Here is a 57,671-nt window from a genome sequence, read left to right as displayed (position 1 = left end):
AGCGCGGCTGGACGCGGGATCAGCTGCAGTTCACCGAAGACCCGCGCGGCAGCCATGACGAAGCCAGCTGGGCGCGCCGCGTGCCGGCGATGCTGGACTTTTTGTACCGCCGCCCCTGACGCGCCCACCCGCGGGCCCGCCGGTACCGCCGGCGCTCAGAAGCGCTGGCGCTCAATACCGCCCGGTGGCCCCGGCCACCCGCAGGAACACGTAGGCGAACCACGCCACCACCGCGCGCTTGAGCACGGCCTTCAGGCCGCGCACCTGGGGCTCGGCCACGCGGCGAGACACGGCCAGTGCGGTGTCGATCTCGGCCGTGAGCGCCGCAGCGAAGCCCGCATCGCGCACCACCACGTTGGCTTCCAAATTCACCAGCAACGAAAGCGGGTCGATGTTGGAGCTGCCCACCGTGGCCCACTCACCGTCCACCACAGCCACCTTGGCGTGGAGGAAGGCCGGCGTGTACTCGTGCACCTCAATGCCGTGGGCCAGCAGGTCGGCGTACAGGGCCTGGGCCGCCCAGCCGGCAATGCGGTAGTCCACCTTGCCTTGCAGCAGCAGGCGCACCCGCACGCCCCGGTCGGCCGCGCGCTGCAGGGACTGACGCAGCCGTTGGCCAGGGTAGAAGTACGGGCACACCAGGTCGGCGCTGTGCTGCGCCTGGCGCAGCGCGTCGGCATAGGCGTGCTCGATGGTGCGGCGGCGGCGCAGGTTGTCGCGCATGACAAAGGCCGCCACCACGGGTTGCTGCGGCACGGGCAGCGCGTCCAGCCGCTGCGGGCCCCGCCACAGCTGGTGCAGCCAGCGGCCCAGGCGCCGGCGCAGCGGCACGTAGTCGAGCAAAGCGTTGTCGAACTCGCGCCCCAGCCATGCGCGCGACCAGACGGTTCGAATGCTCTGCCCCACCTGCTCCACCAGGGGCCCGGCCAGGCGCACCGCGAAGTCCAGCCGCGGCAGCTCGGTGCGGCCGTGGTTCAGGTCCAGCCGGTCGTCGATGACGTTGATGCCCCCGACGAAGGCCACGTCGCCATCCACCACACACAATTTCTGGTGCAGGCGCCGCAACTGGCCCGGCTGCAGCCAGCGCCACCAGCGGTCCATGGGCCGGAACACCGCCAGCGCCACACCGCTGCCCATCAGCGCATTGCGCAGCCAGGCCATGCTGCCGTTGCTGCCAAAGCCGTCCACCACCACCCGCACGCGCACGCCGCGTTGGTCGGCCACGCGCAAGGCCTGCACCAGGGCCTGGCCCGCCGCGTCTTCATGAAATATGTAGGTGGCCAGCCAGACCTCGTGCCGCGCATGCGCCAGCGCTTCGGTCATGGCCGGGAACAGCTGGTCACCGCCCCGCAGCAGCGTGATCTGGTTGCCACCCGCAAACCCCGGGTCGCGGCCGACGCGCTGGCGCACCGACTGCAGGGTCCAGGGCTTCACCGGCGGGCTCCGGCGTTCATTCGAGGGTCAGCTCCACCAGCAGAGGCAGGTGGTCGGACATTCGGGCCCAGGTGGGCCCGCGCGGCACCTGCACGCCGGTGCAATGCAGGCCGCGCGTGTAGACGCGGTCCAGCGCGAACACGGGCAGCCGTGACGGGAAGGTGGGGCTGCGCGGTCGGCCATGCGGCGGGGTGGCCCGGCGCAACCCGTGCCCGCGCATGGGTGCGTCCAGGCGCTCGCCCCAGTCATTGAAGTCCCCCGCCACCAGCATGGGGGCATCGGTCGGCACGTGCTCGCGCACGAAGGCGGCCAACCGGTCCACCTGCCGCACGCGGCTGGCGTGGATCAGCCCGAAATGCGCCACCACCACGTGCACCGTGCGGCCCTGCCAATGCACGGGCACGTGCAGCAGGCCGCGCTGCTCGAAGGCGTGGTCCGATACATCGTGGTGCCCGATGTCGCCCAGCGGCCAGCGCGACAGCAGCGCATTGCCGTGCTCGCCATCGCGGGTTACGGCATTGGTGCGGTAGGCCACCTCGTAGCCGTCTGGCGCCAGGAACTCCGCCTGACCGCCTTCGGGCCAGCCGAACCAGGTGCGGTCGAAATAGGCCGCCTCGCGGTGGTGGAACAGCCGCACTTCCTGCAGGCACACGAGGTCAGCGTCCAGGGCCTGCACGCCCATCTGCAGGTTGTGGATCTCCAGCCGCTTGCCGGGTCCCAGGCCCCGCACGCCCTTGTGGATGTTGTAGGTGGCCACGCGCAGCACGGCGCCGGGCGCATGGGCCGTCGGGCGCGCCACCGACCTCATGACGCCCCCGCCGCGAAACGCGGCAGCTGCAGGATGGCCTCGGCGTTCGAGGGCGAGAAACAGCGGTCCGCTGCTTCGTGCCAGGGCAGCCACATCCAGGCCAGGTGCTCGCGCGGCGCGAGACGCGGCGGCAGCGGCTGCGGCAAGCACAGGCCGAACACGTGTTCGGTGTTGCGCGTCACGCCCGGCGCGTAGCGGTGGCGCCAGTGCGGGTAGATCTCGTACACGTTGGCCAGTTCCCAGTCTCGCAACTGCGCGCCCGGGGCGTCGGCCTCAAAGCCGGTTTCCTCCAGCACTTCCCGGCGCGCGGTCTCGGCCGCGGGCTCGTCGATGAAGTCCTTGGAGCCCGTGACGCTTTGCCAGTAGCCGGGGTGGTCGGCCCGCTCGATGAGCAGCACCTGCAGGTCAGGCGTGTGGATGACGACGAGCACCGACTCCGGGATCTTGTAGGGCTTGGCCAACTGCATGGGCGAAGCATAGCCACGACCCGGCCGCCCCAACGCGTCGCAGGGCTTCAGCCGCCGGCGTGTTTTCGAGTGGCCACGGACGGCGGCAGTTCCTTGGCCTGGAGCTCACGGACCTGGACGACCAGTTGGTTGTGCGCATCCAGAAACGCGGCTGCGATGACTTTGCCTTCGTTGGAATTGCTCCAACCCGCACCCGCGGCGCCGCCCAGCTTGCCCACCACCGCCCCGCCCACGCCCAGGTCCGCCACCTCGACCGAACCGGTCGCTGCGGCAATCTGCTCGGTGGTTTCGTTGTCGGTCAGCAGCAGCGCCGCCTGGGCCTGTTTCAGCTTGACCTGCTCGGCCGCACCAACCAGCTTGTTCAGGTAAGGGATGGCCTGCAGGATGCCGCCAATCTGGCGGCCGGCGTCCTGCTCGCTGAAGGTCAGGCTGGGTGTCAGGCTGTATTGCGCCTCATAGCCTTTGCCTTTGTGCACCGTGTTGCCGCTTTGGCGCAGGATGCCGGCCTCTTTCAGCTCCTGCTCACGCACGGTGGCCTTCAGGCCAGCCGCGCGATCCACCACGCGGAAGCACCCGCTTTGCTGCGCCAGCAAGCGAACCAGCGGCACCGGGCTGGAGGGCAACTGGTAACTGCTGGAATAGCTGTAGCCGTTGGGGTTCTCGATCAGCGCCAGTGTGGCCACGGGTGCGTCGCACTTCACCAGTTCGCGGCTGGCATGGTGGGCACCAGCGGGACCGGCCGAGCCGCTGATCACGGAGCCTCCCTCGCCGAGCGACGTGGACGATTGACCGCATGCGCAGAGCAGGGCGGAGAGGCCAAGGACGGCAAACGGGCGAAGGTTCATGCAGGGTCACTCCCAAACGTGCGGGTCGGGAGTCTGCCTCGCCGAAGAGGCCATGCTGACATCCGAACAAGGGACAGCCTGCGCCTGACCTGCGGGGGGGGCCCCACGGCAACCGGCGATGTGGAATCGGCATGAAAAAACCCCGCCGAGGCGGGGTTGGTGCGAACGCTTGGGCTGGCTTACTGCGCGGCTGCGGCTTGCGCGTTGCGCAGGCGGATGTGCAGTTCGCGCAGTTGCTTCTCGTCGACCAGCGAGGGTGCGCCGGTCAGCAGGCACTGGGCGCGCTGGGTCTTGGGGAAGGCGATCACGTCGCGGATGGACTCGGCCTTGGTCATCATCGTGACGATGCGGTCCAGGCCGAAAGCCAGGCCGCCGTGCGGGGGCGCGCCGTACTGCAGCGCGTCCAGCAGGAAGCCGAACTTGATGCGCTGGTCTTCCTCGCTGATGTTCAGCGCGGCGAAGACCTTGGCCTGCACCTCGGCGCGATGGATACGCACCGAGCCGCCGCCCAGTTCCCAGCCGTTGAGCACCATGTCGTAGGCCTTGGCAATGCACTTGCCCGGGTCGCTGGCCATCAGGTCCTCGTGGCCGTCCTTCGGCGCCGTGAACGGGTGGTGAACGGCCGCCCAGCGGTTGTTCTCTTCGTCGTACTCGAACATCGGGAAGTCGACCACCCACAGCGGCGCCCACTTGTCCTCGAACAGGCCGTTGGCCTTGCCGAACTCGCTGTGGCCGACCTTCAGGCGCAGCGCGCCGATGGCGTCGTTGACGATCTTGGCCTTGTCGGCGCCGAAGAAGATCAGGTCGCCGTCCTGCGCGCCGGTGCGCTTCAGGACTTCAGCCACGGCCTCGTCGTGCAGGTTCTTGACGATGGGCGACTGCAGGCCTTCGCGGCCCTTGGCCACTTCGTTGACCTTGATCCAGGCCAGGCCCTTGGCGCCGTAGATCTTGACGAACTCGGTGTAGGCGTCGATCTCGCCACGGCTCATCGCCGCACCACCCGGCACGCGCAGGGCGACCACGCGGCCGCCTGGCGTCGTGGCGGGGCCGCTGAAGACCTTGAAGTCCACCGTGGTCATCGCGTCGGTCAGCTCGGTGAACTCGAGCTTCACGCGCAGGTCCGGCTTGTCGGAGCCGAAGCGGTGCATGGCTTCGGCGTACTTCATGACCGGGTAGTCGCCCAGCTCGACGTTGAGTGCCTTGCGGAAGACGTGACGGATCATGCCTTCGAACATCGAGCGGATTTCCTCTTCCGTCAGGAACGAGGTCTCGATATCGATCTGCGTGAACTCGGGCTGGCGGTCGGCGCGCAGGTCTTCGTCGCGGAAGCACTTGGTGATCTGATAGTAGCGGTCGAAGCCCGCGACCATCAGCAGCTGCTTGAACAGCTGGGGCGACTGCGGCAGCGCGAAAAAGTGGCCGTCGTGCACGCGGCTGGGCACGAGGTAGTCGCGAGCGCCTTCGGGCGTGCTCTTGGTGAGCATGGGCGTCTCGATGTCCACGAAGCCGTGCTCGTCCAGGAACTTGCGCACCTCCATCGCCACCTTGTAGCGCAGCATGAGGTTGTTCTGCATGTACGGGCGGCGCAGGTCCAGCACGCGGTGCGTGAGACGGGTCGTCTCGGACAGGTTGTCTTCGTCGATCTGGAACGGGATGGGCACCGACGCATTCAGCACCTCGATCTCATGGCACAGCACCTCGACCTTGCCGGACACGAGGTTGGCGTTCTCGGTCCCGGCCGGGCGCGCGCGCACCTTGCCAACGATCTTCAGGCAGAACTCGCTGCGCACGTCTTCCGCGATCTTGAACATGTCGGCACGGTCGGGGTCGCACACGACTTGAACGAGGCCTTCGCGGTCGCGCAGGTCGATGAAGATGACGCCGCCGTGGTCACGGCGACGGTGGGCCCAGCCCATCAGGGTCACGGTCTGGTCGAGCAGCTTTTCGCTGACTTGGCCGGCATAGCAGGTACGCATGGAATTTCTCCGGGAATCTTTTCAGGAACTGTTCTTGAGGAGGCGCTGATGAGCTCGCTCGGCTCTCAGGATTGAACGCCGGCCGGGGCGTTCAACCCATTCAATTTCGCGGCGACTCGCCAGCGGGGGCGCAAGGGCTGTCGGCATGCGCCATGGGCGCCACGGTGCCCATGGAAATGACGTACTTCAGCGCCTCGTCCACCGACATCTGCAAGGGCTTGATCTGGGCCCGCGGCATGATGAGGAAGAAGCCCGAGGTTGGGTTGGGCGTGGTGGGCACGTAGACGCTGACGTGCTCTTCCGGCAGGTGGCAGGCCACCTCGCCGCTGGGCGAGCCGGTGACGAACGCAATCGTCCAGCTGCCCGCATGGGGGTACTGCACCAGCACGGCTTCGCGAAAGGCGTTGCCGCTGCTGGAGAACAAGGTGTCCGACACCTGCTTCACCGAGCTGTAGATGCTCTTGACGATGGGGATGTTGGACAGCAGGCGATCCCACTGACGCAGCAGCCACTGGCCAAAAATGTTGGCCACGAACACGCCCGACAGCAACAGCCCGGCCGCCAGGATCACCACGCCCAGGCCCGGCACGTGGCGCAGGTCCAGCACGCCCTGGCGCATGGATTCGGGCACCAACAGGGCCAACGCCGCCAGCAGCGAGCCGAACACGCCGTTCACGACGTCCAGGATCTGGCCCAGGACCCAGATCGTGATGGCCAGCGGCAACCAGGCCAACAGGCCGGCGACGAGGTACTTGCGAAGCGACGCGCCCACGGTGTCTCGAATCAGTGGCAGGCGCAGGAGCCGCCGCAGGGGGTGGAGGTGGACGACGCCTCGGATGCGCCGCTGCTGCTGTCCGCCTTGGCGGGTTCAGCCGCCGTGGACGCGGCCGCGCCGGTGGCGGCGGCCGCCGTGCCGCCGCTGCCACCGCGGAAGTCGGTCACGTACCAGCCCGAGCCCTTGAGCTGGAAGCCGGCGGCGGTGACTTGCTTGCCGAAGGTTTCGGCACCACAAGCCGGGCAGGTGGTCAACGGAGCGTCAGAGAGCTTTTGCAGCACGTCCTTGGCATGGCCACAGGCGCTGCAGCGATAGGCGTAGATCGGCATGGTGGTGCAAAAGGTAGGGGTTGGGCAAAACCCGCGATTTTAGGGCCACCGCGCCGGCTTCAAGGCCCGGGGGTCAAGGATGCGGCTGCAAATGGTGGCTGACGTGCTCGTGGCGGTTGGTCAGGATCTGCGGCATCAGCGACCCAACGGCCATGCCCACCAAGGCCGCCAGCAAACCCGCCAGCTGACCCGGGAAGAGCTCGCCCCAGGTGGTGACCTGCGGGAAGAACGCCACCCACACGGCAATGCCGGCAAAGATCGAAAAGATGGCGCCTTGCGTCGTGGCGCGGCTCCAGTACAGACCGAATACCAGCGGCACGAACGCCGCCACCAGCGTCACCTGGTAGGCCGCGCTGACCATTTCATAGATGGGCGTGCCCTGCAGCGCGATGGAATACGCCAGCACGCAAGCGGCGAAGATCACCAGCGTCACCCGCATCGCCACCAGCTGCTGCTTGTCGCTCATGCCCGGGCGGATCTGCTTGAGGATGTTCTCGACAAAGCTGGTGGTGGGCGCCAGCAGGGTGGCCGACGAGGTGCTCTTGATCGCCGAAAGCAGCGCGCCGAAGAACAGGATCTGCATGATCAGCGGCATGTGGCCCATGATGAAGGTGGGCAGCACGCGCTGGTAGTCGTTCTGGGCCAGATCCAGCGCCTTGTCGCCCATGACGGCCACGGCCGCCAGCACGATGAACATGGGCACGAAGGCGAAGGCGATGTAGCTGAAGCCACCAATGATGGCGCCGCGCTGGGCGGTCTTGGCGTCTTTGGCGGACATCACGCGCTGGAAGACGTCCTGCTGCGGGATGGAGCCCAGCATCATGGTGAGCGCCGCACCGACGAACATGGCCAGGTCGGTGAAGGTCGGCTCGGGCAGGAAATTGCCCAGGTTCTTTTGCGCGGCCAGGTCCAGCACCGCGCCGGCACCGCCCGCCAGGTCGGCCGCGAACACCGCGATCACCGACAGGCCCAGCACGAGCACGATCATCTGGATGAAGTCCGTCCAGGCCACGGCCAGGAAGCCGCCGATCACCACGTACACCAACACCGCCAGCAGCCCCACGATCATGCCGGTCTGCGGGCTCATCGCCCCTTGGGTCAGGATGTTGAACACCAGGCCCAGGGCCGTGACCTGGGCGGCCACCCAGCCCAGATAGCTCAGGATGATGGCCAGGGAGCAGAAGATTTCCACGCCCTTGCCGTAGCGCTGGCGGTAGAAGTCGCCAATCGTCAGCAGGTTCTTTTGGTACAGCTTTGCCGCGAAGAAGGCTCCCACCAGCACCAGGCACAGGCCGGCGCCGAACGGGTCTTCCACGATGGCACCCAGCCCGCCGTTGACGAACTTGGCAGGAATGCCCATCACGGTTTCGGCGCCGAACCAGGTGGCAAAGGTGGTGGTGATGACCATCACCAGCGGCAGGCTGCGCCCAGCCACCGCGAAGTCCGAGGTGCTCTTGACGCGCGTCCCGGCCCACACGCCGATGCCCAGGGTGCCGAGCAGGTAGAGCACGACGAAAACGATCAACGTGGTGTTCATGGGCAGAAAAGCGCGAGGTGCCGAAAAAAGTGGCGCGGATTATGAAGGCGGGCCGCGCCTGAGCCGCTAGATGCTGATGCCCAGAAAGCGCACCGCAAGCCAGGTGAGCCCGATGCCCGCCGCGAAACCGGCGCCGGCCCACAGCACGCCGGCCAGCAGGCGGTTGGTGCCGCGAAGCTCACGCACCAAGGCCCGCAGCTCGGCGTCCCCACCCCGCTGCACCTGCGCCTTGAGCGCGTCATGCAACAGCCGTGGCAGCTCCGGCAGCAGCTGGGCGAAGCGCGGGGCCTCCTTCTGCAACTGCTTGGTCAGCGCCGGCCAGCCGACCTGCTCGTTCATCCAGCGCTCCAGGAACGGCTTGGCCGTGGCCCAGAGGTCCAGCTCCGGGTCCAGTTGCCGGCCCAGGCCTTCCACGTTGAGCAGCGTCTTCTGCAACAACACCAGCTGGGGCTGAATTTCGACGTTGAAGCGGCGCGAGGTCTGGAACAGGCGCATCAGCACCTGCCCCAGGGAGATGTCCTTCAGCGGCCGATCGAAATGCGGCTCGCACACCGCACGGACCGCGCTTTCCAGCGCGTCTACCCGGGTCTCGGGCGGCACCCAGCCGGACGCAATGTGCAACTCGGCGACGCGCTTGTAATCGCGCTGGAAGAACGCGATGAAGTTCTGCGCAAGGTAGTCCTTGTCCACCTCGGTGAGCGTGCCGATGATGCCGAAATCCAGCGCGATGTAACGGCCGAACGTTTCCGGCGCCAGGCTCACCTGGATGTTGCCGGGGTGCATGTCGGCGTGAAAGAAGCCGTCCCGGAACACCTGGGTGAAGAAGATGGTCACCCCGTCGCGCGCCAGCTTCTTGATGTCGATGCCGGCGTCCAGCAGGGTCTGCAGTTGCGAGATGGGCACGCCTTTCATGCGCTCCATCACGATGACTTCCGAGCTGCACAGGTCCCAGTGCATCTCGGGCACCATGACGAGGTCCAGGCCGTCCATGTTGCGCCGCAGCTGGGCGGCGTTGGCCGCCTCGCGCACCAAATCCAGTTCGTCATGCAGGTACATGTCGAACTCGGCCACCACCTCTCGGGGCTTGAGCCGGCGGCCATCGGCCGAGAAGCGCTCCACCCAAACGGCCAACTGGCGCATCAGCGCCAGGTCGTCGTCAATGATGCTGAGCATGCCGGGGCGCAGCACCTTCACGGCCACTTCGCGGCCGTCCTTCAGCGTGGCGAAGTGCACTTGGGCGATGCTGGCGCTGGCAACGGGCTCGGCGTCGAACGTGGCGAACAGCTCATCCACCGGGCGGCCGAAGGCGCGCTCCACCAACTCGCGCGATTGAGCGGCCGGGAACGGCGGCACCCGGTCCTGCAGCTTGGCCAGTTCCAGTGCCACGTCGGCCGGCAACAGGTCGCGTCGCGTGGACAGCACCTGCCCGAACTTCACGAAGATGGGGCCCAGACGCTCCAGAGCGAGTCGCAGGCGAACACCCCGAGGCTCCTGCCAGCGCCGGCCCAGCCGGGTCACCCGTCTCAGGATCTGAAACCGCCGGCGTTGCAGGCCCGACAGCGCCAGGTCATCCAACCCGAAGCGCCAGATCGTCCAGAGGATGACCAGCAGCCGAGAGAGAAACCTCATGCCCGGCTGCCCGCCGTGGTCGGCGACCAACGGGCAGCGACACCGCCGAGGCTGCGGCGCAGGCTGCGCCCGAACTGAGCCAATTGGCGCGCCGGCAGCGGCCCGACGATGCCGGCCAGGTCGTCCTCAATGTCCCAGCGCAGGTTGTCCATCAGCCAATGCATTTCACCTGCGAAGGCGGCATCGCCTTGCACGTTGACCGTGGGGGCCGCACCGCTCAAGGCGCCGAGCGCCAACTTGGCCGGGTTGGAGGCATCCACCTCCACACGCAAGCCGCCCGGCGCGTCGGACGCCGACTCCAGCCGCTCGAACAAGCCCGCCGGCGTCACGCCCAGCACCAAATCGGGTGCCGGCGGCAGCATTGACGGCCACCCCGCCAGCTTCACCACCAGCGTTCGCCCGGCCAGCGGCTGCAAGCGCCGGGTGGCCACCGATTCGCGCGACACCACGTGGTTGATCAGGAGCACCAGGCGGTCCTGCAGGGCAGGCATCAGCAACGGCGACAGAGACGGAAGGGGCGGCAACGACCAGGAGGCAGACATGCTAAAGATTGTAGGCAACCGACCCTGATCAAGGGGACGCGCCCATCACGACTGTCAAATTAGTTGGTAGAGAATCCCCTAGTCTGATCCCTACCCCGATGTGCCCTGCGTGGGCGCCGCAACGCCATCACGATGTTCGAGGACCGCAGCTACAAACGGACGTTCTACAGCGCACCGCAATCGGTCGAGTCCTTTGTCGCCGCTTTCCTGGAGCCGGGGCTGATCGTTCTGACCTTTCTGCTGGTCAACGACTACTTCGACGAGCCGGTCATGCGACCGGGCCTGACACTGTGCTTGCTGGTGTTTGCGCTCACCTTTCCGGGGCGAAACCGTTTCGGCGACCATCCAGCCAGCGCTTTCGTGGACGTGGTGTCGTCCTGGTTGGTACTGCTGAGCATCCTCGCCTTGTGCGGCTATGCCACCAACAGCTTGCACTACTTCGAGCACCGCGTGGTGTTGTGGTGGGGGGTGATCACCCCATTGGCTCAGGTCGCAGCCATTGAGGTTGGCCGCCGCCTTCAACGCTGGCGCTCGCGCGACGTGAGTGCGCGCCGCACCGCCGTGATCGTGGGGGCAGGTCCACTGGGCCACAAGGTGGCCCGCGCGCTGCGCGATTCCAAGGGCGTGGTCTGCCTGGGCTACTTCGATGACCGCAAGCCGGATCGCCTGCACGCGGAAACCACGGCTTCCCTGTTGGGATCTTTGTCGGGCCTCAGCGATTACGTTCGACAGCACGGCGTTCACGAGGTGTACATCACCCTGCCGCTGGGCTCGCAACCCCGCATCGTGAAGCTGTTGGAGCAGGTGCAGGGCACCACCGCGTCGCTCTTCTTCGTGCCGGACGTGTTCGGCATCAGCATCATCCAAGGCCGCCTGCAAGACATGAACGGCGTGCCGGTCGTGGGCATTTGCGAAACCCCATTCACCGGCACCAACCGCTTGGTGAAGCGCTTGAGCGACATCGTGCTGGCGTCCATCATCCTGGTGCTCATTTCGCCGCTGCTCGCGGCGGTCGCCATCGGCGTGAAGCTCAGCTCGCCGGGCCCCATCATCTTCAAGCAGCGCCGCAATGGCTTGGATGGCGACGAAATCATCGTCTACAAGTTCCGCTCGATGCGCGCGCTCGACAACGGCGCCGTTGTGAAGCAAGCCACCAAGGACGACCCGCGCATCACCCGCTTCGGCGCCTTCATTCGCAAGACCTCACTCGACGAACTGCCCCAGTTCATCAACGTGCTGCAAGGGCGCATGAGCATCGTCGGCCCCCGCCCGCACGCCGTGGCCCACAACGAGGAATACCGCAAGCTCATCAAGGCCTACATGGTGCGCCACAAGGTCAAGCCCGGCATCACGGGTTGGGCGCAGGTCAACGGCCTGCGCGGCGAGACGGACACGCTGGACAAGATGGCCGCTCGCGTGGAGTACGACCTCGAGTACCTGCGCAACTGGTCGTTGGGGCTGGATCTTCAGATCATCCTTCGCACGGTTCGGCTCGTCGCCTTCGATCGCCATGCGTTCTGAATCCACTCCCTTGCCCTGCCCGGTTCCGTGGGCCGTGGCGTTGCTGCTGGCAGCCCCGGCGGCCTTCGCGCAAACCGACGACGCAACCCCGTTCTATGCGGGCGGATCGGTGGGCGTGGCGCATGTCTCCAACGTGTTTCGCCAGAGTGCGGCCACCAACAGCGACACCGTCGTCACCACCGGCCTGCTGGCCGGCGCCGACCAGCGCTGGGGCCGCCAACGCTTCACGGTGGACGGCGCACTACAGAACAACCGCTACAGCAGCAACAGCGCACTCAACAACCAGTCGTACACGCTGCGCAGCAACCTGGCGTGGCAAACCGTGGGCAACCTGTCCGGCACGCTGAGCGCCACCTCCAGCCGCGCGCTGGCCGACTTCAACATCGGCGGCGGCGTGGACCCCATCTTCAAGAAGAACACTGAGCGCAACGACGAATACGCGGCGATGGCCCGGCTCGGTGTGTTGACGCGAACCACCCTGGAAGCCGGATGGACACACCGCGAACGGGGCTTCAGCGCCGCCGAGTACGACCGGTATGTGTACCGTCAAAACACGGCGCAAGCGGGCGTGTACCTCACGCCCGGGGGCAATGTGAAGTTGGGGCTGGTGGGCCGACACACGCGCGGCATGTATCCCCGCTATCCCACAGGCATCGTGTTGAATCCGGACACGTTGCACCTTCAGGTGCGCAGCGAGCGGAACGACTTCACGCGCGACGACCTTGACTTCACCACGGCCTGGAGCACGGGGGGCAACAGTTCGCTCACGACCCGACTCAGCCGCAGCCGCCTGCAAAACACGCTGGATGCCCTGCGCGACTACACGCGCACCACCGGCACCCTCAGTTGGAACTGGCGCCCCACGGCGAAGGTGCAACTGGGCGTTCAGTACGCACGAGATACAGGCCAGGAATCCCTCTCGCGCGCGGCGGAAGCCAACCGCGTCTACACCAGCTGGCGCATCAACACCAGCTACGCCCTCAGCGGCAAGGTCAACCTCACCGCCAGCGCCAGTCGCAACCGCAGCCAACTGGCCGCAGACGACGGCCGGGCCCTCGCTGACGCCTTCGATCGCGATCAAACCTACAGCCTGGGCGCAAGCTGGGCGGTCACCCGAGGCCTGAGCCTGGGCTGCCAGTTCAACCATGCCAGTCGGGACAGCAGCGTCCCACAGTACGTCTACAGCGCCAGCAGCTACGGCTGCACCGGCCAAGTTCTTTTTTATTGATGACCACTGTTCTCCTCACCGGCGCGACCGGCTACATCGCATCCCACACCTGGCTGGCCTTGCAAGAGGCCGGCTTTCGCGTCGTGGGCGTGGACAACTTCGCCAACAGCTCGCCCGTCGTGCTGGACCGCCTGGGTGAACTCGCCCCCGCACCGATTGAATTTGTCCAGGCAGACGTCTGCGACGGTGCTGCGCTGGACCGCGTCTTCGAAACCCACCGGCCTGAGGCCGTGGTGCACTTCGCGGCGTTCAAAGCGGTGGGTGAATCGGTGGCCCAACCCCTGGCCTACTACCGCAACAACCTGGGCGGCCTGGTCAGCACCTGCGAGGCCATGCAACGCCATGGCTGCCACCGCATCGTGTTCAGTTCCAGCGCCACGGTGTACGGGGCGCCGGAGTCCTTGCCGCTGCGGGAAGACGCCCCCACCTCCACCACCAATCCCTACGGCGCCACCAAGCTGATGGGGGAGCAGATCCTGCGCGACATCGGCATCAGCCAGCCTGCTTGGCAGACCGCCTGCCTGCGCTACTTCAACCCGGTGGGGGCGCACGCCAGCGGTCGCATCGGCGAAGACCCGCGCGGCACGCCCAACAACCTCATGCCCTACGTGGCGCAAGTGGCCGTGGGGCGACGCGCCAAGCTGAGCGTGTTCGGCAACGACTACCCCACGCCGGATGGCACGGGTGTGCGGGACTACATCCACGTCACCGACCTGGCCGAAGGCCACGTGGCCGCGTTGCGCTGGCTGCTCGGCCACACCGGCTCCATCACCGTGAACCTCGGCACCGGCCAGGGTTACAGCGTGCTGGACCTCGTGCGCGCCTACGAGGCCGCCAGCGGCCGTGCTGTGCCGTACGAGGTGGTGGCCCGCCGCCCGGGCGACGTGGCGGCCTGCTGGGCCGATCCGGCCCTGGCCCGCGACGCCCTGGGCTGGACGGCCCAACTCGACCTGGCCCGCATGTGTGAAGACAGCTGGCGCTGGCAACAACTCAACCCCAACGGCTTCAATCCCGCTTGAACACCCCTGTGATGATCCAAGTTCAACCCGTCATCATGGCCGGTGGTTCCGGCACCCGGCTGTGGCCGCTGTCGCGCGCCGGCTATCCCAAGCAGTTCCTGGTGCTGTCTGGCAATGAAAGCCTGTTCCAACTGGCCGCCCGCCGGCTGGCCGCGCTCGCGGCGCCGGACCTGACGCTGGCACCGCCCTGCATCGTGGGCAACGAAGAGCACCGCTTCCTGGTGCTCGACCAACTGCGCGAAACCCGACTCGAACCCAGCAGCGTGCTGCTGGAGCCCATGGGCCGCAACACGGCACCGGCGCTGACGCTGGCGGCGCTTGCTGCGCTGGAGAACGGCGAAGACCCCGTTCTCGTGGTCACCCCGGCGGACCAGACGGTCACGCAGCCCGCCGCGTTCACGGCCGCCCTGCAAGACGCCATCCGCAAGGCGGAAACCGGCGCCATCGTCATCCTGGGCATCACCCCCGATCGTCCGGAAACCGGCTACGGCTACATCCGCACCACAGCGGATGCCACAGGGCTGGCCGTCGCACAGTTCGTTGAAAAGCCCAACCTCGACACCGCCACGCGCTACCTCGCCGAAGGCGGCTACTACTGGAACAGCGGCATGTTCGTGCTGCGCGCCAGCGTGTGGATGAAGGCGCTGGAGCGCTTCCGCCCCGACATCGCCAGCGCCACCCGGGCCGCCTGGGCGGCCCGCCAGACGGACGCCAAGTTCGTGCGCCCCGGCAAGGCCGAATTCGCCGCCGTGCCGAGCGAATCGGTGGACTACGCCGTCATGGAGTGCTGCCCCGGCACCGACATCGCCCTGCGCATGGTGGCGCTCGACGCCGGCTGGAACGACCTCGGCGCCTGGGAGGCCGTCTGGCAGGTGGCCGACAAAGATGAAGCCGGCAACGCCTTCGTGGGCGACGCGCTGATCGCTGACAGCAAGAACACCCTGGTGCACGCCACCAGCCGCCTGGTGGGTGTGGTGGGCTTGACCGACATCGTCGTCGTCGAAACGCCGGACGCCGTGCTGGTGAGCGACCGCGCCCGCAGCCAGGAGGTCAAGCAGATCGTCAACCGCCTGGGCGCCGAGCAGCGCGGCGAGCAGGCCCTGCACCGCAAGGTGCACCGCCCCTGGGGCTGGTACGACAGCATCGACAACGGCCCCCGCCACCAGGTCAAGCGCATCATGGTGAAGCCCGGTGCGTCCTTGAGCCTGCAAATGCACCACCACCGCGCCGAGCATTGGATCGTGGTCAGCGGCACGGCCGAAATCGTGAACGGCGACAAAACCATCCTGCTCACCGAGAACCAGTCCACTTACATCCCGCTGGGGCAAACGCACCGTCTGGCCAACCCGGGCAAGGTGCCGCTGGAGATCATCGAAGTGCAGTCCGGCTCCTACCTGGGCGAGGACGACATCGTCCGCTTTGAGGACACCTACGGCCGGGCTTGACCCGGCCAGGCCCCACCGAACCCAACAACAGGCCCGGTCATCCGGGCCTGTCCCGTTTTCTGGCCCCGTCGGGATGCGCGAAACTGACCCGGCACTCCACGCAACACACCCATGACCCTCCTCGTCACCGGCGGCGCCGGCTTCATCGGCAGCAACTTCGTGCTGGACTGGCTGCGCCAGAGCGACGAACCCATCGTCAACCTGGACGCCCTCACCTACGCAGGCAACCCCGAGAACCTGGCCGCGCTGGCCGGAGACGCGCGGCATACCTTCGTCAAGGGAGACATCTGCGACCGCGCGCTGGTGGACCAGCTGTTGGCCACCCACCAGCCCCGCGCCATCGTGCACTTCGCAGCCGAAAGCCATGTGGACCGCTCCATCCACGGACCCGGCGCATTCATGAAGACCAACGTGGACGGCACGTTCACGTTGCTGGAGGCCGCCCGCGCCTACTGGGGCGCGCTGGATGCGGCGGCCAAGGCTGCCTTTCGCTTCCACCACGTGTCCACCGACGAGGTGTACGGGTCGCTGAAGCCGAACGACGCTCCCTTCACCGAGACCCACCCGTACGAGCCCAACAGCCCCTACAGCGCCAGCAAGGCCGCGAGCGACCACCTGGTGCGCGCCTGGCACCACACCTACGGGCTGCCGGTCGTCACCACCAACTGCTCCAACAACTACGGGCCGTATCACTTCCCGGAAAAGCTCATCCCGCTGATGATCGTGAACGCCCTGGCGGGCAAGCCGCTGCCCGTGTACGGCGACGGCCAACAGATCCGCGACTGGCTGTACGTGACCGACCACTGCAGCGGCATCCGTGCCGTGCTGGCCGGTGGCCAGTTGGGCGAGACCTACAACATCGGTGGCTGGAACGAAAAGGCCAACATCGACATCGTCCGTACGGTGTGCGCCCTCCTGGACGAACTGCGTCCTTCGGCTGACGGCCCCTACGCGCGCCTCATCACCTACGTGAAGGACCGCCCTGGCCACGACCGCCGCTACGCCATCGACGCCCGCAAGATCGAGCGTGAACTGGGCTGGCGCCCGGCGGAAACCTTCGAGACCGGCATCCGCAAAACGGTGCAGTGGTACCTCGACCACCCCGAGTGGGTCGCCCGCGTGCAAAGCGGCGCCTACCGCGACTGGGTGGCCACCCAGTACGGAGCCTGACATGAAGGTGCTTCTGCTCGGCAAGAACGGCCAGGTGGGCTGGGAACTGCAGCGCGCCCTGTCCGTGGTGGGCGAGGTGGTGGCGCTGGACCACGACGACGGCGGCGACTTCACCCAGCCCGAGGCCCTACTGGCCAAGGTGCAGGCGGTGGCGCCGCAGGTCATCGTGAATGCGGCGGCGCACACCGCGGTCGACAAGGCCGAAAGCGAGCCCGAGCTGGCGCGCCAACTCAACGCACAAGGCCCCGCGCTGCTGGCCATCGAAGCCAAGCGCACCGGCGCGCTGCTGGTGCACTACTCCACCGACTATGTGTTCGACGGCAGCGGCCAGCACGCCCGCACCGAAGACGCCCCCATCGCCCCGCTCAGTGTGTATGGCCGCACCAAGGCCGAGGGCGAAGATGCCATCCGCGCCAGCGGCTGCCAGCACCTCATCCTGCGCACCAGCTGGGTGTACGGCGCCCGTGGTGGCAACTTCGCCAAGACCATGCTCCGCCTGGCCGCCGAGCGCCCCCAGCTGAAGGTGATTGCTGACCAGATCGGCGCCCCGACCGGCGCTGACCTGCTGGCAGACCTGACCGTGCCCATGCTGCGCGCGGCCCGCGTGAACCCCGCACTCATCGGCACGTATCACGCCGTGGCAGCGGGAGAAACCAACTGGCACGAGTACGCCCGCTTCGTCATCGAATTCGCTCGGGCACGCGGCGCGCACATCCAGGTGGCACCGGATCAGATCCTGGCCATCCCGACCAGCGACTACCCCACGCCCGCCCAGCGCCCGCTGAACTCGCGCCTGGACACCACCCGCCTGCGCCAGGCCTTCGGGCTGCACCTGCCGCACTGGCAGCGTGGCGTGGAGCGCATGCTGACTGAACATCTGCCGGAGACCCGCGCATGAGCATCGCCAAATCCCGCAAGGGCATCATCCTCGCCGGGGGCTCCGGCACCCGGCTGCACCCGGCCACGCTCGCCATGAGCAAGCAATTGCTGCCGGTGTACGACAAGCCGATGGTGTACTACCCGCTCACCACCCTGATGCTGGCGGGCATCCGCGACATCCTGCTGATCAGCACGCCGCAAGACACGCCTCGCTTCGAGGCTCTGCTGGGCGACGGCTCGCGCTGGGGCCTGAACATCAGCTATTGCGTGCAACCCAGCCCCGACGGCCTGGCCCAGGCGTTCATCCTCGGGCGTGAGTTCGTGGATGGCCACCCCAGCGCCTTGGTGCTGGGCGACAACATCTTTTACGGCCACGACTTTGGCCGCATTCTGGGCAACGCCACGTCGCGCCCGGGGGGCGCCAGCGTGTTCGCGTACCACGTCAACGACCCCGAGCGCTACGGCGTCGTCGAGTTCGACCGCGAGCTGCGCGCCCTGTCCATCGAAGAAAAGCCCAAGGCGCCCAAGAGCAACTACGCCGTCACCGGCCTGTATTTCTACGACGAACAGGTCTGCGACATTGCGGCCGGCATTCGCCCCAGCGCCCGAGGCGAACTTGAAATCACCGACGTCAACGCCGCCTACCTGCGCCAGGGCCAGCTCAACGTCGAGATCATGGGCCGAGGCTACGCGTGGCTGGACACCGGCACGCACGACAGCCTGCTGGAAGCCGGCCAGTTCATCGCCACGCTGGAAAAGCGCCAGGGCCTGAAGGTGGCCTGCCCGGAGGAAATCGCGTTCCGCAGTGGCTGGATCAGCACCGAGCAGCTGGAAGCCCTCGCCCGCCCGCTCGCCAAGAACGGCTACGGCCAGTACCTGCTCAAACTGCTGAGCGACCACCAAGCCGCCTGACATGCACATCACGCCCACCGCACTGCCCGAGGTGCTGCTCATCGAACCCAAGGTGTTCGGCGATGCGCGCGGCTTTTTCATGGAAAGCTGGAACCAGGCCCGCTTCAACGAGGCCCTCGGCACCGCCGTCGAGTTCGTGCAGGACAACCACTCGCGCTCGGCGCGCGGCGTGCTGCGCGGCCTGCATTACCAACTCGCGCCACACGCCCAGGGCAAGTTGGTGCGTTGCGTCAACGGCGCGGTGTTCGACGTGGCCGTCGACATGCGCCGCTCCAGCCCCAACTTCGGCCGCTGGGTCGGCTTTGAACTGACCGCGGACAACCACCGCCAGGTGTGGATTCCGCCGGGCTTTGCGCACGGCTTTGTGGTGCTCAGCGAGACGGCCGACTTCCTCTACAAAACCAGTGGCCGCTATGCCCCTGAATGCGAAGGCGCGGTGCGGTGGGACGACCCGACCATCGACATCGACTGGCCGCTGCACGGCATCACGCCGCAGCTCTCAGCCAAAGACGTCGCAGCACCTTTGCTGGCCGCCGCGAAGACCTTCGACTGACCGCGGGCCTCAGCTCGCCGGCACCCCATGAACAACGGGCCCCGCGGGGCCCGTTTTTCGTTCGGTCCGGCCAGCATCTGCGCCGGCCACAACCTATCGCGCTTGGTCAGGCCCGCGCGTCACCCCAGCGCAGCGGCGTCACTTCGTCGCCCACGTAGCTGGTTTGGCCATGGCGGTCCACGCAGTACTGGGGCGAGATGATCATCTCGCGCACCGTCATGCCCTCGCCGATGCGCGTGTGCTCGATCAGCACCGAGCGGTCCACCACCGAATTGGCGCGCAAGTGCGAGCCATGGCCAATCCAGGTCGGGCCCACCACACGGGCACCGGCCTCGATGCGCACGTTGGCGCCGATGTACACCGGCCCCTCGATCTGCACCTGGTCCCAGTCGACCGACGTGTTCAGCCCCACCCACACCTGCGGCCGCACCTCGCGGCCAGGGATGTCCATCTGCGCCACGCCGCCGGCCATCACCTGCTGGGTCACCGCCCAGTAATCGGTCACACGGCCGATGTCGATCCAGTTGAACGGGCGGCTTTGCGCGTAGAACGGCAGGCCCTTTTCCACGAGCAGCGGGAACAACTGGCTGCCGATGTCGAACTCCACGCCCGGCGGAATCAGGTCCAGCACCGCCGGCTCGAAGATGTAGATGCCGGTGGACGCGAGCGTGCTCTTCGCTTCTTCCGGCTTCGGCTTTTCCTGGAACGAAGTCACCCGGCCGTCGGCGTCCGCCACCACGATGCCGTAGTTTTTGGTCTGCTCACGCGGCACGTCCAGCGTCACCACGCTGGCAATGGCGCCCTTGGCCTTGTGTTCGGCCACGGCGGCGGTGATGTCCAGGTCAATGACCGCATCACCGCAAATCACGATGAAGGTCTCGTCAAAAAACCCGCCGAAGTCTTGAATCTTGCGCATGCCGCCGGCCGAGCCCACCGGCTTGCACACCACCTCGCCCTGCTCGCGCACGCCTTCGTACGAATAGCCCAGCTCCACGCCCCAACGGTTGCCGGCACCGAAGTAGTTCTCGATCTTCCAGTGCATGAAGGCCACGTTCACCATGATCTGCTTCACGCCATGGCGGGCCAGGTGCTCCACCAGGTACTCCATGACCGGCTTGCCCAAGATGGGCACCATGGGCTTGGGTGTGTGTTTGGTGAGCGGGCGCACCCGCGTGCCTTGGCCAGCGGCCAGGATCATTGCTTTTGTCATATTTGGTCCTCCCTGAGGCAGTTACTGCACAACATGCTGCCGGGGCCAGCCGGCCGGCCGGCCCGTCACAACCGATGGGCTCACGCGCGCCCAATTCCCTGGTACTCGAACCCGAGCGCCTTCATCAACTTGGGGTCGTAGAGGTTGCGTCCGTCCAGCACCACCGGCGCCTTCAACGCGGCCTTGATCGCGTCGAAATCCGGCGTGCGGAACTCCTTCCATTCCGTCACGATGAGCAAGGCGTCTGCGCCCTGCAAGGCGGCATCGGCGCGGCTCACCAGGGTCACGTCGTCACGGGCGCCCAAGATGCGCGCCGTTTCGGGCATGGACACGGGGTCATACGCTGCCACGGTGGCGCCACGGCGGGTCAGTTCCTCAATCACCACCAGTGCGGGCGCCTCGCGCATGTCGTCGGTGTTGGGCTTGAACGCCAGGCCCCACAGCGCGAAGCGTCGGCCGGTCAGGTCGTTGCCAAAGCGGGCCACCACCTTGTCCACCAGCACACGCTTCTGGCGCTCGTTGGCCTCTTCCACCGCAGTCAGCACGCGCAGCGGCACGCCGTTGTCGGCCGCCGTCTTCACCAGCGCCTTCACATCCTTCGGGAAGCACGAGCCACCGTAGCCCGCGCCGGCGTACAGAAACTGGTAGCCAATGCGCGGGTCCGAGCCAATGCCGCGGCGCACCAGTTCAATGTCGGCGCCCACCTTCTCGGCCAGCAGGGCCAGCTCATTCATGAAGCTGATGCGCGTGGCCAGCATCGCGTTGGCCGCGTACTTGGTGAACTCGGCGCTGCGCACATCCATCACCTGCATGCGGTCTTGGGTGCGGTTGAACGGGGCGTACAGCGCCCGCATCAGCAGCGTGGCTTGCTCGTCGTCCGAGCCCACGATGATGCGGTCCGGCTTGGAGAAGTCCTCCACCGCCGCGCCTTCTTTCAGGAATTCGGGGTTGGACACCACGGCAAACGCCATGTCACCCAGGCCGCGCTTCACCAGTTCGTCCTTCACGGCAGCGCGCACCTTGTCCGCCGTGCCCACGGGCACCGTGCTCTTGTCGACGATGACCTTGTAGTCCGTCATGCGCTGGCCGATGGAACGGGCCGCAGCCACCACGTACTGCAGGTCGGCCGAACCGTCTTCATCCGGCGGCGTGCCCACGCCGATGAACAAGATGGTGCCATGCTGCACGGCCATGTCCACGTCGGTCGTGAACTGCAGGCGGCCGGCTTCCACATTGCGCTTCACCACCGCATCCAGGCCCGGCTCATGGATGGGAATGCCGCCCTCGTTCAGGATGCGAATCTTCTCGGGGTTCACATCCAGGCACACCACGTGGTTGCCCATTTCGGCCAAGCAGGCGCCGGTGACCAGGCCCACATAGCCGGTACCGATGGCGGTGACTTTCATTCCATTCCCTCAAAAAACTGCTTCAACGTTTGTAACTCAGGAACATGACGCCTCGATGTGCATCAGACCTTGTAGTAGTCCCGATACCAGGCGACAAAGCGGCGGATGCCTTCTGGTACGGGCATCGCTGGGCGGAAATCCGTCCAGGCGGCGAGTTCCTCCACATCGGCGTGCGTGGCCGGCACGTCGCCGTCTTGCAGCGGCATGAAGTTCTTCACCGCCTCACGGCCCACCGACTGCTCGATCGCCTCGATGAAACTCATCAGCTCAATCGGCGCGTGGTTACCAATGTTGAACACCCGATAAGGCGCGCTGGAGCGGGCCGGGTCGGCGGTGGCGGGGTCGTACGCCGGGTCGGCCGTGGCGGTGCGGTCCAGCACGCGCACCACGCCTTCGGCGATGTCGTCGATGTACGTGAAGTCACGAATCATCTTGCCGTGGTTGAACACGTTGATGGGCCGCCCTTCGATGATGGCCTTGGTGAACAGGAACAGCGCCATGTCCGGCCGGCCCCACGGGCCGTACACCGTGAAGAAGCGCAGCCCCGTGGTGGGCAAGCCGAACAGGTGTGAGTAGGTGTGCGCCATCAGCTCGTTGGCCTTCTTGGTGGCCGCGTACAGGCTGATGGGGTGATCCACACTGTGGTGCTCGGAGAACGGCATCAGGGTGTTGCCGCCATACACGCTGGAGCTGGACGCATACGCCAGATGCTGCACGCCACTGTGCCGGCAGCCTTCCAACACATTGGTGAAGCCCACGATGTTGCTGTCAATGTAGGCGTGCGGGTTCTCGATGGAGTACCGCACCCCAGCCTGCGCCGCCAAGTGGACCACGCGGTCAAACCGCTCTTCGGCAAACAGCTTGGCCATGCCGGCGCGGTCGGCCACATCCATTTGCACGAAGCGGAACCCAGGCTTGGGAAGCAAACGCGCCAGCCGGTCGTTCTTGAGCTGGACGCTGTAGTAGTCGTTCAGGTTGTCCAGGCCCACCACCTGGTCGCCCCGGGCCAGCAGGATCTGGCTGACATGCATGCCGATGAAGCCGGCTGCGCCGGTGACGAGAACCTTCAACTTGTTACCTCTCAAAAAGAAACGAATTTGAAATCCGTGCAAACGTAGACTTAGCCCCGCACCCCTTGCGGCCGCGTGAACCGGACGCCTGCACTTCAGGGTACAACGTGCTCCTCAGGTCCGGCTCGCGGTCGCAGGTGTGTTCCGGCGCAGCGTGTCGACCGCAGCGGCCACAGGCGTTGTCTCTCGCACTGCGCCGTTGGTTCGCAGCACTGCCGTGCCGCCACCCCGCATTCTCTTCTCACGCCCAGCAGCCATGCCCATGCAGTTCGGTCAAAGCAGCCCCAAGGCGAAACTATTTTTAGCCGCGGCCCTGTGCGCAGCAATCACCGGTTGCGGGGGAGGTTTCAACCAGGGTACATCCACAAAAGCTGCTATCGAGGCGCCTGACGACGCCGCCAGTGCAGCCGTGGTGCAAACACCCACCGAGCTGGTGGCGGCCGCCCAGGCAGAAACCGAAGCGCAGGCACAGGCCCAGGCCGCAGCGGCGCAGTTGCGCGCCGAGTCCGCCCGACAGCCGCAAGCCGCCCAGGCGGCCAGTTGGGACGCCGACGCGCCAGGTCTCGTCAAAGCCATGGCGGCAGGCGCAGTGGCCACGCCCACGCTCAACATCCGTGCCCGGGCCGACCTGGCGGGCGACACCGGGGCCATGATGACCGTGCGCATCGACGGCAGTGAAGTGGCCACGCTGGAAGTTCGCAGCGCCACCTTCAGCACCTACACCGTCGACGCCCCCACCCTGCACACCGGCGCCAAGGTTGAAATCGCCTTCACCAACGACGCCACCATCCAAGGCGCAGACCGCAACCTGCACATCGCCTACGTGAGCGACGGCACGCGGTTCGTCATCCCCAATGCCGCGGGCGTCGTGCTGGACCGTGGCGCCGGCGCCGCAGCGTTCGACGGGCTCGACACCCTGCCAGGCCAAACCGGCCTGTTCTGGAACGCCGCCCTGCGCATGACGTGGCCCTCGATGGCCGCCGACACCACCCTCGCCAAGAAGCAAGACGCCGTGCGCTTCCTGCAACAGGCCACATTCGGCGGCCGCGCTGCCGATGTGCAGGCGCTCGCAAGTTCCGACATCAACACCTGGCTGTCCAACCAACTCGCCCAGCCGTACGCCGCCGACTTCGTCAACCACATCCAGGCCAAATACAGCCAAGGCGCGGCCTACCTGCCACGCGGCGCCAGCTACACGCCCATCTGGGTGGCTGAGAAGTTTTGGGAGCGCGCCGCCAACGCGCCGGACCAACTCCGCCAGCGCCTGGCCTTCGCGCTGCACAACATCTTCATGGTGTCTTTGGCCAACGGCGACTTGTGGTTCGAGGGCCGCGCCTTCGCCAACTACTACGACCTGCTCCACAAGCACGCCTTCGGCAACTACCGCAGCCTGCTGGAAGACATTGCGCTCAGCCCGGCCATGGGCCTGTACCTGTCTCACATGCGCAACCGCAAGGAAGACGCCGCCACCGGCCGGGTGCCTGACGAAAACTTCGCCCGCGAGGTGATGCAACTCTTCACCATCGGCCTCTACGAACTCAACAACGACGGCACCCTCAAGCTCGACGCCAACGGCAAGCCGCAAGAAACCTACGGCACCGCCGACGTCATGGCCATGGCCCGGGTGTTCACCGGCTGGAGCTGGGCCTACCCCGACGCGCAGCTCACCGACTCCACCTTCCGCTGGAGCACCCCGGCCCCCAGCCTCAGCAACGACCCGCGAATCGACCTGCTGCCCATGAAGGCCTACCCCGGCCAGCACTCCACGGCGGCCAAAACCCTGTTCGCCGGCAAGCCCTGGGTCGTCACGCTGGCAGCCGGCAACACCGCGCAAGCAGACCTCAAACTCGCGCTCGACACCCTCTTCAACCACCCCAACACGCCGCCCTTCATCAGCCGGCAGCTCATTCAGCACCTCGTCTCCAGCAACCCCAGCCCGGCCTACGTCAACCGCGTGGCCAACGTCTTCAAAGACAACGGGCAAGGCGTGCGGGGCGACCTCGGTGCCGTCACGCGCGCCATCCTGCTGGACACCGAAGCCCGCAGCGCCCCCACCGCCACCAGCGGCAAGCTGCGAGACCCGGTGCTGAAAGTGACCCACTGGATGCGCGTGCTGGGTGCCGCGTCCAGCACCGGCCAGTACCAGATGGCCTGGGTGCTCGACGACCAAGGCGAACGCGCCCTCGCCGCCCCCACCGTGTTCGGCTACTTCCGCCCCAACTACGTGCCCAGCAACACCAGCTTCAGCAGCCGGGGCGCCACCGCGCCGCAATTCCAGGTGCTCAACGAGTCCAGCGCCGCGGCCTGGCTGAACATGGCCGAAAGCATGGCCACCACCGGCCTCGGCTGGACGGGCGCCGCTGTGGACGTGGCCGCCGACTACAACGCACTCGCCAAACTCATCACCGCCAACGACTTCAACGAACTCTTCAACCGGCTCGACCTGCTCATGCTCGGTGGCCGCATGCCCGCCCCCCTCAAGCAGCAGATCGTGGAGCTCGTCGCTCAGAGCAGCCTCAGCACGGCAGATGGCGCCCTCTCCGCCGCCCGGGCGGCCGTGTTCCTCACACTGGCCTCCACCGCCTACGCCTACCAGCCCTGATGCCCCGGAGCCACCTGCCATGAACGCCTCTCGCCGCGCCTTCTTCCGTGCCGCATCGGGCCTGGCTGCCGCTGGGCTCGGAGCCCAGTCGCTGCCGCTTGCGCTCAACCTCGCCGGCCTCGGCGCCCTGGCCGCCAGCCAGGCCCACGCTGCCAACACCGCCGACGGCTACAAAGCCCTGGTGTGCCTCTTCCTGCAAGGCGGCAACGACAGCCACAACTGGGTTGTGCCCACCGACAGCGCCAACTACAAAACGTACGCCACCGCCCGCGGTGACCTCGCCTTGCCCCTGGCCAGCCTGCTGCCGCTCAGCACCCCCGGGCAAGACGTGGGCCGCAGCTTTGGCATGCCGCCCGAGCTGGCCCCCCTGCGGCAACGGTACGAATCTGGCCACTGCGCCGTGCTGGCCAACGTGGGCACCCTGCTGCGCCCCACCACCAAGGCCGACTTTCAAGCCGGCGTGGGCCTGCCCGCCAAGCTGTTCTCGCACAACGACCAACTGTCCATGTGGCAGTCCATGTCGCCCGAAGGCGCCGCCTACGGCTGGGGCGGCCGCATGGCCGACATCCTCATGTCCGCCAACCGGCAGCCGGTGTTCACGGCCGTCACGGCCTCAGGCAACGCCGTGTTTCTGTCAGGCACCAGCACCACGCCCTTTGCCGTGGGTGCCAATGGGCCCACGCTCATCAACCCCGCGCAAACCGGCTGGCATGCCGGCAGCGCGTTGGTGCCGGGCCTGCTGCGCAGCCAAATTGCCAACGGCGCACCCAGCAACGAGTTCGAGGCCGAGTACCTGCGCACCGTGCAGCGCTCGCTCGCCGCAGGAAGCACGCTGCAAAGCGCCATCGGCGCCACCAGCGTGCCGGCCCTGCCCACAGGCACCATCACCCTCAACAACGGCGCCACCTTTTCGCTGAGCACCGACACGCTCGCCCGCCAATTGCGCGTGGTGGCGCAACTCATTGCCGCAGGCCCCGGCCTGGGCATGAAGCGGCAAGTGTTCTTCGTGTCGCTGAACGGCTTTGACGCCCACGCCGCACAAATGCGCCAGCAGCCCCTGCAAATGGCCCGCGTGGCCCACGCGGCGGGGTGGTTTCTGGACGCGCTCCAGTCCCTCAACCTGCTCAACAACACCACGCTGTTCACCGCCAGCGAGTTCGGCCGCACCTTGGTGAGCAACGGCGACGGCTCTGACCACGGCTGGGGCAGCCATCACCTCGTGATGGGCGGCGGCGTGCGCGGCAAGCGCATCGTGGGCAACTTCCCCATCACCGCCTTGGGCACCAGCACCGACACCGGCTCGGGGCGGCTGCTGCCGACCACCAGCGTGACCCAACTAGCGGCGAGCCTGGGCGGGTGGATGGGGCTCACGACGGCAGAGCAATCGTCGGTGCTCAGCAACCTCGCCAGCTTCGGCGCAAGCCCGCCGCTGTTCGCCTGAATCCAGGTTGCACCGCAGGGCGCCTCAGCTTCGTTGGTGTGGGCGGCTGATTTCCGCCGCCAAGAGCACGTCCAGCCTCTGTGCAAGTGCACGCCATTTGTAATGCGATGCAGCGATCGCTTGACCGCGAGTTGACCCCTGGTGGAAATCCGGGGAAGCGGCTGATTGCGATGCTACCGACGTCCGATAAACCGGCCCAAATACATCAATCGAGCAATCAAAGCTCAAACAATCTCGCGAGCAAAAATATCGAAACTTGCCGCAAGATGACACACGGCATTACCCATAGCAAGACACCCTTCCAGCAGGAAATATTTAATCAACCAGACTAATACGACGAGTATCGCGCTTAATCGATTCAAGCATCAGCCCAACACCAAGCCTGCCCAGCGCGCCTCACATCAGTCTGCATCAACCACTGGAAAGCGGCATCAAATCCACCCGCCTCCTGACGTGACGACCCAGATCCATAAATGGCAACTCAACGTAGCGGTAGACAGCTGCGGCGACAACCAGAGTTACTGACGTCGCAGCCAATAAGTACGCCATCACCGAGGCGACTCCATGCAGCGGGAAAATCCACTCCGCCAGCTTCAGTGCGCCGAAATGAAAAATATATACGGAATAGCTTATCGCACCCGCCCAGGACCAAAAGCTGTTCGCAGAAAATTTAAAGATAACACCAGCCACAAAAACCGAAATAGCAACAACATAGCCAGCAATAAACGCATATTCTTGGCCTGCTGCGATCTGCGCCGCAGGAATAGACCCAGTCAGGCCGCAAGCAAACGGCAGACCAATCAGCGCAAGCCCGACACCAACCCACGCCAATTTCATTGCACCACTACTTTTCCGCAAATAGATTCCATCGCGAATCAATCCACCCAAAAATAAAAATGACAGGTGGTGCGTAAAGAATTGAATCGGAAGCCTCGTTCCAATTTTCCAATTCACCGCTATTGGGAGAATCGTTGCAAACATGAATATTGCAAACAAAAGGAATCCAAAAAGAGGCTTTTCCAACGCCCCTGCAAGACACAAAGCTATGCAGAGCGCATAAAAAACAATCTCAATGGCGAGAGACCAATAAACACCATTGACATCTTGGAATCCCAGGAATTTTTGAATCATTGTCAAGTTGGCCAACAATTGCAAACCCGGGAATGATTGAGAGAAAACCAAAAACAATATTGCAACAGTCCAAATTATTGAAAGCCAGTACGCCGGGTACAACCTAAAAAACCTACCCACCAAGAACGTTGAAACTGGTCTAGTGCCTTTGAAACTCTGAGGGATCACGAAGCCGCTAAGCAAGAAGAACAATACAACCCCAAAGCGCCCCCAATTGAAATAGTCAACGGAAATCATTCGCACGAATGCTCCAAGTCCGTCGGAAAACTGTGGATTTATCGCAATCGGATACAAAAGATGTGATGCAAAAACCGCCAAGGCCGCAACACCTCTTAACACATCGAGAAACTCAATCCGCCCCTTCACACCACACCCTCCACGGCAAGCCTGCTGGACAATTCCCGCATAGCAACTCCAAGCAGAATTGAAACCACTATCGAATTTCCGACAACGTCAAACCGACTATTCAAGAATCGTCCGCCAACGACATGAGACCATCCAAACTGGCCGCAATAGCACGCCAATTGAATTTGGATTGGGCAATTTGCATTCCCGTTTCGCCAAACGCCTTACAGGCGTCTGCCGCCCCAACAAAATCGAGCACTCGCAGCACAAATTCCTGGATGTTGTTTGGTGGCACCCGGCACCCACTCTTGCCTTGAATTACTACGTGCTCATAAAACAGGTAGTCCCAAACCACGGCCGGCAGCCCCACCGCCATCGCCTCCAGGCAAGTGCCGGGCAGCCCTTCGTAGTACGAAGTTGATGCGTACACCTTGCTGCGTCGGTAATGCTGCAGCACTTCAGCAAACGGCACCTTGCCGTGCAGCGTGACGGCAGGAGCCAAAGGCGCCAGTTCGGCCGTGACGTGGTCCATGTCGTCGCCGTAACCGACGATGCTGATGCGAATGTCAGGCTTGGCGGCCACCAGGGCCTTGCACACCTCCACCATCGGGCGGCTGCCCTTGCGGCGCTCAATGCGGCCGGCAAACAGCACGTCCACGTCTTTCACCACGCTGGGGTCAGGCGTGAAGCGGTCGGCGGCCACCCCGTTGGGCACCAGCTCAATGCGCTTGTCTTGCCGGTAGCGCAGCAGTTCCTGCCGCCCTTGCTCCGTCAAAGTCAGCAGCAGGCTGGCCTTGCCGAAGATGATGTGTTCAAACCACTTCTTGATGGCCACCGAGATCCACGGCCATTGCCCCTCGAACTGGCGTGGCTCATAGAACTGACCGCTCATGCCCAGGTACGTGGTGTGCGCCGTCACCACCAAAGGCGCTACGGCAGGAATGAACAGCCCGGGCAACAGCGGTGGAATGTGCAGGTTCATCACCGTCACTTGCCCGGCGGCAGCCATGCGCTTGAGCTCACGGCGCAGCGCCAACGACCAGCGGATCAGCCCCAGCCGGCCAGGCGGTTTGGGCAGGTGCACGAAGTCCACGTTCGTGAAGCCCATGTCGCGCACTTCTTCGTCAGCCGCAATCAGGCACACGCGGGGGGCGTCGGCCGGGCGCGCGGCCAAGTACGACTGCACGTAGCGCGCAATGCCGTGCACGCCGTAGAACTCGGGGCAAATGATCACATTCATCGCATCTCTCCAACCGGCGCCGCAGCGCCTCGGCGCGCCACGCGCCGGTACACATCGACCGTGGCTTGGCAAATCGCCGGCAAGGCATACCTGTGCAACCAGCCGCTCCAGTCCACAGCCGCTCCGGGCGCCGGCAACGCCTGCAGTGCCTTTGCAAGGGCGGGCACGTCCCCGCAGGGCACGTAACAGTCGGGCGGCAGTTCCACCGCCTTCAGGCTCACGATGTCGCTCACGCGCACAGGCGCCCCGCAGCGCATGGCTTCCAGCAGCGAAATGGGCAAACCCTCGTGCGACGAGGGCAGCACAAACGCCCGCGCATGGCTCAGCAGTTGGTAAATGTCGGCCGGCGGCAAGGCGCCCGTGCGCACCACGCGCGCGTCCAGTGCGGCCGCAGCGTTCACCTGGTTTTCGTACTCGCTGGGGTGGTCGTTCGCGCCGGCCAGCACCAGGCGCAGGTCCGCACCCGGGCATTGGGCGAAGGCGGCAATCAGGTCCAGTTGCCGCTTCTCGGGCACCACACGCCCCACGTGCAAGAAGTACTGCCCGGCCTGCAAGCCCCAGCGCGCCAGCACAGCCTGGCGCTCATCACGCTTCGCGGCCTCGGGGGCTGCGTTGGGAATGAACTCGTACCGCCGCCCGTACTTGCGTTGAATCAGCCCCTGCAAGGGTGCGGCAATCACGATGCCGGCGTTGGCAAAGCGTGCGCCCCAGGCCTCACCGGTTTCCAGCGCCCAGCGGGCGAAGCGGCCCCATTTTTCGCGGGCGTAGTCTTCACCGTGGTGGGTCACCACCACACGCAGGCCCAACAGCCGCGCCAGCGGCGTCAACAGCGACGGGCCCACGGCATGGATGTGCAACACATCGGGCCGGCGCCAGGCGGCGTACAGCACCCCCAGCGCGGTGTGCACGATGGTTTCCAGCCCCGTGGAGGCCGGGCACCACAAGGCCTTCAGCCGCACGCGCCCTTCAAACACCCCAAGTTCGCGGGATGCATCCACGTAGCGGGCCCGCTCCACCACCTCCAGGGCCACCTCGGCCGCATGGCTTTGCAGCAGGCCACGCGCCAGGTCGCGCACGTGGCTTTCCACTCCACCCTGCGCGCCCACGATGGCCCGCAGCCCCAGCATCATCACCCGCACCGGCGGCTTCGCCGTGTTCTTCATTGCGCCACCCACTCGAAATACGGGCTCACCGGCCCCCTCACCTCTGCCAGCCGCACCGTGGCTTGTTGCGCCCCTTGCGCCATGGCCTTGAGCGGCAGCGTTTGCTGCCGCCGCCCGGTTTCGTCCAGCGCATACAGCACCCAGGCTTTGCCGCTCGGTGCCGCGGGCACCGTCACCTGAACCTGGGCATCTCGCAACTGCACCGGCAACGTGCCCACCTGCTCCAACACCGTTTCGGCCCCGTCGCGAAACCGCATGCCGGTGTTGCGGGCCTCGGTGCTCACCACCAGCAGCAGGCGCTGGGCACGGGCCAGGTCGGGCGCGTCCAGCGCGCTCAGGAACACCGCGCCTTCGCCGTCCAGCACCTGCACCGTGGCGCCCCCCGCCCGAGCCACGCTGCCCGCGCTGCCCATCACGCCAAGGGTCGCCGGGGTGGCCACGGTCATGCGCTGCTGGGCAGGCTCCAACACCAACTGCCGGGTGCTGCTCACAAACGGCCCCTGCACGCCCCCCACCGGGTGGTCGGCCGGCAGCACGCCGCGGGCTTTGGCGCGCTGCAGCAGGCCAGCGGCACGCTCGTCGTCATCGGCCAAGGCCAAAGGCATGCGTGCGCCGGTGGCGCCTGGCTGCCCCTGCCACGAGAGGCCCACGCCCATCACGTACTGCAACTGGGCGGTGTACCAGCTGACGAACCGATCCCCCGGCATGGCGGCGGCGGCCTTGGGGTCCAGCACCAGGTCTGCACTGGCGGTGGACGGGGCCACGTCGCCCCGGCCAAACAGCAGGGCGGCCACGGTTTCACCCGCGCGCAGGGTGGGGTCGGTGCCCACGTCAAACGGCACCATCATTTGCCGCCACCGGCCGTTGCCGGGCCGGGCCAGGTTCAGCGTGTCGCCATAGTGCGTGATCAGTGACCAGCCCTGCAGCCGGGCATAGGCCGCTGTGAAGGGCGCCACCTCCCACCGCCAACGGTTCCAAAACGGCTGGCCGTACTCCGTCACCGTGAACGGTTGTGCCCATTGGCGTGACCACGCCAGGCGGTCCAGGTAGCGGTTCTTGCCGTCGAGCAGGCGGCCGCCTTGCATGCGTGCGCCTGGCTCCACCATGCCGTCCGCCGGGTGGTCGGCGTACTGGTGCATGTCCACAAAGTCCACGGCCTGCCGGGCGCGGCTGGCGTGGTAGCTCAAGCCGGTGTTGTAGGCCGTGACGGGGCCACTGAAACCCAGCGCTTGCAGCTGCTGCCGCATCCACGCGGCCTGCTCATCTTGCAGCGCAACGGTGAACTGCTGGAACTGCTCGGCCTGCCGAGTTTTGGCCTTGATGTGGGGCTGCGAATCGCCTGCGGCAAGCAAGGTCGCCGCTTCCGGCCCCTTGGCAGCCAGCCATGCTCGAAAGGGCTCATCCAACGGCCGCGCTGGGCCATTGCGCAGCAAGTAGTCGGCATCGCCCTCGTTCACCAGCATCACGGCCAGCGTGGCGGGGTCTTTGAGTGCACTGGTGCCCGTGTACCGGTTGGGGCGCGCCCACAGCCGCTTCACCAACTCCAGCCAGTGCGCGCGTTCCGCGCCCGGCAGCAGCGAGCCCAGCACCACGTCATGCTGGCCCCGCACCCAGCGGTGGCCGCGCACGTCGCCATAGGCACCGTTCCACGAGCCCAGCATGTCCACCACCAGGTACAGGCCTTGTTTGCGCAAGGCGGCCAGCAGGTAGTCCAGCCGGTCCAGCTGTTCCGGGTCAAAGTCAAAGTCAGCCCGGCGGCCGGCCATCAACTGCGCTTCCACCATGTGCACGCGCACCGCGTTGTAGCCCGCGCGGCGAAGTTGCTGCGCCAACCGGTCAGCGTCGGCATGGCTGGGCATGCCGCCGTTGTTGGGGCTGGCGGCAAACGTGGCACAGAAAAACCGCTGCGGCTGAGGCCCCAGGTCGCTGCGCACGAAGGCCCTGCCTTGCACCTGCACACGCGGCGCCCCGTCCTTGAAGCGCACCAGGGGCAGCTCGCTGAAGTCCAAGGCCGAGCCAGCAGCAATTTCCAGGCTGCCGTTGGGCAGCGTCACCCAACCGGGTTCGGCCGCGCCACACCCTGCAGCCAGGGCCCAAGCACACGCCCCCCAGGCCCAGTGCAGCCGCTTGGGTTGCCGTTGGCGGGTGCCATCACCCATGCAGCCGCCTCAATTCAGTGGCAAGTTGCTCGGCACACCGGTCATAGCTTCGATGGCCCAACACCCAGGCGCGGCCCGCTGCGGCCATGGCAGCGGCGCGCTCAGGCTCGGCCAGCAGCCGCTCAATGGCCTGGGCATAGGCTCGGGGCTCGAACGGCGTGCACAGGCCGCCGCCGCTTTGGGCCAGCACGTCGCTTTGGTCTGGGTGGTCGTTGGCGACCACGGGGCGTTGCATGGCCAGGTACTCCACCAGCTTGGTGGGGGTGGTGGAGTCCAGCAGCGGGTCAGGTGCCATCAGAGCCAAGGCCACCTCCACTTGCGCAAACAGCGGGGCCACCTGCTCCGGCGGTAACCAGCCGGTGATGTGCACATGCGCCTGCAAACCGAGCCGGGCCACCTCGGCCCGCAGCCACTGCTGCTCGGCCGGCTCCAGGGCGTCGCCCACCACCAGCAGCAAAACCTCGGGCACGCGTTCGCGCACGATGGCCAAGGCTTCCAGCAAAAAGTCGGGGCGGCGCACCCGGCTGCACTCACCCAGGTAGCCCAGCACACGCCGGCCGGCCGGGTGAGGCTGGCGCGGCAAGGGCTGCGCAAAACGGGCCGGTGAAATGCACATGGGCACTGGCGTCATGCGGTCCATGGGCAGGCCGGTGGCGGCCAGGTCTTGCGCCATGCGCCGGCTTTGCACAAACACATGGTGGGCCTTGGGCAGCACGCAGCGGTGCAGCAGCCAGCCGCCCACATGCCCTCGCCAGCCCAGGTACAGCCAGCGCGCGGGCTCGCGCCGAACGCTCAACCGGCCCTGCAGCCGCACCAGCGACTCGGCCATGGGGAACGACATCCAGTAGTAAAACGGCCGCCCGGTCCAGCGGGCCCACCACAGGGCAGGCAAGGCAATGAAGGTTTTGTCGCGCACCACCACGGCGGTGTGGTTGCCCTTGCGTTGCTGCCACAACGTGCGCAGGTCGTGCACGAATGAGCGCAGCAACTCCTTCACCTTGCCGCCGCCGGGTGGGCACACCCAGCTTTGCCCCGCGGGCCAAGGTGGCACCTCGGCTTGTGTGCCCAGCGTGCACAGGTCGGAGTGCACGCCCTGCGCGGGCAAGAACTCGCCCCACAGGGCGGTCACATCGGGCCGAAACGTGGGCCAACCATCCAGCGTGAACAACAGGATCTTCATGCGCAGCCCCTCACACCCGGCCCACCAGCACGCGCACGGTTTGGCGCAGCATGACCCACCCGAAATGCCGGTAGCGGCGGTCCCGCCACGCGGGCACGCGCGCTGCCCAACTGCACAACAAACCCAACATGGCACGCAACGCCTGCGCTTGCCCCACGCGCATGTGCAGCGCCTCGGCCACGCGGTAACGCCGCAGCAGCGGCACCGCCTGAGCCAACACGGCGTCGCCCAACAGCGGCTGCAAGGCTTCAGCCTGCAGGGGCAGCTGAGCTGGGTCGGCCGGCTCGGGCTGGCCCTGGCGGCGCAGCAGCGCACACAGCCAGGCCCTCAGGGCACTGTCTACCTGCCGCTCCAGGTTGCTGGACGACAGCGAACCGGCGTGAATGCGGTAGTCCAGCAGCGGCTGCTGCACGATGCCCAACGGCCCCACCTCGGCCAGGCGCAGGAACAGGTCGTAGTCCTCCGCGTGGCTGAAGCCTTGGCGGTAGCCGCCCAGCTGCTGCAGCAGGCTGCGGCGCAGCAGGATGGACGGATGCGGCAGCGTGGCCACATGCGGCGGCAACAGGTTGAGATTGGTTTGCCGGAAGTTGCGAATGGGGTTTTGCACCGAAGTGATGTCGCCCTGCGCATTCATCAGCCGAAACAAGGTGCCCACGCACACACACTCGGGGTGTGCCCGCAGGTGCGCCACCTGCACTGCAAAGCGCTCGGGGTGCGAGCGGTCATCACCGTCCATGCGGGCCACGAACTCGCCGCGCGCCACAGCCAGCGCCGCGTTCAGCGCGTTGACGATGCCGCCATTGCGCTGGTGCACGGGGCGCACGCGCGGGTCGCGGGCGGCCAGATCGTCCAGCACAGCAGCCGTGTCATCGGTGCTGCCGTCGTTGACGATGATGAGCTCAAAGTCCGCCAGCGTTTGCTGCAGGATGGACTCGGCCGCATCGGCCAGCGTGGCCGCGCAGTTGTAGGCCGGCAGCAGCACCGACACCAGGGGGGTACGCACCGCCTCAACCATGGCGCAACCCTTTGAGGCGCGCCTTCAGGCCCGCCGGCACCAACAGCTTGGCGGTGCGCCAGCACAGGGCGCCGGGCGTGGTGGCGCCGGCACGGGCTGCGCGCCACGCACGGCCCCAGGCCACGCGTGGGGCTTGCTTGAGCTCCACGTCGTACACATGGCGCAGGTAGAACTGGCCGATTTCGCGCGGCGACAGGTAAGGCGTGGCCCGCTCCAGCCAGGCCAGCGACGGCGCCACGTTCTCGCGGCGGGACACACGCACGGCCAGCGGGTCGGCCGAGTAGCGCACCAGGCACTCGTTCAGGTACAGAAAGCGCACGCCGGCTGATTCGGCGCGCAGCACAAAGTCCAGGTCTTGGTGGCGGCGCAGGGCCCCATCGAACCGCACGGCCCGCGCCACGGCTGTGGGCATGAGCAGGGTGGAGGTTTGAATGACCTGGTGCTGCTCCAGCAGGTAGCGCCGGGCCGTGGTGCTGGCGTCAAACGGCAGCTCGTTCCAGGGCAAGGGTTCTTGCCCGTCGGCATGGTCCACCACCAGGTTGGTGAAGCTGATGACCTGTGCCGTGGCCGGGTCTGCCGCAGCGCAGGCTGCCAGGTGCTTCAACTGGGCCTGCAGCTTGCCCGGCAGCCAGGCGTCATCACTGTCCAGAAACGCGAGCCACGGCGCCTGGGCGGCGTCGATGCCGGCATTGCGGGCATGGCCGCCACCACGGTTTTGCGCGAAGGCCACCACACGCACCTGGGGGTGCTGCGCGGCCAGCGCCTGCGCCACCTGCACGGTGTGGTCGGTGGAGGCGTCGTCCACGACGATGACCTCCACGGGCACGCCTTGGGACAGCACCGTTTGAACGGCACGGGGCAATTCCGCGGCGCGGTTGTGGGTGGGAATCACCACCGTGACTGCGGGCGTGGAGACGGGATCGAGCGGAGCGTTCATTTCTTGAAATCAGTGCGGCTGCCGGCCAGCACAACGGCCAGGACGAACGTGAACCAACCGAACCCGGGCAAAAACAGCTTTTCGGAGGCTGTCAGCCCGCCAACCAAGGCCACGAGCAACAGCGCCAGACTCAATGCGGTGTAGGTGTTCATGCCCCGCAAGACCGCGCGAACGATCTCGGACGCACCCGCCAAAAGCAATGCCATGAACAGCGCACCGCCAAACCAGCCGTAGGTCAAAAAGGCCTCGAGGTAGGCGTTGTGGGCCGAACCGAACAACGTGCCCAAACCAAACCGCTGTAGCAAGGACTCAGACAACACGCCTGAGCCAATCTGCCCAGGGCCGTACCCTTCAAAAGGCATGTGTTGGAGCAGATGCAAGCTGAGCGCCCAGATTCGGTCACGACCGGTGAACGTGGCGTCGCGCCCGAAGTAGCGCAAGAAACTGTCGAGGCTGCCAAATTGCTCCCACACCGCCGCCACTGCACCCACCAATGCCAACGCGGTGAGCAGCACCAAGGGGTGCTTGAGAACGCGCAAACGCCCGGCACCCAGGTAGACGAGCAGCCCAAGGGGCAGCAACAGGATGCCCTGCACCGACCGGGCGCCAGCAATCAAGGCCACCGCCGCCACCAGGCCTACCGCAACCCACACGCGCGGCAACCACTGCCGCGCAGCCACGATGAGCAGCGCACCTGTGTAGGCAAGCTGAGCCAGATCATTGCGGTGGGCCGTCAGCCCGCGAAAGCGGCCTGCGAACTCGCCCACCATGACGGACACCGAGGGCACCGCAGCAGACGCCAGGTTGAGCAGCAGCAACACCACCACACCTCGGGCCAAGGTGGCCAAGGCGGTTTCCGGGCCCAGCACGCAAAACGCGACCACCAGCATCAAGCTGGCATCGATGTAGGGCGCCGCAGCCAAGAAGGCCGTGATGGGAGGGAGCGGGACGAACATGCCCGCAACGACCGCACCCATGGCGAAGGCCGCCAGCAGCAGGTGCCGCCGCCACCAATGCAAAGTTTGTGCGCCATAGGCCAGCGCCAGGGCCACCACGGCAACGCTGACAACAAAGTCGAAGTAATAGAGCGGCCGCGACAACAGAGGCGCCGCACCGGCGTAGAGGTGCGGCCAATACCGCACGCCCGACGTCTTGAGCAACACCAGCAGCAGCAGGACCCACACGGCGTTGCGCATCGTCAGCAAGGGCATCTCGGCCACATTGGGCCGGTGCATGCCAGAGCGCGGCGAGAGTTCAGTCATGGTTGATTGAGGCATACACCTCCTCCAAGGCCGCGACGTTGCGGAACAGGTCGAAATGCGTGCGCACCACCTGAAGTGCTCGTTCCGCCAACTGGTCGCGCCGAGCCTCGCTGCTCAGCGCCGCGTGGAGTTGCTCGGCCAAGGCCGCAGCATGACCAGCCGGCGGCAACAGGCCCGCATCCGCTTGGCGCAGCAACGGAGCCATGGGCTGGTCGTCAAAGATCGCGGTGGGCGCGCCAGAAGCCAGGGCTTCCATGATGGCGATGGGCATGCCTTCGGCATCACCGTTGGCGGCACGCACGCTGGCCAAGCAGAACACGGCGCTGCGCTGAAGCAGGTCCAGCACCACGGTGCGTGGCTGTGCACCAAGGAATTCCGGCTGCACGCCCAAGGCAACGGCCTGTGCTTGCAACGCCTCGCGCAGGGGGCCGTCGCCGACGATGCGCAGCGGATGCTGTGCACGGAGCGCCTCCGGCAAGCGGGCGTAGGCATCAATCAGCAGCCCCATGCCTTTCTTCTCCACCAGCCTGCCCACGCTGAGGATGCCTGTGCGCTGCGCAGCCTGCGGTGGCTGAGGCGGGAACGCCCCCAGGTCAATGCCCAGGTGGCACACCAACAGCTTGTCAGCCGGGAAGCCGCGCTTGAGCAACTCATCCCGGATGAAGGCTGAGACGCAGATGACCTTGTCGACACGCCGAATGAGCCGCTCGCGCAACGCGAGCAGCCGTTGGCCTTCAGGAAAGGTGGCCAAATGTTCGTCGTAGGTTGCCGCGTCGTATCCGTGCGCGGTCACCACCAGCGGCAGCGTGTTGCGCTCCATGTAAGGCAGTAAGGCCACCGCGTCCGTCAGGAAGTGGACATGCACCAAATCGGGCTGCTGCTTCGCGATGAGGCGATCCAACGCACCGGAAATGCCCCATCGGCGGAACAGCCAGCGCCCCAGGCGCCCCTGCCCCACCAGCAACGGCTCATGCGCAGTGCGATGTTTGGCCGGTGTGTCACGCTCGGCCACGACGAGGGGTTCATACCGGCGCAAATGCCGGAGGTGATCCGAAATGAAGGTCTCCGACACCGGCAGGTAATCAGATCGGAAAACCAGAACTTTGCGAGCGGGCACTGTCATGCGTTGTGCGGGTTGCGCCGGCGGCGAATGAATTGAAGGAGCGCTTGCTGGGTGGACCGAACGAGTTGCCGTGTGGCTGCGTCCAGCACGCACGCCAACGCCAGGCCCGAGGCAAGCAAGCCTGAAGCCAGGGCCAGTTGCGCAACCACCGCCTGCGGCCACCACAGGCTGCGCACCAGCAGGCCCGAGGCGGCCACCAGCACAAAGCAGACCAGGCCCGGCCGCGCCGAAGCCCATTGGCCGCGCGCACTCAAGGGGCCGTTCCGCCCGATCAGCCAAAACACGAGCGGTACGGTCACCACCAGCGTCGAGACGCCAAAGGCAGCCGCCACGCCCACGGCCCCCAGCACGATGCCCACACCGGAGGCGCCGGCGCGGATGCCGGCATCCGCCAGGCCCCAGTGCCGCAATTCGGTGGTGCGGCCTTGGCTCATGAGCACGTTGCCGTTCTGGCTGGCCAGGCCCACCGCAAAGATGGCCATGCCGAACCAGCGGTACATCTCGCCCGCTTGCACCCACTGCGGCCCAAGCAGTAACCGGGCCACGGCGTCGCCCGCAACCACCACAAAAGCCCCGAGCAAACCGAAGAAGAGGCCCGTGCGCGAGATCAACGCGTAGTAGTACTGGCGGTAGCCGTCCGGGTCGTTTTGCAGGCGACTGAGCACCGGCAAGGTGGTTTGGCTGATCGGGCCCATCAGTGTGCTGCCCGAGAGCGACAGGAGTTGTTGCGCGCGGTTGAAGTTGCCCGCCGCGCCTGCCCCCAACCAAGCACCCGTGAGGATGGCGCCCAACTGGTTGGAGAAGAAGTTGAGCAGACTGAACACCGACAGGTTGGCGCCAAAGCGCACCAGGGCGTTGGCACTCTTCAAGTGGGCCGGCCGGCCTGGGCGCCAGGGCAGCGCCACCCACATGACCACGGTGGTGGCCAGGCTGGACACGAGTTGCGAAGCGACGATGGCCCAGTAGCTGCGTGTCCACCACCCCAACCCCACGCCCACCACCAGGCCCGCCAGTTGCGCTGCCATCTCGCCCCACATGAGGGGCTGGAAGTTGAGGTGGCGCCGCAGCATGGCCGCGTGGGTGCTGGAGATGCTGACCACCAGCAAGGCCACGCACAGGGCGTAAACGATGGGTTCGATGCTGGGCTGGCTGTAGAAGCGCGCAATCCAGGGTGCCGCAAGGGCCCCGATGGCCGCGAAGCCCAAGGCCACAAAGAGGTTGATCCAGAACACGGCGTCGAGCTGCTCGGCACGCAGGTCGTCGTGCTGAACCACGGCGGTGGTCAGACCGAAGTCTTTCAGCAGGTTCAGCAGCATCATCAGCGACATGGCCATGGCGACAAGGCCATAGTCGTCGGGCGTGAGCAGGCGGCCCATCACGGCGCTGGACAGCAAGCCCACGGCCATGCCGCTGACGCGGGAGCCCGCCATGAACAAGGTGCCGCGGCGACCGCGCGCGGCGGCGTCGGACACCGCCGAACTGAGGATGTCTTGGGTGGTGCGCATGGCCATGAGGGGTCAGCGCAACCCGGTCAGTCGGACTCTTGCCGGGCCTTGCAGGGCTTGAACGAGTTGCTGAACAAAGCGCTCCTGCAATGCGAACGCCGCCGCGGTGTCGCGGTCGACGCTGGAGACGCGGAACAGCAAGCCGTCAGGGATGACGCCATCGACGGCGTAGTTGAGCTCGATGAGCTTTTTTTGCATGCCGCCAAGGGTGGGCTGGTGGCCGATCATGACCCAGTAGGTCACGGGCTCGGTGCGCGTGCTGCCCATGCGGGTCACCAGCTGGCGCACCGGAAGAGTGCCGCCCGGGGTCTGGATTGCCGCGGTCTGCTTGGCTTGGAGTTCGAACCCCTGCGCCGGGTAGCAGATCTCGGGGTAGTGCACGGTCATGCCGTCGCGCTGGTCTTCCCCGTAGGCCACCGACATCATGATGCGATGGCCCTGCCCATCGACGTACACGCGAGACAGCAGCTGGTTGTAGATTTTGTTGAGGGCTTCTTGCTGCTGGGGGTTCACCACCGCAGCGCCCGCGAATGGGTCCAGCGCCCAATCGCCAAATTGTTTGGGAACGGCGTCTTCGAGGCGAAAGCGCCCTTCACGTTCCACCAGGAACTGGGTGGGTTTCAGCGCCTGGGTGCCATACGAAGCGGCACCGGCGAGGGCCGCCACGAGCAGCGCCTTGATCACACCGGCGTTCATGCGGCACCGCCTGTTGCCGGCGCTGCCACCGGGAAGAATTTGCGCAGCAAGCTGTCGCACGCGATGGTGAGCACCAAACCGGACAGGAAGAGCACCATGCCAGCGAAGTCATGCAGGAAGCCTTGGCCGGCTGCATCACCGAAGTGGTAGGTGACGAGGGTCAATGCCATCACACGAACGACGTTGGCCGTGAAGCTGATGGGAATGATGAGCAGGGCCAGGCCGATGTTGCGCGCCCAGGAGGCGGTGGTGACCAGGTTGAGGTACAGCAGGCCCAGAGCCTCGAGCGTGAACAAGGTGTGCAGACCGGCGCAGGCGTCGGCCACGAGCAGCTGATAGGGGCCGATGGACAGCATGACGCCCGTGCGGGCGATGGGGTAGCCGACGCCGTACAGGATGGTCTCGGCAACCCAAGACACGGCGAGCTTCATGGGCTGGGTGACGGCGTCCACCACGCCGCCCGGCAGCGGCACCATGAAGGCCATGAAAAGAATGGGGAACGCCACCACGGCCAGCGTTGCGCTGCCCCGCATGACCAGGATGACGGCCGCAATCAACAGCACGAGTGACCCGATTTCCATCGTCAAGATGGACTGAGACCGCCCCACGGCATAGATGAGCAGTGCCAGCACAACCAACGGCCAGCCCACCCACCCGCTCAGGCCACCGGTGGGTGCCGGCAGCTCACGCGGCCAGCGGTGCCATAGCAGCCACAAGCTCACGGCGAAGACGATGGGGCTGTGCCCCAGCGCTTCAGCCGTCCAGCCGCCGGCGGCCAAATCTTGCAGGGTTGGCACATAGAGGATGCCAAACGCGAAGGCCAACGCGAGTGCTTGCATCAGCGTGGCCGGCCCGGGCAGCCCGTGCGGCGGCGTGGCGCGGGCGCCGAGGGAATCGCTGGGTGCCACGCGCAGCCCCGTCAGAACTCGTTGTAAACCACGCCGGCAAACGCCACGCTGGTTTGCTGCAGGCTGGCCAGCAGGTCTTGCAGTTCGGCAACGCGAGATTGGTCTTTGCGGGCGAGCAGCAAGGCGGCTCCGCAGCGCGACGCAATCACGGCGCCATCACTGCCCGAGGCTGCCGCCGGGGTGTCGACGACGACATGGTCGAACTTGCCCACGAGCTCTTTCATCAGCAGCCCGAACGCCGGACGCTCCACCAGCTCCAGCGGGTTGGGCGGCGGGTTGCCACTGGGCAGCACGAACAGGTTGGGGATGCCGTTGGCCTGGCGAATGACCTTGGATTCGGTGCGCCCGACGAGGATGCCGGACAGGCCCGAACGGTTTTCCACGCCGAACACGTCGTGCAGGCGCCCGGCGCGCATGTCGGCGTCTACCACCAGGGTGCGCCCGCCCAGCTGCGCGAGCACCACGGCCAGGTTGGCCGCGAAATACGTTTTGCCGTCTCCCGCCTGCGGGCTGATCACGGCCAGCGCACGGCGCTCGCGGGACTCCTGAAACACACGCATCATCAGCTGGCTGCGAATGGCTCGGAAGCTTTCTGCCTGAGGGCCGAAGGGGTGGTTTTGCGTGATGAGTTCCGGGCTGGCAGTCCGCGACTCTTCAGGGGAATACGGGAAGTGGTACTGCTGGCTGAGCGCGTACAGCACGTCGTCGTTGGACACAAAGCCCAAACGCACGGCAGCCTCGCCAAAGCGCAGGTTTTGCTCACGCTGCAAGTGAACGATGCGTTCAACCTGATCGGCCGACAGATGACGCAGGCCAGACAAGATCGCCCCGATGGAGCGATCAGCCAATTCATTGGATGTGGAGTTCTCAGCAGTCACGAAACGTCGCCTCTTGTGTGACGGGGTGGGCCATCAACGGCCCGTCGTGTCGGCCGGAGCCGTCAGAGCGGGAGGCAAGAGCACGCCTCCGCGGTACTTGCTGGGGCGCTTGGCGTTGGCAGCCGGCAGCACGCCCAACATCGGCAGGCCGAGGGCCGTGACCACATCCACCGGACGGCGCACGCGGCGGTCAGCCAGTTCCATGACGAACACCAACACCGCCGCGAGCCAGATGCCCACCACCACGGCCAGCAGCATGTTGCGCAACACGCGCGGTGAGCTGGCGATCGTGGGCGGCACGGCACTCGTGAGCACTGCGGCGTAGCTTTGGGTGTTCTGAGCCTCCAGCCCGGTCTGGCTCAAGCGCGCCACGAGGCTGTCGTAAATGCGCTGCGAGTTCTCGACTTCGCGCTGCAGCACCACGCCTTCATCGCGAACTTCCTTCATCTGCAGCACCTTGGCGCGCTGGGCTTCCAGCGACGCACGCACCTGGCCCTCACGGGCTTTGTTGATGGTGTTGCTGATCTGAACGCCACCGGTGATGCGGCGGGTTTCGCTGTCGAGCTTGCTGCGCAGCTCAGCAATGCTGGCCTTGGCTTCCACCACCTGCGGGTGGCTGTCGCCCAGGCGCTGGCTCAACTCCTGCAACCGCGCCTCATTGCGGCTGAGCTCGGCCTTGAGGCTGGCGATCAGCGGGTTGTTCAACACCTCCTGAATGCGGTCGCCGCGGCTGCCCTGGGCTTCGGTCTGACGGCTGGTGCTCTCGGCCGAAATGGCTTGCAGCTGGGTCAACTGGCTGCTGAGTTCCGTCAGGCGGGCGTTTTCAACGTCCAGGCGCTCGTCGGTGGCGATGATGCCTTTCTCGCGCTGGAAGCCTGAGAAGCGCTCTTGCGCTTTCTCCAGCGCCTCGCGGGCGCCCTTGACCTGCGTGTCAAAGAAGCGCTTCAGGTTTTGCGCGGGGTCGGCCCGCAGCTCCAGCGTCGTCTGGATGTAGGACTGCGCAAACGCGTTGGCCACCGCAGCAGAAAACTGGGGGTTCGGGCTGGCGTAGCTGAGCGACACCACATTGCTCTCGCGGCTGGGCTTCACTTCCAGGCCCTTCTGCAGCACGTCCACCAAAAACTGCTCGATGGTGCCGACGGTGTCACCGCCCTTTTGCCACTGCTCGCGGATGGCTTCGTTCTCGGTGAGCTTGAGCTCACGGATCACACGCAGCGCCACACGATCACTGGCCATGATGTCCACCTGTGTGGCCACAAACGTGGCGGACGACATGGTGGGCATGTTCATGAGGGCCACTGGGTCGGGTTTGGTGTCGATGACGATCGTGGCTTCTGCCTTGAACGTTTTCGGCAGCACCAAATTGGCCACAACGGCCAGCACAACCACACCAACGAACGTGCCGATGGCCACCCATCGACGGGCCCGAAGGATGGCCCAAAACTGCATGAAGCTCATCGCGACTCCGAATCCTTAGAACAGGCTTTCCTTGACGTACACCACGTCACCATCCTTCAGGCTTTCGTCCATGGCGGGTTGAACCACCTGGACCTTGCCTTCGGCCGACTTGCGGTGCACGCGGATGCCGCGCTCGGTGCCGCGGGGGTTCAGGCCACCGCCGGCGGCGAGCGCCTGCATCAGGGTCATGCCGCGCTCCAGGCGCATGGGGCCGGGGCGCTGCACTTCGCCGTAGATGTAGACCAGCGGTGCGCGCTCGACCCAGAGGACGTCACCGTTCTGGATGAGGATGTCGTTGGCGCGGTTTTGCTCGGCGCTGAAGACGCCGGGCAGGTCGATTTCCTGGCGGAAGGGCTTGCCGTTGCGGGTGCCGGTGAGCACGAGCAGGTCGCCGCCGGTGGTGGCCACGCCACCGGCGTTGGCCAACAGGTCGGTCAGCCGCATGTCGGTGGTTTCGATCGGGTAGCGGCCCGGGCGATTCACCTGGCCCAGCACGCTGGCCTGGTTGCCCTTGACCTGCAGCAGCACGAGCGTGACTTGCGGGGCCTTGACGAAGTTGCCGCTCTTGAGGCCGTCAGCAATCAGCTTTTCAGCGGCGCTGACGCCCAGGCCGCCGATGCGCACGGTGCCCAGCAGCGGGTAACTGATGGCGCCGGTTTCAGACACACGGGTTTCGAGCGTGAGGTCGGGGTTTTGGTAGACGACGACGCGGATGACGTCACCCGCGCCGAGCCGGTATTCGGCAGCCGCCGCAGCGGCCGGTGCCGCACCCGATTGGGCTTGGGATGCCAGCCCGGCCAGGCCCAGGGCCGCCGCGATGAGCAGGGGAATGGCGCGCATCACTTGAGCCCCATGCCCTTGGAGATGGCGGCGGCGTCGAGCCCGCTGGCTGCCGGCGAGGCGGGTTCAGCCGGGGTGGCCGGGGCGGAGGCAGCACCAGCCGCCGGCGCGGTGAACTTGCCGACGTATTCGATCTTGGCGGCGTCGCGCAGGGCCTTGACGTCCTTTTGCAGCAGGTCAGCCTTGCGCTGGTTCAGCAGGAAGGCTTCGATGGCCGGGCGCGCCTGCGCTTCTTCCACGGGCTGGCTGCGCGAGCCGACAAGGAACAGCACCGTCAGGCCGGCCGGGTTGGGGCTGACCATGGAGTCACCGTCTTTGAGCTTGGAGATGGCGTCCAGGCTGGTGAGGGGCAGTTGCTCGGCCGCACGCACCGCCTGGTTGGCGTTGAAGCGCAGGTCGGACGCCTTCAGGAACTCGGCAAACTCGGCCAGGCTCTTGACGGAGCCGAGCTTGGCGCGGATGGCGTCGTACTGCTCGGGCTTGGCTTCGATCTGCAGCTCTTGCAGGCTGTAGATGCGGCGTTCCTTGAAGAGCGCGGGCTTCTCGTTGTAGTACTTGCTGACTTCGTCGGGCGTGGGCTTGGACACGGTTTCACCGACACGCTCGGCATAGGCGCGGGCAATGATTTCGCGCTTGGCAGCTTCGATCTGCTGCACGACGCGGGGGTCGCGGTCGATCTTTTGTTCTTGCGCCTTTTGAACCGCGAGTTCCTGGTCGATCAGGCGTTCCAGCACCTGACGGCTGGCGGCTTCGGCCTGGTCGGGCTTGAGGCCCGGCTGGCGCTGCAGCACGAAGTTGATTTGGTGGACGGTGATCTCTTCCTTGTTCACCTTGGCGGCGGTCTGGGAGGCTTTGTCGCCCTTGTCGCCCCCGCAGGCTGCCAGCATCGCAGCGGCGGCCAGCACGGCCAGGAGCAGGGGAGCCCGTTGATTGATGTGTCGCTCAGCCATCTTGAGTGGATCCAGGTGATGGAAATGGAGATGCCGGGAAGGCTTGGGGCCTCCGGGAACATCCGAGTTTACTGGTCGCATATGTCGCTTCCAGGGCATGCACGAACCCATAACGGGGGGCGTGAAACGCGTTGGTTCCAGCGAAATCCGAAAGAATGTTTCAGCACCCCCTCAAGCTCGGGGGCATGACGGGACGGGCTGATGAACACGCCCTGCCCGGCCGCCCACCGAGCCTCGCGCACGGCAGGGCCTTCAGGCCAGGCGGGTTGTTTGGGGCCGGTGGGGCGGGTGGGGATATGGATGAGGACGGGGCCCGCGCCCTCCCGGCGCGACAAACACCCCCGTCACCCGCGGCGTGCGCTCACACGCCCGCGGGGCGACCGCTCAGCACTTGATGCCGGCGTGCAGCGCGACGATGCCCGCGCTCAGGTTGTGCACGTCCACGTGGCCGAAGCCGGCCGTTTTCATCATGGCCTTGAGGGTGGCCTGATCGGGGTGCATGCGGATGGATTCGGCCAGGTACTTGTAGCTCTCGGCATCCCCCGCGAACAGCGAGCCCAGCTTGGGCAGGATGTTGAAGGAGTACCAGTCGTAGGGCTTGCGCAGCGGCTCGGCGATCTTGGAGAACTCCAACACCAGCAGCCGACCGCCGGGCTTGAGCACGCGGCACATCTCGGCCAGGGCCCGGTCCTTGTGCGTCATGTTGCGCAGGCCGAAGGCCACGCTCACCAGGTCGAAGCTTTCGCTCTTGAAGGGCAGCTTCTCGGCGTCGGCCAGGCTGGTGGGCAGGATCAGGCCTTCATCCAGCAGACGGTCGCGGCCCTGGCGGAGCATGGCTTCGTTGATGTCGGTGTGCACGACGAGGCCGGTCTCGCCCACCTTGCGGGCGAAGGCGCGCGAGAGGTCACCGGTGCCGCCGGCAATGTCCAGCGCTCGCTCGCCCGGCTTGAGGTTGGCGACCTGCAGGGTGTAGGCCTTCCAGGCCCGATGCAGGCCGGCCGACATCAGGTCGTTCATCAGGTCGTACTTGGACGCGACGGAATCGAACACGCCGCGCACCTTGCTGGCTTTGTCTTTCTCGTCGACCTGCTGGAAGCCGAAGTGGGTCTGGCTCATGGGAGAAAAGTGTCAGTGCGAGTGGCAGGAGCCGCCAGCCTTTTGGGGCATGGGGTCGTCGCGGCCCTTGCCGGCGGCGGCGAGGCGGGCTTCGTAGTCGGCCCACAGGGCGTCTTGCTGGCTGCCGAGCTTGTAGAGGTAGTCCCACGAGAACAGGCCGCTGGCGTGGCCGTCGGAGAACTCGGGGCGCACGGCGTAGTGGCCCACGGCTTCGAGCCCGGTGATGACGACGTCTCGCTTGCCGGTTTGCAGGGTTTCCTGGCCCGGGCCGTGGCCCATCACTTCGGCCGAGGGGCTGTACACGCGCATCAGCTCGAACGGGATGCGAAACCGCGCGCCGTCGTCGAACGCGATTTCAAGCACGCGGGACTGCTGGTGGACGGTGATGTCGGTGGGCTGGGCCATAGGGCTGAAGTGTCCCTCAGAACACCAGATAGGCCGGCACGTTGCCGTCGCGCGGGCGAACCTGCGTGAAGCGAGCCGCCAGGCGGGACTGCACCGCCACCGGCAGCGGCGCAAAGCCGGTGCCGCGCGTGAGGTCGTCACCGTGCATGAAGCACCAGTACAGGTACTTCAGCGTCGGTTGGGCCTGGCCTGCGGTGGCGGGCTCGGCGTCCACCAGCACAAAGCTGGTGAGGGTGATGGGCCAGGTGTCGGCGCCGGCGCGGTCCAGCAGGGTGGCCTGGTCGTCGCCCTGGCGGTGCATGTCGCTCTCCAGGATGGCCGCGCGAAAGCCCGCCTCGCTGGGCAACACGAAGCGGCCGGCGGCGTTGCGCAGCTTCACCGCGGCGAGCTTGTCGCGCAGCACGCGGTCGTACGACACGTAGGCGATGGCGCCGGGCGTGGCGCGCAAGGTTTGCACCATGCCGTCGTTGCCCTCGGCCTTGAGCGGCTCGCCGGGCCAGGCCGGCGCCTGGCTGGCGCCCACCTCGACCTTGAACGCCGCCGAGGCGCCGGACAGGTAGCGGCTGAAACCGTCGCTGGTGCCCGACTTCTCGGCCCGCACCACGCGCTTCACAGGCAAGGCTGGCAGGCTGACGCCGGGGTTGAGCGCGGCGATGCGCGGGTCGTTCCAGGCCTTGACGCGACCCAGGAACACGTCGGCCAGCACCTCGCCGTCCAGCTGCACGGCCGCCGTCACGCCGGGCAGGTTGACGACCGGCACCACGCCGCCCACCAGCATCGGGATCTGCACGAGCTTTTGCTTGGCCAGTTCAGCGGCCGGCAGCGGGCTGTCGGTGCCGCCGAAGTCCACCTTGCGGGCGCCGATTTGCTTCACGCCATCGCCCGAACCCGTGCCCTTGTAGGCCACCGCCGAGCCCCCGGCCTTGGCGAAGGCGCGGGCCCAGGTGTCGTACACCTTGGACGGGAACGTGGCCCCGGCGCCCTGAACGGCTTGTGCCTGGGCGCCACCACTGAGCAGGCAAACAGCAGCAAACGACAGGAGGAGGCGGCGGATCATGGCAAACACGCTGAACTGGTGAAAACCCGCGATCATGCCCGTGTCTTCCTTCCTTTTGATGAGGGCGGGCTCTAATTTCTGTGTTGTCTCCTTTCGCAAACCTCCGCTATGTTTCGACCTGCCCTTCATCGTCTTGCCACAGCCGCCCTGCTCTGCCTGGGTGCGGCCTCGTCCACCTCGGCGCTGGACCTGACCGGGTTGTCGAAGGAGGTCGCGCCCTGCGATGACTTCTACGCCTTCGTCAACGCCAACTGGGATGCCGCCACCGAGCTGCCCGCCAGCCGTGCGCGCATCGGCAGCTTCGAGCAACTGCGTCAGGCCAATGACGAGTTGCTGAACCGCGCGCTGAAGGAACTGGCCGACAAGCCCGCGCTGCAAACCACGCCGGGCCTGAAGCTGATTGCCGCGTACTACGCCAGCGGCATGGACGAGGCGGCCATCGAGGCGCGCGGCTTGTCGTCGCTGACGCCGCTGCTCAACCGCGTGGACACGCTGCAGCGCCGCGAAGACCTGCCCACCGTGCTGGCCCTGCTCGCCCGCAGCGGCGTGGCCGTCCCGCTGGCGTGGGATGTGGAGCCGGACATCAAGGACACGCGCCGGCATGTGCTGACGCTGGCCCAGTCCGGCCTGGGCCTGCCGGACCGGGACGACTACTTCCGCAGCGACGACCGCACCCGCGCGATCAGCGCCGCGTACCGGACGTTTGCCAAGACCGTGCTGTCGGCTTCCGGCCGCTCGACCAGCGACGCCGAACTGGACGCGGTGCTGGCCCTGGAGACGCAGTTGGCCGAGGCCTCGCGCGACCGCACCCGGCTGCGCGACCCCAACGCGAACTACAACCCGATGACACCGGCCGAACTGGCGGCGGCGGCGCCGGGGTGGGACTGGAGCGCCTACCTGTCGGTGCTGACCGCCGGCGCCAAGCTGCCGCAGCGCCTCATCGTCGGCCAGCCGGAATTCGCCACGCGGGTGGCCAAGCTGGCGGCCGACACCCCGCTGGACGTCTGGCGCCGCTACCTGGCGCTGCGCGTGCTGGACTCCGCCGCGCCGCGTCTGCCCAAGGCGTACGCCAATGCGGCGTTCGAGTACCGCGGCAAGGCCCTCACCGGCCTGCAGACGCCGGCACCGCGCAGCGAAGACGTCATCCAGCAAATCGGCGGCCGCTACGGCTCCGAGCCCGTGGCGCTGGCGCTGGGCGAGCTGTTCGTGGCCCGCGCGTTTTCGCCGGAGGCGCAGAAGCGCTCGCTGGCGCTGGTGGAAGACATTCGCGCCAGCATGAAGGAGCGCATCGAGAAGCTGCAATGGATGACGCCGCCCACCAAGGCCAAGGCGCTGGAAAAGCTGGCCCGCATGCAGCCCATGATCGGTGGCCCCGAGAAGTGGCCCACGTTCGACGGCCTGCAGCTGACCGGCAACGACTACGCCGGCAACTGGATGAAGACGGCGCTGTGGCACAGCGGCCAGCAGGTCAAGAACCTGGACGCGCCGGTGGACCGCAGCCGCTGGACCATGAGCCCGCACATCGTGAACGCGTTTGCGGGTGACCTGAACCAGATCATCTTCCCGGCCGGCATCCTGCAGCCGCCGTTCTTCAGCGCCAAGGCCGACGACGCCAGCAACTACGGCGGCATTGGCATGGTGATCGGCCACGAGATTACCCACCACTTCGACGACAGTGGCCGCAGCTTCGACGCCAATGGCTCGCTGACCGACTGGTGGACGCCGGCCGACGCCGAGGGCTACAAGCAGCGCGCCGACAAGGTGGCCGAGCGCTACGGCGCGATCTCGCCACTGCCGGGCTACACCATCAACGGGCGGCTCACGCTGGGCGAGAACATCTCGGACATGTCGGGCCTGCCGATTGCGTACGAGGGCCTGCAGCGCGCGCTCAAGCGCAGCAGTGCCGGTGCGGCCGAGAAGAAGACGGACGGCTTCACGCCCGCCCAACGCTTCTTCATCAGCAACGCGCTGGTGTGGCGCAACAAGGTGCGCACCGAGTTCCTGATCAACCAGCTGCGCACCGACTCCCACTCCCCGGCCAAGTACCGGGTGCTGACGCCCATGAGCAACTCGCCCTACTTCGCGCAGGCGTTCTCGTGCAAGGCCGGCAGCCCCATGGTGGCGAAGGACCCGCTGACCGTGTGGTGACCGCTCGGCCCACTGCCGGCCGGGCGCCATGCCCCGCCGGCACCCGCCAAAAAAAACGGGGCCGAGGCCCCGTTTTTCATGCGGCGGTTTCAACCCGCCCGGTTACCACTGCAGCTTGAGCGTGTAGGCGCCGGTGCCGCTGTAGCGCAGCACTTGCACGTACAGCGTGACGGCAGTCGAGCCGCCGTTGGCGTAGGTCGCCACGTCGGCCGAGCCGGCGGGCTTCTCGCTGGACGACAGCGTGGTGCCGGCGCTGTTCTTCACGTACAGGTCGTAGTCGTTGGCGCTGCTGGCCGCGGTGAGCGTGGCCGTCAGCGTCTTGCCGGCCGGCAGCGTGACCTTGAAGTAGTCGGTGTCGGTGGTGGAGCTGACGCTGCCCGACACGTTGGCCGGCGACGACACGACGTTGGCCGTGGCGATGCTGCCGTTGGACTCGACCTCGCTGACCGTGGGCAGCGTGCCCGAGCCCGTGATGGCGGCGATGGCGGCCGGGGCGTCCAGGATGCCCGAACCGCACTGCGAGCAGGTGCCCGGGAAGGGGCGCGCGCTGCTTTGCAAAGCGGCCTTGATCTGGTCCGGCGTGGCGGTCGGCTTGGCGCTCAGCATCAGGGCGACGACACCGGCCACGTGCGGCGTGGCCATGGACGTGCCCTGGTAGTAGGCGTAGCTGTCGGCGCCCGGCGCCTTGGTGCCCGCGTTCAGCGTGCTCAAGATGCCGTTGCTGCTGCTGGAGCGCACGTCACCGCCCGGAGCGGCCAGGGTCACGATGGACCCGTAGTTCGAGTAGTAGGCGCGCGAGCCGTTGCGGTCCGTGGCCGCCACCACCACCACGCCCGAGCAGTTGGCCGGGTTGGAGTTGCTGGCGTTCTGGTTCTCGTTGCCCGCGGCCACCACCACCACCGTGCCGCGCGAGCGGGCGCTGTTGATGGCGTTTTGCGAGGTCGTGTCGCACGCACCGCCGCCGCCCAGCGACATGTTGATCACGCGCGACGGCGTGGCGTTGGTCGGCAGGCCGGCCACGGCGCCGCCCGAGGCCCAGATCATGCCGTCGGCGATGTCCGAGGTGTAACCACCGCACTTGCCCAGCACGCGCACCGGCTGAATCTTGGCGTTGAAGGCGATGCCTGCAATGCCGGCTGCGTTGTTGGTCTTGGCGGCAATGGTGCCGGCCACGTGCGTGCCGTGCCAGCTGCTGTTGCTGGCGGCGCTGCCGGTGCCGCATTCGCCCGCGGCGGTCCAGTCGCCCGGGTCGCTCGGGTCGCTGTCGCGGGTGGTGCCGTCGTTGGCGGTGGCCGCGTCATTGATCATGTCGTAACCGGCCACGGTCTGGCCCGACAGGTCGGCGTGCGGACGGATGCCGGTGTCCAGCACCGCCACCACCACACCCGTGCCGGTGGCCAGGTCCCACGCGGCCGGGGCGCGGATGCCACCGGTGGTTTCGTACAGGTCCCACTGCGAGGTGTAGCTGCTGTCGTTGGGCGTCATCAGCGGGTACATCTTGCGGTCGGGCTCGGCGTAGGCGATGTTGGCGTCGCCGGCCTTCAAGTCGCTGGCCAGGCGCTCCAGTTCACCGTGCGTCAGGGCCTTGTCGAGCTTGTAGATGTGGGCGCCGGTGCCGCTTTGGCGCACCAGGCGGGCTTGCGCGCCGCGCAGGGCCAGGGCCGCGTTCAGCGCGCTCAGGCGGGTGCTCAGCGCAGCCGGGGCCACGGCCATGGCGCGCATCACGCCGGTGTCTTTGGCGTCAGCCTGCGCGGCGTCGCGGTAGCTGACGATCAAACGGTCGGTGGTGGTGGCGCGTGCCACGAGGCTGCTCAAACCCAGGTCGACCTGGGCATTGCTCACACCCGCCTGGGCGGCGCCGGCGGCGAGCACGCCGCACACGAGCGCGAGCAGGCTGCGCGAAGGGGCAGAAGAAAAACGCATCTTGGTGGTTTCCGAGAGATCGCCGTGGCAGACGGCGTGCCGGCCCGGCCGCGTGGGATCTCCACGTGAAGCGCCACCGTGTGTTTCAGTCGGCCAGCACGGGCGTCATCCCAACGACGCACATTTCCCGCCCTGGCCAGGCGCCTTCCGAAGCGGCGCGAAGTGTGTCCGTTTGGTTAAGTCAGACATGTCACTGACTGCTGCGACAGAAGCCACCTGATCGGGCAATTCCGGATGGGCAGTCGCCATGACGACTGGCACCCGCTGCGGCCGCGGATGCCCGGCTCCACGCCTGCAGCTCAGCCCGGCTTCTCTGCAGCCTGTCCGCCCCCGCCTGCCATTCGTCCCAGCCGTGTTGGAGCGCAGATCGCCAAAACCTAATCTGCCGTCAGGCCGACGCACAGAGCGCCGCCACCCCAGAGTTCCTCAACACGGAGATCGTCATGTCCCAACACAACGCGTTCATCACCCGCCTGGCTTCCCGTTTCACCGCCGTGGCCGCCTGCACCCTGCCGCTGGCCCTGACGGCCCTGCCCGCTGCGGCCGACACCGTGGGCCTGGAGCGCGTGGAAATCAGTGGCAAGGTGTACGAGGGCACGGCGCGCCACGATGTGCGCGAAAGCTGCCAGGCCATCGACACGCAACTGCAGAACGCCCTGCAAACCACCTGGCTGCGCGAGCGCCAGATGGGTCAGGTGCAGGTGCAACTGGTCTTGGAAGGCGGCCAGGTGAGCGCCGTCAGCGCCCGCGGCATCTCGGTGCCCGTGGCCCGCTCGGTGCGCCGCGCCGTGGAAGGTCTGCAATGCACGCCGCTGGCTGCTGCGAAGGGCCCGCAGGTCTACCACTTCCACGTGGACTTCACCGACCCCTACAGCACCCCCGCCCCCACGATGACGGCCGCCGCGGCCGCCTCCGCCGGCTACCGGGTGGCGCTGCTGAACAATTGAGCCAAGCTTGCGTCCACCGCCGTGAGCGGCTGCCGCAAGCGCGCCGGGGCATCGTCCGGTCCCAGCCGCTGCGGCGCCGCCCACACAGGCGCCGGGAAATGGCTGTCCCAGTCGAAGCGGGCGATCACGTGCCAGTGCAGATGAGGCACCACATTGCCCAACGTGGCCAGGTTGACCTTGGTGGGGGCCAACTGCTCGCGCAACACGCGCTCGATGGCGGTCACTGCGTCCATGCAGTCGTGGCGTTCGGCATCGCTCAGGTCGCTGAACTCGGCCACATGCGCATTCCAGATCAGCCGGTAAAACGCCGGGAATCGCCGGGCTTCGTCGCCCTCGGTCACGCGCACGACGCGGAACTGCGCCGTGCGGGCAACGACGAGGCCGCCGTCGCTGTCACACAGCACGCAACTCACACCAGCACCCGCTCGATACCGCCCGCGTTGGCCTTGGCGACGTAGTCAGGCATCCAGTTCTCACCGAGGATCTGGCGGGCCATTTCGACGACGATGTAGTCGGCCTCCAGCAGGCCGTTCTGCAGGTCGTTGCCGTAGCGGCTCAGGCCCTGCAGACAGCTCGGGCACGAGGTGAGGATCTTGAGGTTGTCCTCCGCGCCCACCTGGCCTGACGCGCGCAGCGAGGCCTCGGTCTTGCGCAACTCTTCTTCCTTGCGGAAGCGGATTTGCGTGGACACGTCCGGCCGGGTCACGCCCAGCGTGCCGCTCTCGCCGCAGCAGCGCTCGTTCTTCACCACGTTGTCGCCCACCAAGGCCTTCACGGTCTTCATGGGCTCCTGCAGCTTCATGGGCGAGTGGCAGGGGTCGTGGTACAGGTAGCTGCTCTTGGAGCCGAGCGTGATGCCCTTTTCCAGCAGGTATTCGTGGATGTCGATGATGCGGCAGCCGGGGAAGATGTCCTCGAACTTGTAGCCCTGCAGCTGGTCGTAGCAGGTGCCGCAGCTGACCACCACGGTCTTGATGTCGAGGTAGTTCAGCGTGTTGGCGACGCGGTGGAAGAGCACCCGGTTGTCGGTGATCATCTTCTCGGCCTTGTCGAACTGGCCCGAGCCGCGCTGTGGGTAGCCACAGCAGAGGTACCCGGGCGGCAGCACGGTCTGCACGCCGGCGTGCCAGAGCATGGCCTGCGTGGCCAGGCCCACCTGGCTGAACAGGCGCTCGGAGCCGCAGCCGGGGAAATAGAAGACCGCCTCGGTCTCGCTCGCGCTTTCGGGCGGGCGAATGATGGGCACGTAGTTCTTGTCCTCGATGTCCAGCAACGCGCGCGCCGTCTTCTTGGGCAGGCCGCCGGGCAGCTTCTTGTTGATGAAGTGGATGACCTGTTCCTTGACCGGCGCGGTGCCCACTGTGGCCGGCGGCGCACTGGTTTGCTTGCGGCCCGCGGGCTTGAACAGGTCCACCGCCAGGCGCTGGGCCTTGAAGCCGATGCCCACCATGGCCGTGCGGGCGAGCTTGATGGTCTCGGGGTTGGTGGCGTTCAGCATGAACATGGCCGCCGCGTTGCCGGGGCGCCAGGTCTTCTGGCCCATCTTGCGCAGCAGGTTGCGCATGTTCATGGTCACATCGCCGAAGTCGATCTTGACCGGGCACGGCGACGCGCACTTGTGGCACACCGTGCAGTGGTCGGCCACGTCCTCGAACTCCTGCCAGTGCTTGATGGACACGCCGCGGCGCGTCTGCTCTTCGTACAGGAAGGCCTCCACCAGCAGCGAGGTGGCCAGGATCTTGTTGCGCGGGCTGTACAGCAGGTTGGCGCGCGGCACATGCGTGGCGCAGACCGGCTTGCACTTGCCGCAGCGCAGGCAGTCTTTCACCGAGTTGGCGATCTCGCCGATGTCGCTCTGCTGCATGATCAGCGACTCGTGCCCCATCAGGCCGAAAGACGGCGTGTAGGCGTTGCGCAGGTCGGCCGGCAACGCCTCGTTCTTCAGCAGCTTGCCCTTGTTGAAGCGGCCTTCCGGGTCCACGCGCTGCTTGTAGGCCGTGAAGTTGGCGAGTTCGTCGTCACTCAGGAACTCGATCTTGGTGATGCCGATGCCGTGCTCACCGGAGATCACGCCGTCCAGGCCGCGCGCCAGCACCATGATGCGCGCCACGGCCTCATGGGCCGTTTGCAACATGGCGTAGTTGTCGCTGTTGACGGGGATGTTGGTGTGCACGTTGCCGTCGCCGGCGTGCATGTGCAGGGCCACCCACACGCGGCCGCGCAGCACCTCCTTGTGGATGCGCTTGCATTCCGCCAGCAGCGGCTCGAACGCCGCGCCCGCAAACAGGTGCTGCAGCGGCTTGAGGATTTGCGTGCGCCACGAGGCCCGAAGTTCGTGCGTTTGCAGCGGCTCGAAGAAGCCCGAGTCCAGCCCGCTCAGCCATTGCTGCCAGAGCGCGCCCACCTCGCGCAGCAGCGCCAGGGCCTGCTGTACGCGGTCTTCCAGCAACTCGGCGCTCGGAATGTCGCCGGCGTCGTCCGTCTTGCCCAAAGGCAGCGAACCGGTGGCAAAGAACGCCTGCAGCCGCCCCACCAGCTCCAGCTTGTTGCGCAGGCTGAGCTCAATGTTGATGCGCTCGATGCCCAGCGTGTACTCGCCCATGCGGTGCAGCGGGATCACCACGTCCTCGTTCACCTTGAACGCGTTCGTGTGCTTGCTGATGGCGGCGGTGCGCTTGCGGTCCAGCCAGAACTTCTTGCGGGCATCGGCGCTCACGGCGATGAAGCCCTCGCCCGAGCGGCCGTTCGCCAGGCGCACGACTTCCGACGTCGCACGCGCCACGGCGTCCGCGTCGTCGCCGACGATGTCGCCGATCAGCACCATCTTCGGGAAGCCGCCACGCTTGCTCTTGGTGGCGTAGCCCACGGCCTTGAGGTAGCGGTCGTCCAGGTGCTCCAGGCCCGCCAGCAGCACGCCGGTGGAAGCAATCGAGAACATGTAGTCCTTGATGTCCACGATGCTGGGCACGCAGTCCTTCGGGTTGCCGAAGAACTCCAGGCACACGGTGCGGGTGTGCGCCGGCATGCGGTGCACGATCCAGCGGGCGCTGGTGATCAAGCCGTCGCAGCCTTCCTTCTGGATGCCCGGCAGGCCGGCGAGGAACTTGTCGGTCACGTCCTTGCCCAGGCCTTCCTTGCGGAAGACGCGGCCCGGGATGTCCAGCCGTTCAGTGCGCTCCAGCGTCTTGCCGGAGGCGTCGAAGTAGCGCAGCTCGAAGCTCGCGACTTCCACGTCGTGGATCTTGCCGAGGTTGTGGTTCAGGCGCACCACCTCCAGCCACTTGGCCTCGGGCGTCACCATGCGCCAGCTGGCCAGATTGTCCAGCGCCGTGCCCCACAGCACGGCCTTCTTGCCGCCGGCGTTCATGGCCACGTTGCCGCCGATGCAGCTCGCCTCGGCCGAGGTCGGGTCCACCGCGAACACGAAACCGTGCTGCTCGGCCAGGTCTGCCACGCGCTGCGTGACCACCCCGGCCTCGCTGAAGATGGTGGCGACCTCGCGGTCCAGGCCCGGCAGCTTGAGCATCTCGACGCCGCGCAGGGCTTCGAGCTTCTCGGTGTTGATGACGGCGCTGTTCCACACCAGCGGCACGGCGCCGCCGGTGTAGCCGGTGCCGCCGCCCCGCGGAATGACCGTCAGGCCCAGCTCGAAGCAGGCGCCCACCAGCCCGGCAATTTCGGCCTCGGTGTCGGGCGTGAGCACCACGAACGGGTATTCCACGCGCCAGTCGGTCGCGTCGGTCACGTGGCTGACGCGGGCCAGGCCGTCGAACTTGATGTTGTCCTTGGCGGTGTGGCGGGCCAGCGCCTTGGCAGCGCGCTTGCGCAGCGTCGTCACGCTGTCGAAAAAGCGGTCGAACTGCTCCACGGCGCCCCGGGCGGCCGTCAGCAACTCGCCCACGGCGGCGTCGCGCTGCGGGTCGCTGGCCGGATCGCGGCGCTTTTGCACCTCGCCCAGGCGGTGGTGCAAGGCCTCGATCAACTGGGCCCGGCGCTTGGGGTTGTCCAGCAAGTCGTCTTGCAGGTACGGGTTGCGCTGCACCACCCAGATGTCGCCCAGCACCTCGTACAGCATGCGCGCAGATCGGCCCGTGCGGCGTTCCAAACGCAGCTGATCCAGCAGTTCCCAGGCCCGGGAGCCCAGCAAGCGGATCACGATCTCGCGGTCGGAGAACGAGGTGTAGTTGTACGGAATCTCGCGCAGTCGCGGGAGATCGGCTGCGGGGGCGGTGTCGGCGGCGGCAGCGGCAGCCGGCATCAGGGGATGCGGGGCGTTCATAGAGGGAAAGGATCGTATCGCAGGGGGGGGTTGGCACCGATTGCCCCCAGAATCGGTGGGATGAAGCCTTGGCCCTACCCCCTGTGGCTGGCGCACCGCGGCGCCGGCAAGCTCGCCCCAGAGAACACCCTCGCCGCCTTCCGACTTGGAGCCGGTTTCGGCTTTCGAGCCTTCGAATGCGATGTGAAGCTCAGCCGCGACGGCGAAG

General features: G+C 66.6%; 49 protein-coding genes (2 of these 49 running past the window's edge). 14 read left to right on the top strand and 35 right to left on the bottom strand.

The features are described 5' to 3' along the window. Nucleotides 1–119, top strand: the 3' end of a protein-coding gene (locus ACG01O_RS19455) for an alpha/beta hydrolase (protein ID WP_394387069.1). 1,174 nt of this gene lie to the left of the window's left edge; 119 of the gene's 1,293 nt are visible here — the last part of the coding sequence; its start codon lies beyond the left edge, outside the window; it ends in the stop codon at nucleotides 117–119. A 52-nt stretch (nucleotides 120–171) separates the two neighbouring features. Here the strand turns inward: ACG01O_RS19455 and clsB are convergent, their stop codons facing one another. The 10 genes from clsB to ACG01O_RS19405 all read right to left on the bottom strand — a co-directional run bounded on the left by clsB (nucleotide 172) and on the right by ACG01O_RS19405 (nucleotide 10,342). Beyond that, nucleotides 172–1,434, bottom strand: a complete 1,263-nt coding sequence (gene clsB / locus ACG01O_RS19450) for a cardiolipin synthase ClsB (RefSeq protein WP_394387068.1) — start codon at nucleotides 1,432–1,434, stop codon at nucleotides 172–174. A gap of 16 nt (nucleotides 1,435–1,450) precedes the next feature. Further along, nucleotides 1,451–2,242: an endonuclease/exonuclease/phosphatase family protein gene (locus ACG01O_RS19445; RefSeq protein WP_394387067.1), complete on the bottom strand. Its 792-nt coding sequence runs from the start codon at nucleotides 2,240–2,242 to the stop codon at nucleotides 1,451–1,453. Beyond that, nucleotides 2,239–2,709, bottom strand: coding sequence for a dihydroneopterin triphosphate diphosphatase (gene nudB / locus ACG01O_RS19440; protein ID WP_394387066.1), 471 nt, complete (start codon nucleotides 2,707–2,709; stop codon nucleotides 2,239–2,241). Before nudB ends, ACG01O_RS19445 begins: the two co-directional genes overlap by 4 nt. 47 nt (nucleotides 2,710–2,756) lie before the next feature. Continuing rightward, a complete protein-coding gene (locus ACG01O_RS19435; protein WP_394387065.1) occupies nucleotides 2,757–3,554 on the bottom strand; it encodes a CsgG/HfaB family protein in 798 nt (265 codons plus the stop codon). A 179-nt stretch (nucleotides 3,555–3,733) separates the two neighbouring features. Further along, a complete protein-coding gene (gene aspS / locus ACG01O_RS19430) occupies nucleotides 3,734–5,530 on the bottom strand; it encodes an aspartate--tRNA ligase (protein ID WP_394387064.1) in 1,797 nt (598 codons plus the stop codon). A 100-nt stretch (nucleotides 5,531–5,630) separates the two neighbouring features. Further along, nucleotides 5,631–6,302, bottom strand: a complete 672-nt coding sequence (locus ACG01O_RS19425) for a DUF502 domain-containing protein (protein WP_394387063.1) — start codon at nucleotides 6,300–6,302, stop codon at nucleotides 5,631–5,633. An 11-nt stretch (nucleotides 6,303–6,313) separates the two neighbouring features. Then, nucleotides 6,314–6,634, bottom strand: a complete 321-nt coding sequence (locus ACG01O_RS19420) for an FmdB family zinc ribbon protein (protein ID WP_394387062.1) — start codon at nucleotides 6,632–6,634, stop codon at nucleotides 6,314–6,316. Nucleotides 6,635–6,707: 73 nt separating this feature from the next. Beyond that, nucleotides 6,708–8,171 (bottom strand): high affinity choline transporter 1, encoded by a 1,464-nt coding sequence (locus tag ACG01O_RS19415; RefSeq protein ID WP_394387061.1) that lies wholly within the window; start codon nucleotides 8,169–8,171, stop codon nucleotides 6,708–6,710. 66 nt (nucleotides 8,172–8,237) lie between these two features. Next, nucleotides 8,238–9,800 carry a ubiquinone biosynthesis regulatory protein kinase UbiB gene (gene ubiB, locus ACG01O_RS19410; RefSeq protein ID WP_394387060.1) on the bottom strand — a complete coding sequence of 521 codons (1,563 nt, stop codon included), beginning with the start codon at nucleotides 9,798–9,800 and terminating at the stop codon, nucleotides 8,238–8,240. Continuing rightward, on the bottom strand, nucleotides 9,797–10,342 hold the full coding sequence (locus ACG01O_RS19405) for a hypothetical protein (protein ID WP_394387059.1): 546 nt from the start codon (nucleotides 10,340–10,342) through the stop codon (nucleotides 9,797–9,799). Before ACG01O_RS19405 ends, ubiB begins: the two co-directional genes overlap by 4 nt. A gap of 132 nt (nucleotides 10,343–10,474) precedes the next feature. Between ACG01O_RS19405 and ACG01O_RS19400 the strand changes: the two genes are divergently transcribed. The 8 genes from ACG01O_RS19400 (at nucleotide 10,475) to rfbC (ending at nucleotide 19,069) form a co-directional block, all read left to right on the top strand. Beyond that, nucleotides 10,475–11,863 (top strand): undecaprenyl-phosphate glucose phosphotransferase, encoded by a 1,389-nt coding sequence (locus tag ACG01O_RS19400; RefSeq protein ID WP_394387058.1) that lies wholly within the window; start codon nucleotides 10,475–10,477, stop codon nucleotides 11,861–11,863. Nucleotides 11,864–11,873: 10 nt separating this feature from the next. Then, nucleotides 11,874–13,091, top strand: coding sequence for a hypothetical protein (locus ACG01O_RS19395; protein ID WP_394387057.1), 1,218 nt, complete (start codon nucleotides 11,874–11,876; stop codon nucleotides 13,089–13,091). After that, nucleotides 13,091–14,110: a UDP-glucose 4-epimerase GalE gene (gene galE / locus ACG01O_RS19390; protein ID WP_394387056.1), complete on the top strand. Its 1,020-nt coding sequence runs from the start codon at nucleotides 13,091–13,093 to the stop codon at nucleotides 14,108–14,110. Before ACG01O_RS19395 ends, galE begins: the two co-directional genes overlap by 1 nt. Nucleotides 14,111–14,121: 11 nt before the next feature. Beyond that, nucleotides 14,122–15,555, top strand: a complete 1,434-nt coding sequence (locus ACG01O_RS19385; RefSeq protein ID WP_394387055.1) for a mannose-1-phosphate guanylyltransferase/mannose-6-phosphate isomerase — start codon at nucleotides 14,122–14,124, stop codon at nucleotides 15,553–15,555. A 111-nt stretch (nucleotides 15,556–15,666) separates the two neighbouring features. Continuing rightward, on the top strand, nucleotides 15,667–16,725 hold the full coding sequence (gene rfbB, locus ACG01O_RS19380) for a dTDP-glucose 4,6-dehydratase (protein WP_394387054.1): 1,059 nt from the start codon (nucleotides 15,667–15,669) through the stop codon (nucleotides 16,723–16,725). Between the two features lies 1 nt (nucleotide 16,726). Further along, nucleotides 16,727–17,623, top strand: a complete 897-nt coding sequence (gene rfbD / locus ACG01O_RS19375) for a dTDP-4-dehydrorhamnose reductase (protein WP_394387053.1) — start codon at nucleotides 16,727–16,729, stop codon at nucleotides 17,621–17,623. Continuing rightward, nucleotides 17,620–18,516, top strand: a complete 897-nt coding sequence (gene rfbA, locus ACG01O_RS19370) for a glucose-1-phosphate thymidylyltransferase RfbA (RefSeq protein ID WP_394387052.1) — start codon at nucleotides 17,620–17,622, stop codon at nucleotides 18,514–18,516. The genes rfbD and rfbA overlap by 4 nt, the downstream gene beginning before the upstream one ends. A 1-nt stretch (nucleotide 18,517) precedes the next feature. Continuing rightward, nucleotides 18,518–19,069, top strand: a complete 552-nt coding sequence (rfbC, locus tag ACG01O_RS19365; protein ID WP_394387051.1) for a dTDP-4-dehydrorhamnose 3,5-epimerase — start codon at nucleotides 18,518–18,520, stop codon at nucleotides 19,067–19,069. A 106-nt stretch (nucleotides 19,070–19,175) separates the two neighbouring features. Here rfbC and ACG01O_RS19360 read toward each other — a convergent pair whose 3' ends face one another. The 3 genes from ACG01O_RS19360 to ACG01O_RS19350 all read right to left on the bottom strand — a co-directional run bounded on the left by ACG01O_RS19360 (nucleotide 19,176) and on the right by ACG01O_RS19350 (nucleotide 22,755). Next, on the bottom strand, nucleotides 19,176–20,279 hold the full coding sequence (locus tag ACG01O_RS19360) for a nucleotidyltransferase family protein (protein WP_394387050.1): 1,104 nt from the start codon (nucleotides 20,277–20,279) through the stop codon (nucleotides 19,176–19,178). 80 nt (nucleotides 20,280–20,359) lie between these two features. Further along, a complete protein-coding gene (locus ACG01O_RS19355; RefSeq protein WP_394387049.1) occupies nucleotides 20,360–21,685 on the bottom strand; it encodes a UDP-glucose dehydrogenase family protein in 1,326 nt (441 codons plus the stop codon). A 62-nt stretch (nucleotides 21,686–21,747) separates the two neighbouring features. Beyond that, entirely contained in the window at nucleotides 21,748–22,755 is a 1,008-nt protein-coding gene (locus tag ACG01O_RS19350; protein WP_394387048.1) for an NAD-dependent epimerase, read from the bottom strand. 412 nt (nucleotides 22,756–23,167) lie between these two features. Between ACG01O_RS19350 and ACG01O_RS19345 the strand changes: the two genes are divergently transcribed. After that, the gene (locus tag ACG01O_RS19345; RefSeq protein WP_394387047.1) at nucleotides 23,168–25,357 is read left to right on the top strand and encodes a DUF1800 family protein; all 2,190 of its coding nucleotides are present in this window, start codon (nucleotides 23,168–23,170) and stop codon (nucleotides 25,355–25,357) included. Nucleotides 25,358–25,376: 19 nt separating this feature from the next. Then, nucleotides 25,377–26,798, top strand: a complete 1,422-nt coding sequence (locus ACG01O_RS19340; RefSeq protein WP_394387046.1) for a DUF1501 domain-containing protein — start codon at nucleotides 25,377–25,379, stop codon at nucleotides 26,796–26,798. A 411-nt stretch (nucleotides 26,799–27,209) separates the two neighbouring features. On the opposite strand, the gene ACG01O_RS19335 is transcribed toward ACG01O_RS19340, so the two are convergent. The 19 genes from ACG01O_RS19335 to pstS form a co-directional block, all read right to left on the bottom strand. Beyond that, entirely contained in the window at nucleotides 27,210–28,295 is a 1,086-nt protein-coding gene (locus tag ACG01O_RS19335) for an acyltransferase family protein (protein ID WP_394387045.1), read from the bottom strand. A gap of 100 nt (nucleotides 28,296–28,395) precedes the next feature. Next, the gene (locus ACG01O_RS19330) at nucleotides 28,396–29,514 is read right to left on the bottom strand and encodes a glycosyltransferase family 4 protein (RefSeq protein WP_394387044.1); all 1,119 of its coding nucleotides are present in this window, start codon (nucleotides 29,512–29,514) and stop codon (nucleotides 28,396–28,398) included. Next, entirely contained in the window at nucleotides 29,511–30,677 is a 1,167-nt protein-coding gene (locus ACG01O_RS19325; protein WP_394387043.1) for a glycosyltransferase family 4 protein, read from the bottom strand. Before ACG01O_RS19325 ends, ACG01O_RS19330 begins: the two co-directional genes overlap by 4 nt. Further along, nucleotides 30,674–32,836, bottom strand: a complete 2,163-nt coding sequence (locus ACG01O_RS19320; RefSeq protein WP_394387042.1) for a hypothetical protein — start codon at nucleotides 32,834–32,836, stop codon at nucleotides 30,674–30,676. Before ACG01O_RS19320 ends, ACG01O_RS19325 begins: the two co-directional genes overlap by 4 nt. Then, nucleotides 32,829–34,016, bottom strand: coding sequence for a glycosyltransferase (locus ACG01O_RS19315; protein WP_394387041.1), 1,188 nt, complete (start codon nucleotides 34,014–34,016; stop codon nucleotides 32,829–32,831). The genes ACG01O_RS19320 and ACG01O_RS19315 overlap by 8 nt, the downstream gene beginning before the upstream one ends. Nucleotides 34,017–34,026: 10 nt before the next feature. Continuing rightward, nucleotides 34,027–35,019: a glycosyltransferase family 2 protein gene (locus tag ACG01O_RS19310; protein WP_394387040.1), complete on the bottom strand. Its 993-nt coding sequence runs from the start codon at nucleotides 35,017–35,019 to the stop codon at nucleotides 34,027–34,029. A 4-nt stretch (nucleotides 35,020–35,023) separates the two neighbouring features. Further along, nucleotides 35,024–35,968, bottom strand: a complete 945-nt coding sequence (locus ACG01O_RS19305) for a glycosyltransferase family 2 protein (RefSeq protein WP_394387039.1) — start codon at nucleotides 35,966–35,968, stop codon at nucleotides 35,024–35,026. Beyond that, nucleotides 35,965–37,020, bottom strand: coding sequence for an O-antigen ligase family protein (locus ACG01O_RS19300; RefSeq protein WP_394387038.1), 1,056 nt, complete (start codon nucleotides 37,018–37,020; stop codon nucleotides 35,965–35,967). Before ACG01O_RS19300 ends, ACG01O_RS19305 begins: the two co-directional genes overlap by 4 nt. A 202-nt stretch (nucleotides 37,021–37,222) precedes the next feature. Continuing rightward, a complete protein-coding gene (locus ACG01O_RS19295; protein ID WP_394387037.1) occupies nucleotides 37,223–38,347 on the bottom strand; it encodes a glycosyltransferase in 1,125 nt (374 codons plus the stop codon). A gap of 2 nt (nucleotides 38,348–38,349) precedes the next feature. After that, nucleotides 38,350–39,864, bottom strand: a complete 1,515-nt coding sequence (locus tag ACG01O_RS19290) for a lipopolysaccharide biosynthesis protein (RefSeq protein WP_394387036.1) — start codon at nucleotides 39,862–39,864, stop codon at nucleotides 38,350–38,352. Between the two features lie 6 nt (nucleotides 39,865–39,870). After that, nucleotides 39,871–40,554 carry an exosortase-associated protein EpsI, B-type gene (gene epsI / locus ACG01O_RS19285; protein WP_394387035.1) on the bottom strand — a complete coding sequence of 228 codons (684 nt, stop codon included), beginning with the start codon at nucleotides 40,552–40,554 and terminating at the stop codon, nucleotides 39,871–39,873. Next, on the bottom strand, nucleotides 40,551–41,462 hold the full coding sequence (gene xrtB, locus ACG01O_RS19280; RefSeq protein WP_394387034.1) for an exosortase B: 912 nt from the start codon (nucleotides 41,460–41,462) through the stop codon (nucleotides 40,551–40,553). The genes epsI and xrtB overlap by 4 nt, the downstream gene beginning before the upstream one ends. Before the next feature lie 11 nt (nucleotides 41,463–41,473). Further along, the gene (locus tag ACG01O_RS19275; protein ID WP_394387033.1) at nucleotides 41,474–42,340 is read right to left on the bottom strand and encodes a polysaccharide biosynthesis tyrosine autokinase; all 867 of its coding nucleotides are present in this window, start codon (nucleotides 42,338–42,340) and stop codon (nucleotides 41,474–41,476) included. 33 nt (nucleotides 42,341–42,373) lie between these two features. Next, entirely contained in the window at nucleotides 42,374–43,798 is a 1,425-nt protein-coding gene (gene epsF, locus ACG01O_RS19270) for a chain length determinant protein EpsF (RefSeq protein ID WP_394387032.1), read from the bottom strand. Between the two features lie 15 nt (nucleotides 43,799–43,813). Beyond that, nucleotides 43,814–44,638, bottom strand: coding sequence for a polysaccharide export protein EpsE (gene epsE / locus ACG01O_RS19265; protein ID WP_394387031.1), 825 nt, complete (start codon nucleotides 44,636–44,638; stop codon nucleotides 43,814–43,816). Next, the gene (locus ACG01O_RS19260) at nucleotides 44,638–45,588 is read right to left on the bottom strand and encodes an EpsD family peptidyl-prolyl cis-trans isomerase (protein ID WP_394387030.1); all 951 of its coding nucleotides are present in this window, start codon (nucleotides 45,586–45,588) and stop codon (nucleotides 44,638–44,640) included. The genes epsE and ACG01O_RS19260 overlap by 1 nt, the downstream gene beginning before the upstream one ends. A gap of 384 nt (nucleotides 45,589–45,972) precedes the next feature. After that, nucleotides 45,973–46,704, bottom strand: coding sequence for a bifunctional demethylmenaquinone methyltransferase/2-methoxy-6-polyprenyl-1,4-benzoquinol methylase UbiE (ubiE, locus tag ACG01O_RS19255; RefSeq protein ID WP_394387029.1), 732 nt, complete (start codon nucleotides 46,702–46,704; stop codon nucleotides 45,973–45,975). A 12-nt stretch (nucleotides 46,705–46,716) separates the two neighbouring features. Further along, complete coding sequence (locus tag ACG01O_RS19250) at nucleotides 46,717–47,109, bottom strand: gamma-butyrobetaine hydroxylase family protein (RefSeq protein ID WP_394387028.1); 393 nt, start codon at nucleotides 47,107–47,109, stop codon at nucleotides 46,717–46,719. A gap of 16 nt (nucleotides 47,110–47,125) precedes the next feature. Next, entirely contained in the window at nucleotides 47,126–48,202 is a 1,077-nt protein-coding gene (gene pstS / locus ACG01O_RS19245) for a phosphate ABC transporter substrate-binding protein PstS (protein ID WP_394387027.1), read from the bottom strand. 72 nt (nucleotides 48,203–48,274) lie between these two features. Here pstS and ACG01O_RS19240 point away from each other — a divergent pair, with 72 nt between their 5' ends. Beyond that, nucleotides 48,275–50,314, top strand: coding sequence for a M13 family metallopeptidase (locus tag ACG01O_RS19240; RefSeq protein ID WP_394387026.1), 2,040 nt, complete (start codon nucleotides 48,275–48,277; stop codon nucleotides 50,312–50,314). A 102-nt stretch (nucleotides 50,315–50,416) separates the two neighbouring features. Here the strand turns inward: ACG01O_RS19240 and ACG01O_RS19235 are convergent, their stop codons facing one another. Beyond that, nucleotides 50,417–52,237, bottom strand: a complete 1,821-nt coding sequence (locus ACG01O_RS19235) for a S8 family peptidase (RefSeq protein ID WP_394387025.1) — start codon at nucleotides 52,235–52,237, stop codon at nucleotides 50,417–50,419. A gap of 443 nt (nucleotides 52,238–52,680) precedes the next feature. On the opposite strand from ACG01O_RS19235, the gene ACG01O_RS19230 reads away from it, so the two are divergent. After that, nucleotides 52,681–53,184, top strand: a complete 504-nt coding sequence (locus ACG01O_RS19230; RefSeq protein ID WP_394387024.1) for a hypothetical protein — start codon at nucleotides 52,681–52,683, stop codon at nucleotides 53,182–53,184. Here ACG01O_RS19230 and ACG01O_RS19225 read toward each other — a convergent pair. Further along, a complete protein-coding gene (locus ACG01O_RS19225; RefSeq protein ID WP_394387023.1) occupies nucleotides 53,157–53,597 on the bottom strand; it encodes an HIT family protein in 441 nt (146 codons plus the stop codon). The genes ACG01O_RS19230 and ACG01O_RS19225 overlap by 28 nt on opposite strands. Then, nucleotides 53,594–57,463, bottom strand: coding sequence for a DUF3683 domain-containing protein (locus ACG01O_RS19220; protein ID WP_394387022.1), 3,870 nt, complete (start codon nucleotides 57,461–57,463; stop codon nucleotides 53,594–53,596). Before ACG01O_RS19220 ends, ACG01O_RS19225 begins: the two co-directional genes overlap by 4 nt. A 60-nt stretch (nucleotides 57,464–57,523) precedes the next feature. Between ACG01O_RS19220 and ugpQ the strand changes: the two genes are divergently transcribed. Beyond that, nucleotides 57,524–57,671: the start of a glycerophosphodiester phosphodiesterase gene (ugpQ, locus tag ACG01O_RS19215; protein ID WP_394387021.1), read on the top strand. It continues 596 nt past the right edge of the window; the window shows 148 of its 744 coding nt (coding positions 1–148); it begins with the start codon at nucleotides 57,524–57,526; its stop codon lies beyond the right edge, outside the window.

Source organism: Pelomonas baiyunensis (genome assembly GCF_043555935.1).
GTDB classification, from domain to species: Bacteria; Pseudomonadota; Gammaproteobacteria; order Burkholderiales; family Burkholderiaceae_C; genus Pelomonas; species Pelomonas baiyunensis.
This window is presented reverse-complemented; position numbering and strand designations above follow the sequence as displayed.

Coding starts and splice junctions, on each gene's coding strand:
- aspS (WP_394387064.1), bottom strand. CDS start 5,530: ATGCGTACCTGCTATGCCGGCCAAGTCAGCGAAAAGCTGCTCGACCAG.
- epsF (WP_394387032.1), bottom strand. CDS start 43,798: ATGAGCTTCATGCAGTTTTGGGCCATCCTTCGGGCCCGTCGATGGGTG.
- rfbC (WP_394387051.1), top strand. CDS start 18,518: ATGCACATCACGCCCACCGCACTGCCCGAGGTGCTGCTCATCGAACCC.
- ACG01O_RS19235 (WP_394387025.1), bottom strand. CDS start 52,237: ATGCGTTTTTCTTCTGCCCCTTCGCGCAGCCTGCTCGCGCTCGTGTGC.
- ubiE (WP_394387029.1), bottom strand. CDS start 46,704: ATGAGCCAGACCCACTTCGGCTTCCAGCAGGTCGACGAGAAAGACAAA.
- ACG01O_RS19420 (WP_394387062.1), bottom strand. CDS start 6,634: ATGCCGATCTACGCCTATCGCTGCAGCGCCTGTGGCCATGCCAAGGAC.
- ACG01O_RS19240 (WP_394387026.1), top strand. CDS start 48,275: ATGTTTCGACCTGCCCTTCATCGTCTTGCCACAGCCGCCCTGCTCTGC.
- ACG01O_RS19405 (WP_394387059.1), bottom strand. CDS start 10,342: ATGTCTGCCTCCTGGTCGTTGCCGCCCCTTCCGTCTCTGTCGCCGTTG.
- ACG01O_RS19400 (WP_394387058.1), top strand. CDS start 10,475: ATGTTCGAGGACCGCAGCTACAAACGGACGTTCTACAGCGCACCGCAA.
- epsE (WP_394387031.1), bottom strand. CDS start 44,638: ATGCGCGCCATTCCCCTGCTCATCGCGGCGGCCCTGGGCCTGGCCGGG.
- rfbB (WP_394387054.1), top strand. CDS start 15,667: ATGACCCTCCTCGTCACCGGCGGCGCCGGCTTCATCGGCAGCAACTTC.
- ACG01O_RS19325 (WP_394387043.1), bottom strand. CDS start 30,677: ATGAAGAACACGGCGAAGCCGCCGGTGCGGGTGATGATGCTGGGGCTG.
- ACG01O_RS19220 (WP_394387022.1), bottom strand. CDS start 57,463: ATGAACGCCCCGCATCCCCTGATGCCGGCTGCCGCTGCCGCCGCCGAC.
- ACG01O_RS19320 (WP_394387042.1), bottom strand. CDS start 32,836: ATGGGTGATGGCACCCGCCAACGGCAACCCAAGCGGCTGCACTGGGCC.
- ACG01O_RS19385 (WP_394387055.1), top strand. CDS start 14,122: ATGATCCAAGTTCAACCCGTCATCATGGCCGGTGGTTCCGGCACCCGG.
- ACG01O_RS19305 (WP_394387039.1), bottom strand. CDS start 35,968: ATGAACGCTCCGCTCGATCCCGTCTCCACGCCCGCAGTCACGGTGGTG.
- ACG01O_RS19330 (WP_394387044.1), bottom strand. CDS start 29,514: ATGAATGTGATCATTTGCCCCGAGTTCTACGGCGTGCACGGCATTGCG.
- rfbD (WP_394387053.1), top strand. CDS start 16,727: ATGAAGGTGCTTCTGCTCGGCAAGAACGGCCAGGTGGGCTGGGAACTG.
- epsI (WP_394387035.1), bottom strand. CDS start 40,554: ATGAACGCCGGTGTGATCAAGGCGCTGCTCGTGGCGGCCCTCGCCGGT.
- galE (WP_394387056.1), top strand. CDS start 13,091: ATGACCACTGTTCTCCTCACCGGCGCGACCGGCTACATCGCATCCCAC.
- ACG01O_RS19340 (WP_394387046.1), top strand. CDS start 25,377: ATGAACGCCTCTCGCCGCGCCTTCTTCCGTGCCGCATCGGGCCTGGCT.
- nudB (WP_394387066.1), bottom strand. CDS start 2,709: ATGCAGTTGGCCAAGCCCTACAAGATCCCGGAGTCGGTGCTCGTCGTC.
- ACG01O_RS19415 (WP_394387061.1), bottom strand. CDS start 8,171: ATGAACACCACGTTGATCGTTTTCGTCGTGCTCTACCTGCTCGGCACC.
- ACG01O_RS19230 (WP_394387024.1), top strand. CDS start 52,681: ATGTCCCAACACAACGCGTTCATCACCCGCCTGGCTTCCCGTTTCACC.
- ACG01O_RS19290 (WP_394387036.1), bottom strand. CDS start 39,864: ATGGCCATGCGCACCACCCAAGACATCCTCAGTTCGGCGGTGTCCGAC.
- ACG01O_RS19355 (WP_394387049.1), bottom strand. CDS start 21,685: ATGAAAGTCACCGCCATCGGTACCGGCTATGTGGGCCTGGTCACCGGC.
- ACG01O_RS19445 (WP_394387067.1), bottom strand. CDS start 2,242: ATGAGGTCGGTGGCGCGCCCGACGGCCCATGCGCCCGGCGCCGTGCTG.
- ACG01O_RS19250 (WP_394387028.1), bottom strand. CDS start 47,109: ATGGCCCAGCCCACCGACATCACCGTCCACCAGCAGTCCCGCGTGCTT.
- ACG01O_RS19435 (WP_394387065.1), bottom strand. CDS start 3,554: ATGAACCTTCGCCCGTTTGCCGTCCTTGGCCTCTCCGCCCTGCTCTGC.
- rfbA (WP_394387052.1), top strand. CDS start 17,620: ATGAGCATCGCCAAATCCCGCAAGGGCATCATCCTCGCCGGGGGCTCC.
- pstS (WP_394387027.1), bottom strand. CDS start 48,202: ATGATCGCGGGTTTTCACCAGTTCAGCGTGTTTGCCATGATCCGCCGC.
- ACG01O_RS19360 (WP_394387050.1), bottom strand. CDS start 20,279: ATGACAAAAGCAATGATCCTGGCCGCTGGCCAAGGCACGCGGGTGCGC.
- ubiB (WP_394387060.1), bottom strand. CDS start 9,800: ATGAGGTTTCTCTCTCGGCTGCTGGTCATCCTCTGGACGATCTGGCGC.
- ACG01O_RS19260 (WP_394387030.1), bottom strand. CDS start 45,588: ATGGCTGAGCGACACATCAATCAACGGGCTCCCCTGCTCCTGGCCGTG.
- ACG01O_RS19315 (WP_394387041.1), bottom strand. CDS start 34,016: ATGAAGATCCTGTTGTTCACGCTGGATGGTTGGCCCACGTTTCGGCCC.